We start from the raw sequence: 54212 nt of genomic DNA on the forward strand, positions 1-54212 counted from the left end.
CCGGCGGATCCGGGTATCGAGGTCATCGTCAGTGAGGTGTCCGTGGATTCGGGACTGCCACGGGGTTTCCTTGGTTTCCTTCAACCAGTTCCGCGTCAGCTGACCGCCTGCCGGTACGGAGGCGGGGTTCGTGCCGGAGTCTGCGCGGGCGCGCATCAGGTCCGCGGTGGCGCGGCGGGCGAGGCGTTCCAGTGCCTGGTCGCTGACGGCTTCAAGGGGGCGGCGGGCCGGGGCTTTGGCGCGGGCGCGCCAGTAGTCCAGTTTGTCCTCGACCCGCCAGGCCAGGACAGCACCCGGGTCCTGGGATTCCTCGAAGGGTGTCCCGGTGGCGTCGGTGAGGAGGTTGGCGATATTGAAGCCTTCGGATTCCGCGTGGCGCAGGTGGGTCGCGACAGCTCCCCAGGCGTCGGAGGCAATGAACGGCTCCGCTGTTCGTTCGCCCAGGATGCTCCGGGCGGTGTTGGCCATCCGTAGTTCGTTGGCCTGGTCGTCAATGTCTTTGTAGACGGTGACCATCTCCGGCAGGGACCGGGCCGCTGCCCGGGCGGCGTCGATCTGTTCGTGTGCGGTGAGGTTCCCGTCGTGGTTTCCTGCCACGGAGGCCAGCACCTCGGTGAGGGTTTCGCCGTCGGTGAGGACGCCGTACAGGTGGTTCGATTCCCGGCCGCGGGACGCTGCGACGTAGGCGAGGGCGCGGGAGAGGCCTGAGCCGATCATCGCGTGGGTGGTATCGCACGTCATGCCTTGGGTGCGGTGGATCGTTGCTGCGTAGCCGAGCATCGCGTTGTCCCGCACGTACGCGGCGGGCAGGGTGATGGTGCCGTTGTGGTCCTGGTGGCGGACGGTCATGGCACCGTCAGGGTGGACTTCCCGCACGGTCCATACGTCGTTGTTTTTCACGAAGTCTTTGCCGTGGTTCACGCTCAGGCGACGGTCGTTCTTCCGGGTTACGACGACGTCGCCGGCGCGGGCGGCGAGCCCGTCACGCAGCGCAGCGGCCGGCCCGTCAGCCAGTGCCCCGGTACCGAGGCGGTAGGCCTGGGCGCGGGCGTTCAAGTCCGTGACAGTGGCATTGTCAAAGGCCATCATGACCGAGTGCTTACCGGCTGAGGTGTCCTTTTCCCAGGCGGTGTAAACCTGTGAGGTCATCGTTTCGACGTCTCCGCCGACCACGCGACGGTTCTGCCGGTAGAACTCCCACGGGTCATCCTCACCGGCGGCCGGCGGTTCGCGCAGTGCCAGGGTCGCGGCGGCTTCTGCGGTGTTCGGGGTCCCGTCAGCGTTGCGGAACCGGTGGAGGTCTTCGAGGTACACGGCGCCGACGGTGCTCTTCAGGTAGCGCATCGCGCCTCCCGAGGCGACGGCGGAGAGCTGCTGGTCATCACCCAGGGCGCGGACAAGAGCCCCGTGCTGCTCGGCGATCGTGACCGCGGCCGCGAACAGTTCAGTGCCGACCATGCCGGCCTCATCGATGAACAGGACGTCCCCTGGATTCAGCGGGATCCGGTTCGGGCTGTGGTTCCGGTGCCCGAGGACAAAGGAATCGATGGTGGACGCGTTGGCTCCCAGTTCCTTACCCATCACCGCGGCGGCGGCCGCCGTGGGGGCCAGCCCAATAACGTTTCCTCCGGCGGCGCGGATCGCGTCCGCGGAGAGTTTCAGCGCGGTGGTTTTACCCGCACCGGCAGGGCCAACACCGATGACCAACAGCTTGTCACTGCACGCAAATTCGCTCGCCATCCGCAGCTGCCCGGCATCGAAAGTCTTCTCCTGGGATGAAGCGGCGGTGGCGAAAAATTCGGGGCTCGCTGCGGGGATGACGGTCCGCTGCGCAGCTGTCAGCAACCGGTCCTCGCTGTGCAGGACACCGGAAGAGGTGTAGAGGGTGGAGTGGACTTTCCCGTACCGGCTGGCACCGTTGCGAAGGCGCAAGGCTTCCGGGCCGGAGGCTGGAACGTCGGTGGTGATGCGGAGCGAGAACTGGTCAATGGCGCGGGCCTTGACCTGTTCAATGAGTTCCTTCGGGATGGTCAGTTCCGCGAACCTTGACCCGAGCTGGCGGCGCGTTTCGGCGTCGATATGGTGCTCTCCCCAAGTACCGCGGGACCGTTCCAGTGTGCGGATAACCTGGGCGGCTTCAACGGCCGAATCAACTTCATCGGCGTGGGTGACCAATGGCGTGTTGTTCCGGTCCGCGGCGTTCCGGGCGTCGTAGCGGTGCGCACGGGCAGCTTCAACGGCGGCCGGCCCGACGAGCACGCCGGGGACCTGGGCGAATTCCTGCTGCCACTCGGTGACCAGTTCAGAGAGGCGGCGGGCTGACTTTTTCGCCGGCCTGGTGGCCAGGGTGGCCTGCTGGGCCAGGGCGATCATTTGTTTCTGGTTAGGGGCGTATCCGTGGTTCTCGGTGAACTTCTGCACGAGGGTTTTCAGGGCAGGTTTGATATCGCCGCTGCGTGAGGATCCGGCTTCAATGGCCGCGACGTTGACCCCGGCAATTTCGATGACGGGCCGGTCGCCGGTGACCTTGCGGGTGGTGACACCGACTCCCAGCCGGGCGCAGACCTTCTCCATTACCGTGCGGTTGTAGTGCTCGGACGCGGCAACCCCATACTGGTAGAGCAGCCTGCCGTCCAGGGACGACCACTTCCCGTCCGCGCCCATCACCTTGTTCGCCACCACGATGTGATCGTGGAGCTGCGGGTCACCGTTGCGGGAGTCGTAGTGCCTGAAAGCGGTGTAAACGAGTCCGCCTTCAACGTCTTCCTGCCGGACGCCGTTGCGTCCTCGGCGGGTGAACGTCGCTTCCTTTTCCAGGAACTCCATCGTCTCTTCGATGGCTTCGTGGTGGGCCGCTTCGATCTGGAAGCGTGCTTCGTCCCCGCCGGTGGCCCACAGAACGGAGACCGATTTAGCGGGCGCAAATACCAGGTCGTATCCGGCCACAGCCTGTGCTGCGGGTTTGGTTTGGGCGGTGATGAACTTGCCCAGTTCTTCCTTATCGGCCGGGTTCCGGCCGTTGAGCTCACGGAAGTATTGGGCACCTTCCTTGGTGCGGATCAGTCGCCTGTTATCCGCATCAGGGGCGGCGTGATTCATGCGCGTGTAGTCGCCCATGCCGCGGCCTATGCGTGACTGAAGCTCGTTGTCGGTCTGTGAGAACCGCTTGTACCGCTGCCCCAGGCCAACTTTCGCGGTCGGGTCTTTCGCTAGTTTTGCGGCCGCGTCGGGGTGCAGACCTTCCCCGTAAAGGGCGCTCATCTGCGCTTCGCTGACCTCTCCTGCAACCTCCAGGAGGGCAGCTCCGCCGCCGCCCCACTGACCGGGAGGGTTCCCGTCCACGGTGTAGTAGTCCCCCAGTGAACGGTTCCCTGCGCGCAGCTCGTCCCCGGTGGCGACTTCACGGGTGTAGTACGTGTATCCGTCGCCGGCACTGAGCTTGTGCACGGTCATCATTGACCCAGCCTACCGCCCACAGGGACCTCACTGATCGATGATGCAAGAGGTGTGACAGATTCAGAGGGGTTTGCCTTTCGACAGCGGAGAAAATTCTGGAGGCAAACTTCTCTGTTTTTGGCCATCAAGTCTTTGATGCGGTTCTGCACATGAGAATGGGCGGTGGGTAACACGCTTTTCGTTATCCACGGTTCGTTCGATTGTGTTGAACCGCAACGGATTGGCTTGTCCACAGGTGGGCAGGGCAGAGACTTGGCATCTCTCGGAGCTGTCCTCGTGTGGGCAAACAATCCAGAGCACAGTCCGAGCGCCGCGAGGTCCGTTCCTGTAGGTTTGTGCACGAGTGGACCAACCGCTGTGTATCAGCCCGAGCGAGAGCGAGGTCCGATCCGGCGGCCACGCCGGCCATGGGCCAGTCACGGCGCTAGCCGTTAGGTCTGTCCCATGGATCAAGCCCAAGGGGGAGGGACCCGAAACATGGCAGCACCACGAAAGTCCGCGACACAGGTTGCGGCCCGGACGAAGGCACGGGCGAAAGCTCAGGAGCTGACCGCCAGGCATGAGAGGCTCATTGACCTCGCTGCGGAATTCTTTGAACAGCAGGAGCAGGCGGAGCAGGTCCGTGCGGATGCACGGGCTAAGGCTGAAGCGCTCCTTGCCAGGGCAGAGGAAGAAGCTGCCGCGGCAACCGCCGGCGCCGCCGGCACTGTTGCCGCGATGCTCGCCGCAGGGGAACCGAAGGCATCCGTCGCCGCACGCCTGGGCATCACGGCAGCGGAGCTGAAAAAGCTTCTCGACCAGGCACCGGCTGCAACCGGTCCGGCAGCATCAGAGCAAAGCGATGGGGCAGCTGAGGTTCAAGAGGAAACCGCGGCTGAGGCCGCGTAGTCAGCTAAGCGAACTGTGGTCCCGGCGATTCGCAGGGACCACAGTTCGTTAACGATCATGGCGTTCAGAAGAGCGTCGGTGCGTCCGGGTCAGCGCCGTGAAGAAGTTCCCGGATGCGCTCTCCGCGTTCCCAGCCGTAGGCACGCACCTCATCGCGGAGGGTCCGGGAGCGTTGGGCGAATAGAGCGCGGGAGAGTCCGCGCCACCTGAACATGGATCCATTGGAGTCCCGGCCTTTGGCGAGCCGGTCAGCCATGTTCTGCCTGTTCGATCCCGGGTGCAGATGGGTGTCGTCCCCGACGGTTGCCCGGACACAGATCGGGACATCGCATCGGTGCATCAGATCCCCAAAGGCGTTCAGTCCGATCCCGTGCGCGAGATGGAACGCGTAGCGGTGAGGCCTCACCGCCTGGGTGTGGCCTCCGGAGTTCAAGGTGTACCGCCCGTACCCGTCATCGGATACGGCGCCGGCCCACAGCCAGCAGTCATCGGGCCGTGGCCCCTTGATGACTTTGGACCAGAAACGGTCCTCCGGTGGGCGGGTCATGGTCGCGTCACCAGGTGCGCCAGCGTGCTGCGAGCTTGTTCGCGGCGTATAAGAAGCCGGCCATGAACAGGAAGCCAGGGATTGCCTGGGTGAAGCCCTGGCCGATCCAGAAGCCCAGGGCGGTCAGCAGTGCGATAACGCCGGCGGCCTGACAGAGGAAGATCAGGATTCCTTGCCCGGCCTGGAGCGGGTGAGTCAGGGCGTAGATAACCCAGCCGGCCAGGGCCACAGCTGCGAACGCTGCGAGGAAGATGATGATGAACATGTCGACTCCTAACGGGTGGTGTGGGCTCTAGCGGGGGCAGGCCCAGCGGGCCGTCCCCGCGGCTCGCGCCGTTTGGGCGGCAGCTTCGAACGGTTCTTTGTAGGCGTAGTCCGTGCCGTAGCCTGTTGCTTCGGCGTGGCCGAGCTCGATCATGGTCCGGTTTACCAGGGAACCGTCCAGCGCCCAGACGTAGGCCAGCAGCCTGCCGTACCGGTCCCGCTCGCCCTGGACCGGATCCGTGGAGATAAACACTTCGCCCGAATCAAGGATTGTGTGCAGGGATGCGGAGGCCTCGGGGCCGCCGCACTCCACCGGTGCGTCTTCCTTCACGCTCTCGGGAGTGTTGATCCCAACGAGCCGCACGCGGGTTGATTCGCCGTTGCAGTCGATCCGGATAGTGTCCCCGTCCACGACTGATTCCACGAGGTAAGGACCGGCCGTGGCGGCCTCGATGGTTGAGGGTTTTGGACTCGTTCCTGTCGGGGCGCACGGCACCGGCCCGAGCGTTTGGGCCGGCACTGTCAGCACCTCGTTGTTGTAGGGGTTGCAGCCGGTCAGCAGCGCGGCCGCGGACGCAGCCGCGATAGCTGCCAGTGCAAGGCGTCGCTTTTGGTGTGTCATGGCCGGTCCTCACTGGCTGCGGTTTCGGCGCGGGTGCGCCGGCCGGGGCGGACCGTTCCTGGCGGGACGGGATCCCAGGGACGGCCGGCGTTGTGTTTGCGCTGTAACCTCTTCACTTCACGCATGGTCGCGGCCACCACCAGATCAGACAGGGACGCGTAACCCTCGATAGGCCCGGCGGCCTGAAGGGCTGCCCGGACCTGATCGGCTTGTTCGGGGGTGAAGTATGGGGTGATGTGGGAGGTTGGTTTCGTCACCGTCAGTCCTTGGTGCCGGTTTCCGGCCATGGGTACAAGGTGCCGGGGCGCTCCCCGCGCACCAGGGAAAGGCCATGGTCACTGAAACGGATCCCGGAGTGGCCGTGCGAGCCGGCGGTGTGCGCGAAAGCGGCCAGGGCCAACTCCACCAGGTCCCGGTCCAGGCCGTCCATGATTTCCCCGACCCTTACCGGAACGTCGGCGGCCACGGACGCGGCAAGCATCAGGAACCTCTGTTCCACACCGGAGAGCGCGCCGACGTTGTGGGGGATTTCGCCGAAGTCGATCCACGTTTTCCCGCTCATCGGATCTTCATCCACCCACGGGTTGCCGGGTTCAGCGAATCGGCCGCCGAAGGCACGGATGAGCATTTCCGTTCCGGCTTCTAACGTGTAGCTCCCGTGGACACGGGCGCGGAGCCCGTCGTGGAAATCAGTCATGGGTTCTGTCCTTTACTGGTGGAAATCATCTATGGCCGACGGTATTCGCGTTCGGCCCGCGGGTGCTCCAGCGCCGGCTGCACCGCGTACGGGTCAGTGCTGGGGACGGTGATGGTCCCTGATGGGTTGGCTTCAAGACCGAACCAGTCAGCGTCCGTGATCCGTCGTGGGCTCAACGCGAACCGGTCAGCGCTGCGCTCCTTCTGATCTGCCATGATGTTCACGCCGCAACGGTGTGGTTCATGGAGGCCTGGACCAGCTTGTCCCGCCGCAGCCCTGACCAGTGATCCTCGTCATCGCGGTTATTGATCACCACAGGGGCCTGTGAGTAGCCGAGTTCGGTGGTGATGTACTCCAAGGCAGCGGGATTCCCGGTGATATCCACTGAGGTATAGGTGATGCCCTTAGCCTCGAAGTAGGACTTCGTCTTATCGCAGTTCGGGCATTGGGGCTTGGTGTAGACCGTGTAAGCGGTGGATGTGGAAGTCATTTTCAGTACCTGGTTTCGTATGAGTTTTAGTTGCGTTCGACTGCTTGACTTGATACCTCTAGTTTAGCAATTATCGAACTGAATAAACAGGCTTTTGACCTGTATTCTAGGGATTTTTGGTCCCTTTTTTTGGATCATTCGGAAGGGTGGGACCGTCGGTTTCCGGCCTTGGCCGCCACGTTCCTGGTCCTCGGAATAGAGCCGATTGAAGAGCCGGCCACGTAGGTGCCGCCAGCTCACGGCACTGCCTCAACCCGACCATTCCCGGCATCGTCCACGGCCGCCTTTTTCCTTGTGAGCAGTCCTGTGCCCCTGGGAAGACTGCGGCGCTGTATCCAGGGCGGGTGCGCGGTGGCCGCGTTTGAACGGCGGTCCGCCGGCGGTGACCACGCTGGGTGCTGCCACCTGGTGAGGCGGACCGCCCGCGTTTTCAGCGGTTCCGATGCCCTGTTCCCCTGCCCGTGCGGGCTTTGAAGTTTTTCCGGTTTTGGCCGGTAGAATGGTGGGAGAAGAAACCCCGGAGCCTAGATAGTTCGAATATCTAGGGTCCGGGGTTTTTCTATGCCCGGTGGTTACTTGCCGCTGTCGATGATGATCTGTTCAGTCTCCGATGCGGTGTAACCCCATGTGGCGAGCTGGTTCAGGTAGTCGCGGTGGGACTGGTGCGGTAGGTGCCGGCCTTCAGGATTCAGCAGGCCGAAAAGGGCATTACGGTAGCCGACAACCGGGCCCCCGAGTATGGCCTGCGGTTTTCCGGCTGTGTGGGCCCGGACCGTGCTCCCGAAGCACGCGCCGAAGCGGCGGCCCTGTTCGAGCAGGGAAGGTTTCCGGCTGCCGGTCGCGAACACCTTTTCCTTGGACAATATCGCCGGGTGCACACGCGAAAAGCGAACAGAGACACGTGCGCGGCAAGTTTATTGTGACCGTCAGCTGACCCAGGCACCCGGCGAGGCCGTCGGCGCCACCGGACAGTCCGCCCACGAACGCTGAAGACAAGCCTTGTTTCAGTCCTCCGTGGGCGTGTCACCTTCGGGGATCTGGCCGGAGGCGATTCGTTCGGCGGTCTTTTCGTACGCTGCCTCGATGTAGACTGCCAAGTCATCTTCCCTCACCCGCCAGATGCCCCTTCCACTGAATTGCGCGGCGCGAAGCTCGCCGCTCTTCACCAGCGTGTAGACCATGGGTTTGCCGACATTCAGGATTTCCTGGACCTGGTCCAGCGTGAGCATCTTCGGGAACGTCGAGCCAACGGTGGTCTTCCTGGTCAGGTCATCGGTAGGTTTTGCCATGCTTATGCGTCCCTCGTTTCGGTGCTGGATCTCATCCCTGGTTCGCTGACCCCGGCGCAGCTCCCCGGACTGGACCGGGTCCATGCCTTGCCGCCGTTGTACTTGCGCTGGACTCGCTTCACCTCCCGCATGCTCGCCCGAACGATCAGGTCCGACACGCCTCGCGTCCCCCCTTCGAGGTGGCCGGCGGCCAGGAACGCGGCACGGACCTGCCCTGCCTGGTCCTCGGTGTAGTACGGCGTGAACGCGGCAACCTTTTTCACCGTCATTGCTCCTCGGCCTGGTCCTTGTCCTGCCCGGCGCGTGCCTGGCCGCCGGTGACGGGAACCTGCGCCGGGGTGATGCGTGCCAGCAGGGCCTCATAAGCTGCCTGCATCGCGGTGTCCCTGGCGGCTGAGGCAGCGAGCTTCGTTGCGGCCTCGGCTGCTGCGGCGGCGGCGGCGCGCTCCGCGCCCCGGGATTCCTCCAGCTCGCCGGCCAGCGCGGTCAGCTGTGCCTTCAGTTCCTCGACCTGGGTGCTCAGGCCGGACACGGCCGTGTCCTTCTCCCCGGTGAGCTGGTCCAGATCTTCGACGAGCTCGGCGATCTCCGCGTCCCGGTCTTTGCGTTCCTGCGCCCACGTCGCTTCCACCCCCGCGTGCCGGCTGTCCGCCAACGCGGTGGCCTCAGCCCAGGCAGTGCCGGCCAGGCGTGCGGCCGCCTCCAGCAACGTAGCCGGTGTCGCGGCCAACTGGCTGCCCGCGGCCTGCCGTTCCTCCGTCCATTCCTTCAAATACCGCGTCGCGTCGGCGTTACTCACGCCGGCCGCGGCACGCACGGTCGAGACGGTAGGGCGGCGCTCGGCGCTGATCTGCTCGGCGGCGGCGTACACGCGGTCTTTCACGCTCTGCGTCATGATCCATCCTCATCGAAAAAGAAAGTAGTAGGAGTAGTAACGATACTACTCCTACTACTTCGAGTTGTCGCCGGTCTTTAGCGCACGGTTTCTGCGGCTGCGCCTTGGGTCAGCCGGCCCTGGGTCGCGTCGTCCAGGTGGGGCGCGGGAAAGCCCGGAAGTCAAAAGCTTCTGCCCTGCCAACCGGGTTAACCTCGCCTGGCTAGGCGAGTGCCGCCGTCAAGGACCGCAGGATCCAGTTGCGATACGCCTCAACGGTCCACCCCGAGGATCCCACCAGTGCCTTGAACGTCTGCGGATGTCCCAACGACCAGATGGCGGCAGCCGCCTCGCCGTCGGTCATGCCGGAGGTGAGGCCGCCCCGCTCCCGGACAGCGGCGGCCGCCTTGTGGTAGCGCTCCAGCCGCTGAAGGGCGCGGTGCTGCTCCAGCGCGGCAACATCCGGGTCTACGGCGGCCGCCTGAGAGATCACATCCATGATGCGGCCGGTGCGCTGATGCACTTCGACGAACCAGTCCGCGAGCACCACTGTCAAGGAGTCCAGGTCGGGTGCGTTCTGCGTGCGTTCCTGCATCAGCTCCAGCACTTGCCGGGTGCCGGGCCCGGCGGCGGCCGCATCCAACACAGCTGAGAGCAGGGCCGCCTTGTTTCCCACCGAGTTGTAGACGGTCTGCAGCGCAACGCCCGCCTCGGTGGCGACGGATTCGATGGTGGTACGGACATAGCCGTTTGCATCAAAGAGACGCCCGGCGGTGGCCACGATATAGGCGCGGGTCTCGGCGGCCTGGGTCACCCGCCGGTTCGCTTTGGGAAGCGCCGAACGCACGGTTGCCGCCTTGGGAGCGGGCGCTGGAGAAGCTGTTGTTTTTGATGCATTCGGCATCACATTAGACTATCGCCCCATTGATTAGAACGATATTCTAGTGGAATAGTGATCGCCCACTACCAGCGTTGAGGGAGTTCTCATGAGCGAGGAAGGTCAGCCGTTCGATGCACTGGTGATCGGAGCCGGTCAAGCCGGACTTGCGGCGGGATACCACTTGGCCGGCAGGAGACTCCACTTCGCCATTCTGGAAAGCGCGGGCCGGGTCGGTGACCAGTGGCGGGGCCGGTGGGACTCGCTGCGGCTGTTCACGCCCGCACAGCATGACGGTTTGCCGGGGCTTTCCTTCCCCGCCGCCAAAGGCACCTTTCCGGCCAAAGAGGAAGTGGCCGCCTATCTGGAAGGCTACGCCGAACACTTCAACCTGCCCGTGCGGACAGGTACGCGCGTCAGCGGTGTGCGCCGGATCGACGACGGCTTCGAAGTTGCCACCGGCTCGGGCACGCTCCGGGCGCGCAACGTCATTGTCGCTGCCGGCGCCAACACTCTCCCCCGGATCCCGGCTGCGGCCAAAGAGCTCGAACCCGGCATCCGCCAGCTGCACAGTTCGCAGTACCGCCGCCCCTCCGATATACCCGAGGGCGACGTGTTGGTTGTGGGCGCCGGAACTTCCGGGGCTGAAATTGCCAAGGAGTTGGCCGCCACCCACCGGACTTTCATCGCCGGCCGGCCCACCCCACACATTCCCGATCCCGTGCTGCGATACGCCGGAGAGGCATACTGGCGGCTCATCCACTCGGCACTCACCACCGAGGCGCCCCCGGGCCGGAAGGTGGCCGCCAACTTCCACAAGCGCGGGGCACCCCTGATCCGGATCTCCGTTAAGGACCTAGACCGCGCAGGCGTAGTGCGGCTGCGGCGCTTGACCGGCACCAGGGACGGGCATCCCGCGTTCGACGGCGACCCTGCGGCCGGCGCCCAGACGATGGGCTTGCAAACTCTCATCTGGGCCACCGGTTACCGGGCGTCGCTGGATTGGATCGAGGACCTGCCGGTGACGGAGTGGGGCTGGCCGGTCACGCGCCGCGGCGTCGTGCCGGAACTACCCGGACTGTACTTTGTGGGCATGCCGTTCCAGTACGCGCTGACCTCGGGACTGATCGGCGGGGTGGGCCGCGATGCTGCCTTCGTCGTCGGGCAACTTGCCGGCAACACCGTCGCGCAACCCGCTGGCGGTGCGCTCAAACGCGGGACTCGCTAGCGCCGAGCGGAAGGCACACCGGCGGCGGCTCCGCCCTCGGACTCGCTCGCCTGGGCCTCGCTTGGCCCCAGTTGATCCCCCACATCTTCGGCCGGAGGCACCCTGGCATCTTTGAGCTCAACAAAGAACGTATGAGTGTCTGTTTCTCCGATGTTTTCCCCGGAATGGTGCTGCGCCGGCAACCACCTCGCGATGCCAGCGGGCAGCTCCACATCGACGGACTTTCCATTTGAGGAAATACGGCGGCGAAAGGCGCTGGCCGTAATCATCACGCTGTCGGAATGGTAATGCTCGGTCGTCGCGTGCCCGGGGCTGTCCGAATACTCGAGCACACGAACACGCTCGTTTTCGAAGGCCACCCGATAATTGTCCGGATTCGTCTCAACAGGGTCCTTTGCCATGGACGCAATTTACGCCAACACAGCTTCCAGGACCAGAGACCCGATCCCCCCATAGCGCTCACGCGACCCGAGCGCAGGAACCGAGCGACACTTCGGGCCCCAGCCCGGAGCGATCGGGTTGACGAAAAACATAGGGGCACCCCGTTTTTTGGTTGCTGGCAAGCTCGCTTGCTCGGCGGCCGACGGAGCCCTGTCCACCCGTGAGGGCAAGGTGGGGAAAGTTCCTGGAGGAAATCAGCGACGAAGGAGCGCCGGAAGGAAGTTTGTCCGCCGCAGGCCCCGACGTAGGAGGGACTGGACGGGGTGGAGCGGACGCCTAGAATCCGGAGGACAGCAACCAAAAAGCGTCGAAGACGTAGAGATCAGGGCCGGGGTGTCCGGAGCTCTGCGACGGCACAACCTGGACCCAAGCAGGCGGGAGCGGGAGCGGACGGCCGTTCTCTGGGTGCAGCGCAGCGGAAACCAGGGCGAGCCCTGCGAGCCTGCACTAAAACCCTGGGGCCGGCACCGGAGGTGAGTACTTGGTCGTCCGCCGTCGCCCCGGGTGTCCATACTTTAGTGGCGCTGCAGCTGGATGCCGGCGTTTAAGACAGGGAAGGCCGGCACCCAGGGGCGCCGGCCTTCCACCGTTTTCCTCGGACAAAGGAAATCTATGGGGGTGCAGCGTCAGCGCTGCACTCGTATGTCTAGTACTTCTGGTCCTGGTTGTCCCAGCTGAAGTCAGCGGCGCCTGTCTTTTCATGCATGGTCAGCAAGGAGAGTTCCAGGATGTCCTGGTTGAAGGTCGCGCCTTCAGGTGCGGCGTCCTGGTCCGTGAGGATAAATCCGTGGCTCATGGTCTGGCTCCCGCCTGGTCGTCGTGTTTCCACTCTAACCCGGCGGGTCTTTCCCTTGTGTGTTGGTGGTGCTGCGCCCGCGCCAGCGTGATCGGCGGCCGGCGGAGCTTGCGGGGGAGGCCGCCACGCCCCACCGGATGGGACCGGACCTGTTGGCCCGGCCCCGTCGGGGTTTCTAGCGTTCCCGCTTGTAGGAGGTCGCGGGGTCCTTGGCGACTGCCGCCACGGTTCCGCGGTTGATCACTTCGCCCAGCAGCACAGCGAGCCGGAAGTCCGGCCTGTCGGCGACGGCCTGCTCGAAGTGATCCGCGGCCGATGATGACCGGCCTTTGAGGAATTCGATCCAGCCGATCAAGGTCAGCAGCGGGGCGCGGTATCCCTCGGGGGTCAGCCCGATCAGCTCCCGCGCCCGTTCCTGGGCCTTATCCACCCGCGCCCAGTCGGGGCTGATACCGATTCCCAGCAGCAGGTCCCCGCTGTTATCTGCCGTGGGGCGGTTCGGGTCAATGATGTTGCAGAGCAACACGTCCCGCACGGGCAGGATCTGGAACGCGGCTACCAGCTCCATGGCGTGGTGGATGGGAATTTCCCCGGTGTCCTGCAGTGCTGCCTGCCACAGGGCCCGCGGGGCGCTCATGTCCTCGTTGGCCAGTTCCTCGTAATGGGCGGTGATCGTCTCGATCCTCTCCACCGGCCCGGTGTAGGGGGCGTAGGTCGTGCCGGGTTCTGCGGCGTAGGCGCTGCCGCGGAACACCATTTCTGCGTTCAGGTTGCTGTCCTTGATGGAGTCCAGCGGCTGGGGTGCGCAGCATCCGGCCTCGCTGTCGCACAGCAGGTTCTGCCAGTGCGTGTTCGTCACCAGCCACCCGTCTTTGAGCGGGGTCCCGGCGGCGTCGAAGACTTCAATGAGCGCTTCGATGTGCCCGTGGAACGGGCGCGGGGCATCCGGCGCTGACTGGTCCGTGTAGACGGCCAGCAGGACGGCCGTGGCCGCGGTGTCCGCCGCGAGGTAGCCGCGCATGGCGCGGGCGAACATGCCCGGCGCCGCTTCCATGGGGGCGTCCACGCGGAGCGTGGCACCGAGCCGGTTGCCCTGCAGGGTCACGAAAACGAACGACTCTCGGGGCGCGTTGCCCAGTGCGTGCGGGATGAAGCCGAGGATGTCGGCGGGGCCGGTGGCGCGGATTGCATCAGTCATGGTGTTGCTCCTGTTGTCCGAGGATGGGGTGAGGGGACGGCGTAACCGTGCCAGCTACGTCCCTGACTCCCCCGTTGTTTTTTGGCTGCTGGCGAAGCTTGCGGAGCTGTGGCCGACGGAGGCCTGTCTACCCGCAGGGCAAGGGGGGCGAAATTCCTGGAGGAAATCAGCGACGCAGGAGCGCCGGAAGGAAATTCGTCCGCCGCAGGCCCCGACGGAGGAGGGGCTAGACGGGCTGGAGCGGACACGTACAATCCGAAGGACAGCAGCCAAAAAACGGTAATACTGGAAAAGGGCCAGGGACGGCCGGAGCTCTGCGACGGACAGCACTGGACCCAACAGCCGGCCGCGCCAGCGGACGCCCGATCCTTGGTGAGCCCTGGCGAACACGCTCTGAAACCATTGACGGGATTACCTGGGTGCGCCATCGGGGTTCCGTCGGCCGCCGGCGGGAGTTCCCCGGCTTCCTTGCCCTGGCGCTCATGGCGGTCCGCCGTACTCAACCACGCACCCAGGCCGGCCACGACGACGGACCGCCAGCGGTGACCGGCCCACAAGGACCGGCCACCCGTGCCGCCCTAGTCTTGGTCCGCTGCGGGGTGGTTGGCGATTGCCTTCACGAATTCCCGGATGGTGGCTCTCTCGTAGTGCCAGCCAGGGCAGGCGTTCAGCACGAGGGGCGGCACCGGGTAGGACCGGCCATGCTCCGGCGCTTCGAGGCCCAGGGCTGCCAGAACCTCGGGTTCAATCGCTTTGTACGCTTCATCGCTGATGCTGCGCTCTGTCCAGATGTGCCGGGCGCCATAGCGGATCCGCTGTCCGTCTTTCTCGTGGGTGACCGGGTCGGTGAAGTCTCCCGTGGCGTCGAGCTGTCCGCCTTCGAATGCGGCGGTGACGTCCTTCACCGCCCGTTCGCCGGGTCCGTCCGTCCAGAGGATATTGATGGTCGCACCGCCGCTGTATTTCTCCGTTTGAACGGAGAACTTCCGACCGGGGAATGCTGCTTTCAGCGCCGTGCGGATGAGCTTTGCGGTGTCCGTGGCCGTGACGTAGGTAGTCGTGGTGTTGGTCATGGTGTGGCTCCTCAAGGGTCGGGCTGTGCGGCCTCCCGGCGGGAGGCCGCACAGCGGGGGTGTTTAGGCTGCGGAGGCCGGGGCGTAGGGCTGGCGGTCACGGCTGGGCAATTCGGCGGCGGCCGCCGGTAGGTCCGCCGGGCCGTGGGCCTGTCCGTGCTTCCATGAGAAGAACGCGTGTTCGGTGATGGCGTCCCACTGCCGGGCCTGGGTCCGGTAGTAGGTGCAGGTCACGTCTCCCTCGCAGTAGGTGGCGACGCCGTACAGCTTGCCGGTGTTATCCGTGGCGGCGGTCGCGGCCACGATGACGTAGGGCCACTGACCCAGGTCCCAGCCCTCCGAACCCCAGCCGGGCACCGCGGCCCAGCCATGCTCACCGATCAAGTCCATCCAGTCGTAGCCGTCGTTCAGGTGGTAATCGCCGAGCACAACGGCGGCCGGGATGACCTCGTTCGTGTCCTGCGTGGTCACGGAGGCGGTGCGTACTGCGTTCATGGTGGTGTTCCTTCTTGTCCGAGAAGATCGGTGGGTGGGGCGGCCATAGTGACCGGCCAGCTCCCCTGTTCCCCCCGTTGTTTTTTGGCTGCTGGCGAAGCTTGCGGAGCTGTGCCCGTGCAGGCCCGTCTACCCGCAGGGCAAGCACCGGAAAATCTTCGAAGGAAATCAGCGACGCAGGAGCGCCGGAGAAGACTTTTCCGGGGCGCAGGCCCCGACGAAGGAGGGGCTAGACGGGCCGGAACGGGCACGTACAATCCGAAGGACAGCAGCCAAAAAACGTCGAAGACAAACAGGTGATGACGGGCAGGAGCTCTGCGACGGACCGGCAGCACCCAACAGCCGGCCGCGCCAGCGGACGCCCGAACACCGGGTGGAGCGCAGCGGAATCCGCCACTGACGGGTTGTGCCCACTGGCGGGCAGGTGGAGCCCTCCGCACAGCTCAAAGCTGTCCCCCTTGGGTACAACCCGCCACCGTCCCAACAGTTCCCGGCCTAGCCTGCGTCGGCTGCAATCCGGTGGGGAAATTGGAATGTCCGGGCCTGGGAGTACACTAAAAAGAGTCGAACATATATTCGAATAAAGGTGTGTTGTGGGCGTTATTGTCGGTCCCCGCGTGATAGATGCGGGCGTCTCTTTGTTGTCGGTGCTGATCTCTCCGGTGCCGGTCGCTGCTGGGTACCCGTCGCCTTATGTGCAAGTCGAATGTCTCATGAGACACCGGGACGGCAGGATGGGTGGCTTGCGAAAAAGCGAAATATCCGACGCCAAGACCCGGTCGTCGTAGTGGCCTGTATTTGCCGGGTTTGATGCGGTTCGTGCGGGGCCAGGTGTAGTCTCCGGTGAGGTTGATGTGTTCCCACCACTGCATCTTAAGAGTCGACGCTGGAACCGATTCGCTGCGGTTCCGCATTGGTGCGCGCACACTACAGGAGGTGTCATTGCGGCGGAGGTCACTTGCTGTGGCTCGCCAGATAGCGGCGTGAAAGCCTGCCCCTTACCCGGGAAGGTCACATGAATCCGGATCTGTAATATCCTGCCTGCCGCGAACACCCCCGTTACCCCCCCCAAGGGGGCCTGAGGCGACGTAGCATCAAGGTAGGCGGCAGCCAGGAGTGTGGCGAAATGTTTGAGCGATTTACGGACCGTGCCCGTCGTGTGGTTGTGTTTGCCCAGGAAGAGGCACGCCTGCTGAACCACGGTTACATTGGTACCGAACACATCCTCTTGGGTCTGATCCATGAGGGTGAAGGTGTTGCCGCCAAAGCCCTCGAGACCCTGGGCATCTCGCTCGAGGGCGTCCGCGAGCAGGTGCAGGAAATCATCGGCCCGGGCCAGCAGTCCCCGTCCGGCCACATCCCCTTCACCCCACGCGCCAAGAAAGTGCTGGAACTCGCACTCCGGGAGGCCCTGCAGCTGGGACACAACTACATCGGAACCGAGCACATCCTGCTCGGCCTCATCCGCGAGGGTGAAGGCGTTGCCGCCCAGGTGCTGGTCAAGCTCGGCGCTGACCTGAACCAGGTCCGCCAGCAGGTCATCCAGCTGTTGTCCGGCTACCAGGGCAAGGAAACCACCGGCGCCGGCGTCGGTCCCGGCCAGGACCAGGCTGAAGCGACTCCCGCCGGTTCCGTGGTCCTGGACCAGTTCGGCCGCAACCTGACCCAGGCTGCGCGCGAGAACAAGCTGGACCCCGTGATCGGGCGCGAATCCGAAATGGAACGCGTCATGCAGGTCCTGTCCCGCCGCACCAAGAACAACCCGGTGCTGATCGGTGAGCCGGGCATCGGAAAGACCGCCGTCGTCGAGGGCCTGGCCCAGGCGATTGTCCGCGGCGACGTCCCCGAGACTCTCAAGGACAAGCAGCTGTACACCCTGGACCTTGGCTCCGTGATTGCCGGTTCCCGGTACCGCGGTGACTTCGAAGAGCGGCTGAAGAAGGTCCTCAAGGAGATCCGCACCCGCGGCGACATCATCCTGTTCATTGACGAGATCCACACCCTCGTCGGCGCCGGCGCGGCCGAAGGTGCCATCGATGCGGCCTCGATCCTGAAGCCATTGCTGGCCCGCGGTGAACTGCAGACCATCGGTGCGACCACGCTGGATGAGTACCGCAAGCACATCGAGAAGGACGCCGCGCTGGAGCGCCGCTTCCAGCCGATCCAGGTCAAGGAACCCTCCGTGGCTGACACCATCGAGATCCTCAAGGGCCTGCGTAACCGGTACGAGGCACACCACCGCGTCACCATCACCGACGGCGCTTTGGTTGCCGCCGCGAGCCTCTCGGAGCGTTACGTCTCGGACCGCTTCCTGCCGGACAAGGCGATCGACCTGATCGACGAGGCCGGTGCACGGCTGCGTATCCGCCGGATGACCGCCCCGCCGGAGCTCAAGGTCATGGACGCGCACATCGCCGCGATGAAGACGGCGAAAGAATCCGCCATCGACGCGCAGGACTACGAAGGCGCCGCGGCGCTGCGCGATCAGGCGCAGAAGCTCGTCAGCGTGCGCAAAGAGAGGGAGCGCCGATGGAAGACCGGCGGCATGGACGACATCTCCGAGGTCGATGAGGATCTGATCGCCGAGGTGCTGGCGAACTCGACCGGCATCCCGGTCTTCAAGCTCACCGAGGAAGAATCCTCGCGTCTGCTGAGGATGGAAGATGAGCTGCACCAGCGTGTTGTGGGCCAGGAGGAGGCGATCAGGTCGGTCTCGCGGGCCATCCGCCGCACCCGTGCAGGCCTGAAGGACCCGAAGCGTCCGGGCGGGTCCTTCATCTTCGCCGGTCCCACCGGCGTCGGCAAGACCGAGCTCGCCAAGGCACTGGCCGAGTTCCTGTTCGGCGAGGAGGACGCCCTCATCACCCTGGACATGTCCGAGTACTCGGAGCAGCACACGGTCTCGCGTCTCTTCGGTGCCCCTCCGGGCTACGTCGGCTACGACGAGGGCGGGCAGCTTACCGAGAAGGTCCGGCGCCGTCCGTTCTCCGTGGTCCTGTTCGACGAAGTGGAGAAGGCGCACGCTGACCTCTTCAACTCACTCCTGCAGATCCTCGAAGACGGCCGCCTGACCGATAGCCATGGCCGGGTGGTGGACTTCAAGAACACCGTGATCATCATGACCACCAACCTGGGCACCCGGGACATCTCCAAGAGCGTTGCCACCGGCTTCCAGTCGGGCACGGACACGCAGACCGGCTATAACCGGATGCGTGCCCGTGTGACGGAGGAGCTCAAGGCCCACTTCCGCCCCGAGTTCCTGAACCGGGTGGACGACGTCATCGTCTTCCCACAGCTGACCCAGGACGAGATCATCCAGATCGTGGACATGTTCGTGGGCCGGCTGGAGCAGCGCCTTGCGGACAAGGACATGGGCATCGAGCTCACGCCCGCGGCCAAGGTACTCCTGGCCACCCGCGGCTACGATCCCGCGATGGGTGCCCGGCCGCTGCGCCGCACCATCCAACGCGAAATCGAGGACCAGCTCTCCGAGAAGATCCTCTTCGGCGAGCTGCACGCAGGCGACATCGTGGTGGTGGACGTGAACGGCGAAGGCGAGGACGCCAGGTTCACCTTCGCCGGAAACACCAAGCCGCGGATCCCGGACGCACTGCCCGCCGCGAACTAAACGGAACACCGCCGCTGGCCACCGCCGAGGCGGGCTGAAATCCGGTGTCTCACCTCATTGTCCTGCAGGCCGCACAGGATCGGCACAGGCAAATTCAGGCCCCTACCATCACCTTCCAAGGCTTAGCGTGGTATTTTTTCCGTTTTCTGAAGCGCCCCGCCATTAACCCTTCGGGGCGGCATGCTTCAGGTCGGCCTTGACTTGGTGGCGTTTGCCCTCGGCCTTCAGCCGGTCGTTGCCGGTGGCATCGCCGGCGGCTTCCTTGCCCTTGCCGTGGAGTTTCTCGGCAGCGTTGTGGATCTTGTCGCCCAAACCCATGGTGCTTGCTCCTTAATTGGCCGCCCCGCCAACGTGAATGCCGTAGGGGCCGACAGTTTCATTGTAAGGACGAACCCGTCAAAAAGGTCAGAATGGAATCCTAGTCCGCCGGGCGCGATGCCGGCCTCCGGAAGACACCGCTGGTGCGCTGGCTACAAATGAATATCGGTGCACGGAACGGGGCGAGGGAAAGCTGGTGATGCTGCATTGACGGGACGGCTGCGGGCTTTTTCTCCCGCCGGATCCACGGACCCCGCCCTCCCGGTGTCCAGGGGAATTTTCATGGCGGGGAACGGCCCCAATATTGGTGCGGTAGCGGGCATAGAGACAGCCGTTAGGCGCCGTTCCCGCCTGTGCAGACGCGGGCACCCCCAAGGGAAATTGACGACACCGAGCCATTGCCGTCTTGCTTTCCGGGACCTCCAGCAGGGAATGCCCGATGGGAGAGACCCGCACGGACCTGCCCCGTCCGTGCAGGGTTCTTTCGTTTCGGCACGCAAAGCACTCCCGCGGAACACGCAGGCTGATGCAGGCCGCCCGGACAAGGAAGGCCCGCTCCCGGGGCGGACGCCACCCCGGGATTCGTTTTACGCATTCATTCTCGCCGATGCTCTCGCAGCCGGTGGCGTCCTCCTGCTCTGCAACGTCCGGAAACGGCGGGACAGCCCGGGCAGTGGAGGCAAGTGCGTCCTCCAGATGAACCCCCTCCGGCCCGGCCATCGGGAGTCTTGTGCGGTGACGGACTCTTCCGTCGCGGGGCCGGTGCGGAGCGCCGCATCCGTGCCGGTCCGAACCGGCGTAGCCCGGACGGCGCAGCCTCAGTTGAACACGGCGCAGCGCCAGTGCCGGGATCAGCGCCGGAGTTTTCTTTCGCGGAGGGAAAACAAGGCCTGGGCGAGGGGTGAGTAGCGGGCGCTCTTGTGTGTCCGGCTATGGGTACCGCACCCCGGGCGTGCGGCGTAGTCTGCAGTCATGATTGGGGAGGGCATTGTGGTGAAGATGAGGTGCGGCAGGCATCCGTACACGCCCCCGGCCGAAGCGGCGTTGGCCCGGTGCCCGCCCGGTCCAGGCCTGTCAGAGCGGGGACTCCCGTGACAAAATGGGTGTGTTGCGCGCAACCTCATTGGCATGTGCGTCTGCATTAAGGACCGGACATGAAGAAAGAGCTGAATGAGGCCGCGAATGTGGTCGAGGAGGCATCGAACTCCAGGGCTCTTGTGATCGCGGCCAGGGCAGGGTTTGCCGTCAGCGGCGTGCTGCACCTTCTGATCGGGTTCGTCGCCATCCGGTTGGCCTTCGGCAAGGCTGGGCAGGCGGACTAGGGCGGTGCCGTTGCCCAACTCGCAGGCCAGCCCGCTGGACTGCTGCCGTGGACCGGATTCGCCGCGTGTGGCTCGGCTCTGGCAAACCAGTAACGCCGTGTTCGACTACGGTCAGCTGGAAGCCAGGAAGAAGGTGGGCAAGAAACTTTCCGCAGGCGGCAAGGCGGTGGTGTTCGCCATGATGGCGCTGACATTCGCTGCCTCCGCGGCTGGAAACAGCAGGAACAGCGGACAGTCCACCAGCGATTTCACGGTTCAATCATGAAAGCGCCCGCGGGTCTGTTCCTGCTGATCGTCATCGGAGCCGCCGTCGCCGTCGCCGGCATTGTCTTCGTGGTCCTCGGATTCAAGGCATGGATCAAGAAGGATCTGCGGCTGCCGTCGGGATCGGCCATGGCACCACCATCGGTGATGGTGGTGGGGGAAGCAAGTGCGGTGGTCACAGGAAATCGGTTTCCAAATCTCGCCCTTAAGGAGTCAGTGGGAAAAGAAGCAGTGTCTCACCCAATGCTGACAGACAGGGGAGGAGGGGTGTGGACGATTGATGCCTGGCGTTCATTCCCTAAATTCGTGACCTGATCGATATCGCCGGTCAGCTAGGACTCTTTCCCTGACTAACCTCGTATTTTCGCCCCGAGTGAGAAACGGGAAGGCCCAGAGCCAGAATCGGATGGTGAAGCGGTTCAAGAGTCTTGTATCCCATAGGTTTCGAGACACTGAGGTTACGAGACACCGAGTCGGATTAGGAGAAGGAGTCGGCCGCCCGCAGGCGGACCCTTAAGGAGAACGACGGGTGAGACAGATTCCTCGCCGGATGGTCCGCGAACGAGCGAGAAACGGCAACGGCGATGACGGCGGCGAGACGGTGTACTTCACTGTCGACTCCGGACGTCAATCCCGCTATTCCGGTGAACAATGCGAGTATGCCCGTTAAGGGATCTCCAACCGAACCCGCTATCCGCTCCTACGTGCGACTGTCACCGCTAGGTCCAATATTCCGCTGACACTGTAAAATTCAGATTGTGTCAGCGGAATGTCGCTCGTGGACTGGACGGATAAAGCGTAGCCCAATACCTAATTGGTCGGACCCGGTCAAGCTAGTGTTCTACGAGAACTTGACGCCACCTGTCAGCTGACTAACCCCTAGCGTCAGTTTTCCCGGCGATTGTGGAGTTACGTCCACTGTGGTCGTTCCGGTCTTTCCTCGCGATGTCTCAACGAGAACATGGTGCTGCCCGGCAGCAACCGGAATTGTCATTGACTTTCGCGCCTTGATGTCTCCGTACAATGTGTTGTTAACGTACACAGTCATCCCAACTGCCCCGCCGGCGAGACTCGGACGCACAATAACGAGTTCACATGAACCGCCAGGTGACTCAATTCCGCAATTTGGACACATGCGCGCTGAATCCGAAACCGTATTGCCACACTCACGACATTGAATCATTGCCACGGCAGTTCATCCTTTTCGCTACACCCACCACATTGGCCTGGGTCCTGCGATGACCATATCGCTTATACCTGCACCGTGGGGAAATTTATCCAGGCCTGCACCAAGAGCTTCGATGTTCACCCATGCCGTTCGCAACACCCGACAGTTCGGAGATCGACGTCGGCCAGCCTCTCATTCGTGTCCGTAAACCTGTCCCCCCACCGGCCGCCATGCCTCTGACCGGCCCAACGGCAGCGGGTGGGTAAAATGATCAAGAACAAGACCTACGAGGGGGACGTGGATGAGTAACCTGGGCGGCTACCAGACAATAACGACGATCTTCAAGGCACTCGGCGGACCCAAAAAAGCCGTGGTCGTCATCCTCGGAGGCACGTTTGCCGTTGGCGGTGTCGCGGGCTCATTTGTGCCGAGTGCCTTCAAGCATGCGAAAGCCGCCGTCAAGAAGCGCACCTCACCCGGCCCGACGACGGGTCAGATGTTCACAGTCCACACCGACCGCGATGGTGACGACCGCAGCGAGCCGAAGCTCCGCGTCGGCGACCAGTACCGTGTCCTCGAGCGCGACGGGGATGCGGTCCTCATCGATGTGCTGAACAATGCCAACAACCCCTACTTCGTATCCGGAGAGATACTGGCGAGGATCTCCGACTTTCCAGCGAACGAGGCAGGAGGGGGCGAGTAGCCCTCAGCTCCCACTACGGTACGCAGCGATTTCCGGCTAGTGTGACCTGGCGTTGCCGTTCTGCTTGTGGTCAGAGTTCCACCCAAGGTTCCGTCCAAAGCCAGGAGGACAGGGAGGCATTTGGTGGGTGCTCTGAGCAGCTTTAGCCATAAACACGGAATCATGGCCTGTGGCCGCCGCCCAAGATAAAGCGCAGAGCATCTAGGAGCGTGGGTCAGATGTGGTTGCCGGCCGGCTTGTGGCCCTCGGACGGTTGCCGCTGCGGTCCGGAATTCGGGCTGAGACCGCCGGATGGCCGAGTCGTTATGGGCCGCCGGAGGTTGGCGGGGCGGTAGGCGCGGGTATCCCGGTTCCTGTCTCTCAGGTGCCGGCGGTTGCCGCGGCGGTGCGGACGGTGAAGAGTTTGAGCAGGTTGTGGCAGCCGGCGATCAGGTTCCATTCCTGCCGCGCCTGCTCCAGCCCGCGCAGCAGCACGTGTTTGCCCTGCCGGGTCTGGATCTGGCCGAAGACCGGTTCCACGATCGCCTTGCGCCGGGCGTAGACGGCCTGGCCCCTCTTCGTCTTGAGTTTCCGGGCCATGCGCTCTTTGGCCGTGGCGTTCTTGGGAATCCGTCCGCGGGGCGCGTCCGGGACCTTTTCGCCGTGCTTGAGCCGGCCGGTCGCGATAAAGAACTCGGTTCCGCCCTCACTGTCGGTCTCGATTTCCCTGACGTGTTCGAGGTTCCCGGCGGAGCAGTAGCCGGCATCGATGGTCCACTGGGCGGGCATCCGGCCGAACGTTTCGGTGGTTTTTTCGATCATCGGTCCCAGTTGCTGCACGTCGACCGCGGTGTTGTTCAGATCGGTTGCCACGATAACCTGGTGGTCCTCGTCGACCACGGCCTGGCCGGTGTAACTGTAGTGGTAGGACCCGTCGGCGGTCTTCATGATCCGGGAGTCCGGGTCGGTGAAGTTGCGCTGCGCCGTCGGCTTGACCTGCGCCCCGGTCGCGGCTTCTTCGCCTTTGACGGCCACTGTGTCCTCGTCCTCGCCGCGGTCCTTCGCCTTGCGTTCGGCTTCCCTGCGGGCCTTGTCCGCGGCTTCTTCTTCGAGCTGTTTGCGGGCCGCGGCCAGCTTCGCCAGCCTCGACTTCTTTCCGGCCAGCTCCGCCGGGAGTTCGTCGCCGCGCTTGTCCTTGCCGTACCGGGCGTCCTCGGCCGCGTCGGTGGCCTCCGCTGCGGCGAGCAGCTCGGAGACCTCGTCGCCGAGGACCTTCTGCTTTTCGGTCAGCCGCGCGTAGCTCATGGACTTGCGCCGGGAGGCGTTGGCCCGCACTTTCGTTCCGTCCAGGGCGACCCTGCCCAAGGAGACCATGCCGGCGGCCCGGCACAGTTCCAGGGCCTGCAGGAACACGTTCCCCAGCGCCGAGAGGTGGCGTTTGCGGAAGCGTCCGATGGACCTGAAGTCCGGGAACTGCTGGGCAGCGAGCCACCGGAACGCGACCACATCCGTGCACGCACGTTCCAGCTCCCGTGAGGAACGGACGCCGGTGCAGTAGCCATAGAGAAGGATCCTCACCATCAGCCGCGGCTCATAGGGTGGCTGGCCCTTCGTTTTCGCGTACGAGTCGTAGAACCGGGTCAGGTCCAGCTCCTCGTCCACGAGATCGGCGATGAACCGGGCCAGGTGGTTGGCAGGCAGCCACTCATCCAGCGACGGCGGAACCAGCATCACCGCGTCCGGCTCAAAGGCCTTGAACCGTTTGTTCGCACCGGCGCCGGTCTCCACCACGTCCTCGCCAGCAGGCTCGACCCGCTCCACGAGTCCTTCATCAAACAACCCGTCCTGGGCACCGGAATCCATACCCCGATTCTCCCAGCCGCACCCGGTACAGCCCGGCACTTCGCCCGGCGTTTTAAAAATCCGGACGACTACTGACCCACGCTCCTAGGATTAGCGCCCGTTAACCTGTTTCCCGCTGGCCAACTCGCCACCTTCATGCCTTCCCTTCGAGAAAGCCGGCGCACTCTGATTCCCGTAAGACCCGCCCGCAAAACTGCCCGGTGAACGCGCGTGCCCTAAACGCTCCACTCCAGATCGTCTCGCAACCCCAGGGATACAAGACGCCTCATCGATCAGGCGGCCGCTGCGACGGTAGGGCTCTAGTGTGACTGTTGGTTCGGCTTGGCGGTATTTCACAGCTCGGTTTGGCGGTTCTAGCTGATTCCGATCACGAGGGTCGAGCGTGCGGCTTCAATGACGTCGTCGGTGATGGTGCTGAGTTCATTGATTTTCATGACTCGTTCGACTTGGGTGAAGAGCCGGTCGATGAGGCGGAAGTTGCCTCGGGTAATCCGGGCAACGGCAGCGATGGCCTGGGCATCGGTGAAATCTTCCGGGTCCAGGGTTTGGCCGAGTTTGTGCCAGCGGCGCTCAAGGACAAAATTCAGTTCTTCCTGGGCGAGTGGGCGATATTCGTGGGCGAAGCCGACCCTGCTGTAGAGCTGTGGGTAGCGGCTGAACCATTTTTCGATTCCGGGCATGCCGATGAGGATCAGGGCTGTGTTGTCCCGGTCGTAGCGGTCACGCAGGAGTTCAAGCGCCGTGGCGTTGAGCCGCTCGGATTCGTCAATGATGAGCAGCTCCACATGCTTGCCGGTGCGGGTGGGTGGTCCTGTCTTCTTGCCGATCTTTTCCAGATGCTGGTCAACGCAGATCGATACGCGGGTGCTGATGTGCTCGAGTTCGGCATGGATCTGTTTGGGCGAGGTGAGCACGGCAGGTGTATAGAAGACGCTGCGTGCCCGGGCCAGGGCTGCATAGATCTGGAAGTCAGAGTCGTCCCGCGGACCCCACTGTTCCAGGAGGTTCTCTGCCTTATGCCAGTTTGCGTAGCGCCTGGCGGAGAGGGTCTTTCCGATTCCGGCCTGGCCGTAGCAGATGCCGATGGTGTGCTGGCGGCGCACCGCGTCCGCGAACTCAGCGAACCGGGCTTCCATCCGTCTCAGCAAGGGATCCTTTATCAAGACGTAGGGACCTGCCCCCAAAAACATGCTGACCGACCCCGTCCTTCCCGACTTCTGAATTGCAGCGATAAATGGCTCTCCTGACTCATCCGTGGGCTTTTTGCGCGCGCCTTAACGGAAGCACGCCGCTTTCCGTCTAGGTTTCTGACTGTCTAAGGAACAGAAACTTTTGGAACGGGAAAACGGCGTGCAAGATGCAAGACTATGGCGAACTCTGCTCGGTGTCGAGAAAACGGTTGTGGAGTCCATTGATTTGGATGACGGTGGCGGGTTCTTGATCGCTTCGGTCCGGCCTACCGGCTCTATGCGGAACCGGTGCGGCATCTGCGGGCGCCGGAGCCCGAAATACGACCAGGGTCAGGGGAGGCGCCGTTGGCGCTCCCTGGACCTGGGCACGGTCCAGGTATGGCTCGAAGCCGGCGCCCCGAGGGTCCGCTGCCGGGACCACGGCGTGAGCGTGGCAGCCGTCCCGTGGGCCCGGCACCAGGCTGGCCACACCCATGATTTCGATGCTCAGGTCGCCTGGCTCGCCACCAAGTCCTCCAAGACCGCGGTCACCGCCCTGATGCGTATCGCCTGGCGCACCGTCGGGGCGATCATTACCCGGGTCTGGGCAGATACAGAGAAAGAATTCGACCGCTTCGCGAACCTGAAAAGGATCGGCATTGACGAGATTTCCTACAAGCGCGGACACAAGTACCTGACAGTGGTCGTGGACCACGATTCCGGTCGGCTGCTCTGGGCCGCACCGGGCCGCGATAAAGCCACCCTGCGCACCTTCTTCGATGCTCTCGGCGATGAACGCTCCGCAGCCATCACGCACGTAACCGCGGATGCGGCCCCCTGGATCGCCGCCGTTGTCACCGAACGCTGCCCGGACGCCGTCCAGTGCGCGGATTCATTCCACATCATCAAGTGGGCTACCGAGGCTCTCGATGAAGTCCGCCGGACGGCTTGGAACGAGGCCCGCAGAGCAGCCCGGGCCAACGAGCCGGCAAGAGGCCGGGGACGGCCGCCGGCCGGGTCCCCGGCACGCCCCGATAGCGCCCTGGCCGCCGGGGTCAGGAACTCCCGGTACGCGCTATGGAAGAACCCTGAAAACCTGACCGAGAAACAGCAAACCAAGCTCGCCTGGATCGTCCAGACCGACCCCCGGCTCGGCCGTGCCTACTACCTGAAGGAAGGACTTCGCACGGTCTTCAAACTGCCCTTCGACGAGGCCGCCGAAGCGCTCGACAAGTGGGTGGCCTGGGCGCGGCGGTGCCGCATCCCATCCTTCGTGAAACTGCAGCAGTCCATCGTCAAACACCGGGCCAGTATCCTGGCCGCCATCGAGCACAGGCTTTCCAACGGGCGCATCGAGTCCATGAACACCAAGATCAGACTCATCACCAGAATCGCCTTCGGCTTCAAATCCCCAGACGCACTCATCGCCCTGGCCATGCTCAGCCTCGGCGGTCCCAAACCAGTGCTTCCCGGCCGAAATTAGCCCACGGATGAGTCAGGAGAGCCCGATAAATGCGGCGTTTTGCAACGCTGAGTGGCAGTTCCATCGCCCGCAAGCCGGTTTTACAGTGGTATGGATTCTGCACAGACCACGCTGCGCCGTGTGTCGCTTTGGGGTGCGACTTGGAGACACCGTCGCGCCACTCTAAGCTCTCGAAGAGTGTTTGATGTCCGGGGCCGAGGGGGAACAGCATGACGACAACAACGGGTGTGAAGTATGTGAAGTACGAGACGAGGTCCGTGAAAACGGTTCGGGGCTTGGAGGCCAGGACTAGGGCCAAGTTAGAGCAAGAGGGCTGGGAGTTCGTCTCTCAGGAGCAAGGGACAGTGCGGTCGGAGCTGACCTTCCGGCGCCCGAAACCAGAGACCCCGTGGAAACTGATCGGGACCGGCGGCGGCCTTAGACAAGCTCAACTCCGCCCGGATGGGTGGAATTAAGATTGGGGACCAGTTTCGGCTGACCGGCGAACTGTTCATGTCGGATCTGTGGATGACTGGGGCGGCCGGGGAGTTCACCGTCATGCTAAAGGCCCAAGGGGGAGCCCAAGACCTGTCCGTGTTCGTTGACTAGTCAGAAGCTGCCGGGTGGCGGGACGGTACAAAGGTCCAGATGATTGTGGAAATGGGTGAGGCTACGATCAACGGTGAGACCACAGATGGTTGGCTGAGGGCCCTGTCCGTGGAGACGATCCCGTAGCCGAAACAATTGCATCCGCGTTACGGCCAGCCTGAATACTGCTGCCCGTAAAACGATCCTCCAGCGGGCGGCCTTGGACGTGTCTACAGCTGCATGCTTAGGACTGTTCGGACGGGGATGTTCCCGCCTCGATCGTCAGCGACGCGGTGCATTCCGATTTTCTCAGCTACCCGCTCAGAAGCTCGGTTATCCGGATGGATGATAGCTATCAGTTCCTTGGCTTCAATATGTTCTCGGGCGTAGTCGCGACAAGCAGTGGCTGCTTCCGTCGCGAACCCCAGGCCCTGTAAGTCGGAACGCACGTGGTACCCGACCTCAAGCTTCTGCGCGCCGTTCACTTGCTGCCACGACTCTATTTCCAGTGCGTGGCTAAGGCCCGCAAGCCGATGCTCTTCCGGGGGACTGCTGCAGACGCTACAGGGGGCCTCGACGCGGTAGTTGTTGGTGTTTGGTGCAGCCGACTTCTGAAAAGTGACAGTTTGTGCAGGCGACTATTGAGCGGAATGCATTACCGTGCAGGGGACTTCTGACATTTTCATGTTCACACTCGTCTGCACTACCCCGGAATTCCGCGGGAGCGTGTGCAGACGACTTCTGAAAATGACACAGTCCGGTACTCCAGGACTCTGGACATAGCGTTTTAATTGTTGGCTGACGTTTCTTTGTTTTTGATCTCGAATCGCAGAATTCGGTCGGTGCCGGGGTAGCGGGTTTCGGTGTTGGTGAGGTGGTTGCAGAGCTCGCTGATCGCGGTGGTTGCCCGTTGGGTGGGGAGCGGGTCCAGACGGATGGTGAGGTAGCCGTCGGTGCGGGGGTCGATGTCTCCGCTGCCGGTGAGGGCCTGCCGGATCAGGGTGTGGGCTTCGTCCTCGCCGCGGGCGTAGCCGGTGTTGGTCCGGATTTCGCGGGCCAGGGTGGAGGCTGTGTTGAAGGCAGCCATCCGGATCGCATGGCTGAGCAGTTTCGTCTCGGTCTCCAGGACCTGCTGGCCGGCGGCGATCTCACCGAGGGGTACCCGGGCCGGGATTTCCCGGTGGGCTGCCTGCGCGGCGCCGAGCGCGGTTTCAGCGGTGAGCAGGTCCGCGGTGATCGTGTTGTGGATGGTGTTGGTGATCAGGACCGTGGTCGTTCCCGGCGGCGGTGTGCGGGCGGCGAGCATCGCCGCGTCGGTGTCGGCCAGGGTCTTCTCGTACCGGGTCCGGGCGGCGAGGACTTTCTGGTAGGCCTTGCGTTTGGCCGGGTTCGGCACGGACCGTTCCGGGTCGTCATCGGTGGATGTGTAGGCGTCGTGGGAATCCAGCGCGAAGCGGATCCTGGCGTAGCGGAAATAGTTTTCCTGCCGCCACCTGGCGCCCATCCGGTAGATGATCTCCCCTGCGGGCATGCCGGTGTTGGTGGTGAGGATGTGGATCTGCCGCACCCTGCCGCCGGGGGTGTTGACCTGGCGGCTGAGCTGGCGCATCGGAAACACTTCCCCGGTCGTACCGACCGGCACCTCCACGGCAGTGTCGGCGGCTTCCCAGGTCCGGGTTTGTCCGTGTTCGTCGGTGTGGGTGACCTCGGCAAAGTGGGAGGGCTGGACGTCCTCGGTGGTGCCTTTGCGCCAGGTCAACACGTCGAAGTTGTTCTCTGCCATGTGCTTGAACAGGGCCGGGGACCAGCCTCCCCGGTCGAAACCGACCAGCACCCGGCGGCCATCGCCGATGATGGTGCGCAGGGTCGGCAGGAGCCGGCGCAGTTCCCCGGTCAGCGCGGCCCCGGGCTCGGCCATGACCACCAGGACCGGGGCCCCGGCAGCGTCGGCGACCCAGGTTTCCTCGGTCGCCGGGACCGGGAACTTCAACCTCGTCGAATGGACTTTCCCGATCTTCCTGGTGCCCTGGTAAGCGCGGACATGCCCGTCAACATAGAGCACAGCGGCCAGATCCCCGCCCGGCTCAGCATTGCCGCCCAGGTGTCTGGCGGCCATTGCGGTGAGCAGCTCCCCGGCTTTGCCTCTGCTGGCCAGCGCGGCGGTTTTGCGGCGGAGGGTTTTCACTTCCGGGGCGCGGTCCAGGCCGAGCACCCGGCCCAAAGCTACCGGGTCGATCCGGGTGATCCCTTCGGCGCGTGGTTCCCCGGCCAGGGCCTGGAACACGGCGCCGGTCAGGATGGTCTCCAACCCGTAAAACCCGTTCGGCAACGCCCCGAAGGTCTCCTTCGCGCACTCCAAAAGTCCCGTGGTCTCCAAGGCGGGCAGGGCCAGGAACAGCCCGGCCAACGGCACACGGGCAGCGGGTGCGAACACCGGTGCCGCGCACTCCACCAACCCGGCCCGGGCCCACGCCCGCTCTCCGGACCGGTCCACCGGTGCCGGCAGCACCGGCAACCCGGCTGCCGGTGCTGCTGCCGCAGATGTGGCAAGCGGATCAAGCTTCACCGGTTCCGGACCGGTGGGCACCGGCATGGCCAGTGTCCGTCGCACGCTGAATTCGGAGACGCCCACCTTTGCCCCAATCGCCCGCAGCGACAGTCCGGTCGCCCGCAAGGCACGGATTTCGGACATCTTCGGTTCCGTCAGCCGGCTGGGCCCCTTCGGACCAGGCTTCTCCGGGGCCAGACCCAACACCCCTTCCGCGGCCAGGACCTGACGCCACCGCCACAAGGTGATCGCATCAACACCGAACGCGGCAGCGATCCCGGCGACCGAAGCGGCTTTGATGTCCGCCAGTTTCGCCGCCGCGAACCGGCGGGTCGCGATGTCCTTCTCGTCCCAGGCGTAGGAGAGTTCCCCATGAACGAACACGCGCCCACCCGTAGCATCCTCCAGCAGTGACGCCGCGAGCCCTATCGGCACCGCTCCGGCATCCATTGCTTGAGGAAAAGGCAGTTGGGCAGTCATCACGCTCATCATGCCACCCCTCCAAAACCGAATAATCTATTACTTAGATTCTATCGCAAGAGAAGGAGGATTAACAGCCGCACCCATAACAAAAACACCGGATTCCTGCGGAAGTCAGTCGAACAGCATCACCCTATGTCCAGAGTCCTGGTACTCTCCGGTCGTATCCTCACAAACTAGAGTCCGTGAGACTCTGCCGGGACGCGATCCCGGCTGCCGCCGGCTCAACCGTGCTGCTTGTTCTCAGCCTTGTAGCTCGAGTGATCCGAGAAGGGCGTCGTCGAGCACGTGCCCCGCCGAGCACGCCGTCACACGCGGAGCGGGCGCCGGCACCGGCATATGATTCTCAATGCATCATTCACTTTTTCCTATGGGGGAATCCATGAAAAAATCCATCGCTCCTATTGCTCTCGCTGCCGTCCTTGCCTTGACGGGGTGCGGTGGAGCAGGCACGACCCCGACCGGTGCTGCCGATTCCAAAGCGGCCCAGGAGGCGCCGAAGGCTCCTGATCTGGCCGGTGCATGGAAGCAAAGCAACCCCACCAGTGAGAAGTCGTACCAGCAAGCCACGATCACCGCCGACAAGATGACAATCGAGTGGGTTACCGACGGTGGTAACACGACCTCGACATACTGGGTTGGAACGTTTGCCGGGCCGACCAACGCCAGCGAGCCCTACACCTGGACATCGCAGCGGGATATAGAGGCAACTAAGTCCGCGCTTCTGGCATCCACCGACGCGACCAAAGAATTCAAGTACGAAGGCGGCACCATCAGCTACAAGGCCAGCGCGCTTGGAACCACAACGACGGTAAACCTCAAGAAGAACTGACACCCGCAAGTGCTGGTCTCCTCCACCGGTGGGGCCCTGACCTTTACGGCCGCGCCCTGGACGCGCTTGGCCGAGTAATCGTCAGCCCCTACTGTTTCTCACCGGAAGAGCCTCCCACATATTGCCGGAGGCTCTTCCGATTGGCAGATCAGGCGAGCAGGAATTCGCACCAGAGCGGGTAGTGGTCCGAGATCCGCCAGGACACCTCGCTGCGGCTCAAGCCCTGGAAGACGTGCGGGACGAAGTCGAACGTTCCCGCGCGTTGCCCGTAGGCCAAGCCCTTCAGCAGGGAGGTGCCGTCCGGCTTGGAGAACCAGGCGAGCTGGTCGTAGAAGTGCTTGGTCTTGTCGTCATCGAATATCGTCCGCGGGACGGTGTTCAGCTCGGCCGGCGGCCACAGGCCCGTGGAGATGAACGCTTCGTAGAGCGGGTCACCGATCCGGTCCAGGTTGAAGTCGCCAAGCACGATCAGGTTCGAGTTCCAGTCATTGGGCCGGGCCGCCCAGTCATGCATCCACTGGGCGAACGCGGTGATCTCCGGCAGCCGCTCCGCGGGGCTCTTGCCCCAGAGGATGTGCACGGACGCGAGGGTGAACTCCACTCCGGTGCGCGAGAAGCTGGCGGTGTAGGGGGTGCGGGCGAACTGTCGTTGCGGGTGCTCCCCGATCGGGGGCAGCACGATCTCGCCGACCAGGCCCGAGGGCTGGACCCGTGTGCTGTCGTACAGGAAGGCAATGCGTTCGCCGTTGCCGGCGGCTCCTTCGGTCGCGTCCGAGATGATGACTCTCCAGTCCGGTCCGAGGCTGGAAAGGAGCCGCTTCAGGGCCAGGGGGTTGCGGCGGGATTCTTGGACGGCGACGACGTCGAACCGGGAGATCACTGCGGCCAGGCAGGCGATGGCATGCCAGTCCCGCTTGGGTGAGTCTTTGGGCCCGGCCAGCCACTGGGCGGTCAGATCCCCCAGCGCGCGGATGTTCCAGGTCCCGACCAGGAGGTTGGACGCTGTCCTGGCGGGGATGGCAGAGGTCAGGGCTGCCTGCAGCCGGTCCAGGTCTTCGGTTACCGCTGCCGGCGGCTGCTCAGTCATGCCTCCATGCAAACAGACCGGCCGTGGGATGCAAGCAGGCGCACCGGTGGGGAAGGGTGCCGGCTAGGAGTTGCCAGACACCAGCGCCAGCCCGGCCGTGCCTGCGGATAAGATCGACCCATGTTGCCCGAACGCCACCTTGTCGAGCTCGCCCACAGTCTCGACGCCCTTGGTGCCCTGGCCAGCCGACCGGAGGACATTCTGAACCGACCCGTTCCGGCTTGTCCGGGATGGACACTTGATGTCCTCTTCGGGCATCTCGGTTCGATAGAACGATGGGCTGCAGGGGTGGTTCGGGCAGGCAAGTTCGTAGAGGAGCCGGCCGCACCCACCGGGAGGGCCGCCCCCTGGTTCCTCGAAGGGGCACCCGGCTTTCTGGCCGCGATGGCATCAGTGGACCCTGTGGCGCCCTGCTGGAACTTCGGTCCTCCCCCGCGGACGGCCGGGTTCTGGCTTCGCCGCCAGGCACACGAACACGCCGTCCACCTGGTCGACGCCCACCAGACAGCCGGCCTGGCCGACCCGGTGTTCAGTGAAGAGTTCCTGCTCGACGGGATCGACGAGGCCTTGGCCATGTTCGCCCTGAGACAGCTCCGGCTTGGCCGGATGACCGACCCGGGGAACGCCGTGACCTTCGCCCTGCCCGACGGCACGGCCTGGACTGTCGGCGAGGGGGACATCGCCGCGACGGTCATCGCGGCGCCCCATGAGATGTACCTGGGCCTCTGGGGACGCTCCAGCCTTTCGGAGACCGCCGTCCTGGAAGGCGACGCGGACCTTGCATTGCGTGTCATCCGCGGCCCGCTCACGCCGTGAGGCCTGGATGACTCGGCGGCTTCCGTACCAGAACGACGGATCGACATCGACGGCGTCGAGTACCCGTCCGTCGACCAGTCCGCCTGGGCCGGTTTGGCCACCATGCCCGGACTGCCTGCCACCGTCATACCGGGGCTTGAGGACCAATGCTCGGGAAAGTCACGTTAGTGACTGGTCTTCCTTGATTTGGCGGCAATTTTGTTCCTGAGTTGAGGATGTCGGTTCTGTTGCGTCCAGGGTTTTCCGTCGTTGTTTCCCAACACGGCTTGTCGACGTGGATTTCGCTGTGATTCGCTCTTTGGGGACGGGTGTCGGCAATCCCTCGTTTTCCGACACCCCTTAATGCCCGGTTTCGTTCCGTTGCCTCTCAGGCTCTTCTTACTCCTCGTTGCTGTCGCGGTGGTCGGGATCGCGCAGAGTGCGCCGGCCGCCGGCGAGGTCCGGAAGTTGGAAGGAGTAGTGACCGTGGACGTTGATGTGCCGCCGCACGTACGCCGACAGGCGGACGACATCGGCATCGAGTACCGGGTAGACCTGTTCCCGCAGCGCGGTCAGGGCGCGGTCGAGGTAGACCGTGTTCCACAACGTCACACAATTCAAGACAAGGCCCAGGGCGCCGAGTTGGTCTTCCTGCCCGTCACGGTACGCCTGGTGGAGCGTGCCCTCGCGGCCGTGGAAGATGTGCCTGGCCAGGGCGTGGCGGCCCTCCTGGAGGTTGCGCATCGCTTTCATCTCCCGGCGGTAGGCCGGGTCATCGACGAAGGTGAGGACGTACACACGCAGCCCGTCTCGGTGAGGAATTTCAGGAACAACCAACGGTTCTTCAGGCCCGGGAGGCGCCTCGGGGACGGCCGGTATGTATTAGGTGCCGGAGGGAAGCGCATCGGCGAGGCTGCGGCGATCGCGCAGCTAACTGCGTCCTGAACTCTACGAGATTGCAGTCCGTGACGAGGATCCTTCGACGTTCTTTCTGTCCCTGCATGGTTGCTCTTCTGATTAGGGATGGGCAGGATAGGAAGATATGTAGCACAACTACGAATTTTTGCCATTTTTGCGAATCGATACCATCATTTTCTTGACTATGGCTTGAATTTTTGTAGTAATATTACTAACACCATAGCGTGACGTAAGCGACATCCACGCGCCAGACCGGGTGTTCAGTCGTCACACATTTCTCAGAGGAGAGAACATGCGTTGGGTCAACGGGCCGGTACCTATCAGCGTCAAAACGAAGCTGCGCGCAGCGCGCGGGATACGAGGTGTTCAGTGAACACCCCTGCAGACTCCGTACGGAAGGAAGCGGCCTTCGACGTTCGGGACGTCTCGCGCACCTACCCGGGAGTAAAGGCACTCGACGGGGTATCCCTGACAGGATACCGAGGTGAAGTCCTGGCGATCTGCGGAGCCAACGGTGCCGGAAAGTCGACCCTGGCCAGGCTCATCTCGGGTCAGGAAGCACCAAACAGTGGGCACATCAAGATCGCTGGATATGAAGGTGAAGTTGCTACCCCTGCCGACGCCGACGATGCCGGCATCCTTTTCATGCACCAGGAACCCGTGATTGTCGATGAGTTCACCGTCGAGGAGAATCTGTGGCTGAAGCAGCTGAGCTCCGCGGGCAAAACCAAGGGCTGGAGGACGATCCGACGTCGCGGCCGTGACACTTCCATGCAGGCTCTGCGGGCCGTGGGCATGCATGAAGTCACCTTGAACCAACTGGGCAAGACTCTCACCCCGGGCCTGCGCCAGATGCTGGCGTTGGGGCGGACGCAGGTCAATGGTCACCAGATCCTGATACTGGACGAAACTACAGCCTCGACGACCGAAGAGCATTTCAAAGACGTTGAGGCTCTGGTTGAGCGGGAACGGGCCGCCGGCGTGTGCGTCGTCTTCGTGTCCCACCGCATGCCGGAAGTGTTCGCGATGGCCGACCGCATCGCCGTTCTGCGCAACGGCAAGCTTGTTGACGTGCTCAATGCCAAGGAGACGAACCGGGAAGAAGTAATCACCCTGATGGTCGGTGAAGCGGTCCACGCCCTGGAACCGGCCCCCTTGCCATCCTTCGCGGGGATCGATCCCGTGCTGGAAGTTGAGCATCTCAGCTCCGGGTCTGCCACCGATATCAGCTTCTCGGTCCACCCCGGGGAAGTTGTGGGCATTTACGGGCTTGTCGGCAGCGGCCGCAGCTCGATCGCCAGATCAATCTCCGGGCACCAGTCAAGAACCGGCGGGACGATCAAAGTCCGAGGACGCCGACTTGGTCTCGGTTCTCCCCGGGCCGCGCTCAAGGGAGGCGTCGCCTACCTGTCCGAAGACCGCCGCAGCGAGGGATTCGTCAAAGACTTCAGCAACGGCGACAACATGACGCTGGCCACACTTGACCAGTACTCCACCTTCGGAATCCTGAACCTGAAGCGTGAACGGGCAAGCGTTGAGGGGCTCATCAAGCGATACCAGGTCAAGGGCGGCCGCACCACACTCACCAGAACCCTGTCCGGCGGAAACCAGCAAAAGGTCTGCCTTGCCAAATGGATTGAAGCCAAACCCGAGGTCGTCGTGTTGGACGAACCGACCAAAGGCATCGACATCGCATCCAGAATGAACATCTACCAGATCGTCAAGAACCTGGCAGAGCAGGACAAAGGTGTCGTCGTGGTCTCCAGCGAGGCGGAGGAACTGCTGATGCTAAGCCATCGCATCCTCGTCATACGCGATGGCCAACTCGTCCAAGAATTCCGATCCACAGACAGCAATACCGACGACCTAATGCGGGCAGCATTGGGAGGGGAAATCGAATGAGCACCACGTCAACGAGGATGACTGCCGGGCAGGAACCGTTGCAGAAAACCAACAGCAGATTCACCAGGGACGGCCTGATGCACTGGGCGAAGGAGCAGTACCCGCTCTATATCCTGATTGTGCTGCTGATCGTCGCAGGACTTTCCACGGATGCCTTCTTCACACCCAGGAACCTGACGAACCTCATCCTGCAGGTCTCCGTTATCGGCATCGTGGCGTTGGCCCAGTTCCTGATTGTCCTGACCGGCGGCATCGACATCAGTGTCGGTTCGGTCGTTGGTCTTGCCGGCGTCGTCTGTACGCTGGCTTTCGGAGGCGTCAGCGTTCCCTTAGCGATTCTCATCGCTGTTGTGCTGGGTATGCTCGTCGGGTTGCTGAATGGTTACTTTGTGGCATTCCGCAAGCTGGAACCCTTCATCGTCACTCTCGGCATGCTGTCACTGGCACGAGGCGTCGTTTATGCCTTGACGGAAGGTGTTCCGATCCAGCCGCAAGCCGAAGACTTCAGGAAGATTGCCACTACGACCATTCTGGGCTTCCCCCTGATTGGAGTCATCTGGCTGGTCTTGGCTCTTGCCGTCTGGTTCGTGGCACGGCGGACAGTCTTCGGCCGCCGCGTCTTTGCCCTCGGCAGCAACCCTGACGCTGCCTTCGCTTCGGGTATTCCCGTGAAGCCGACGCTGCTCGCGGTTTACGTGATCGCCGGGGCCATGGTGGGCTTCGCTGGGTTCCTGCTCGCTTCCCGCATCGGCGTGGGCACGCCCACCGCAGGAACGCTCTACGAGCTCGACTCCATCGCCGCAGTTGTCATTGGCGGTGCCAGCCTGCGCGGCGGCAAGGGACGTGTGCTCGGAGTCGTGTTCGGCACGCTGATCTTCGGCATCATCACCAACCTGCTCGTGCTGCTGAATGTTTCCACGTTCCTCCAGGACGCATTCCGCGGTGGCTTGATCCTGCTCGCCGTGGTCATGACGACCATCCACTTCAAGTCCCGTCGCAAGCAGTCGATAAATCCGTAACTTCCCTGTTCTACCAAACCCAACGAAATAACATAGGAGTTATTCAAATGAAATCCAGGCGTATCTGGCTGGCGGCAACGACTGCCGTAGCCGTGTCATCCCTCCTGCTTACCGGCTGCGGGTCCACTGAGGGCAGTTCCGGCGGGACGTCCGCGGCTGCCGTCAAGAAGGACGTCAAGAATCTGAAGATCGGCTTCCTGCAGCGGCAGGTCGACGCACCCTATTACAAGGCCATGGAGGTCGCGGCCCAGAAGGTGAGCAAGGAACAGGGCTTTGAATTGCTGTTCCAGAATGCCAACGGTGACCCGGTCACGCAGCTCAACCAGGCACAGACCATGGTCTCCCAAGGGGTCGATGCGTTGATCGTGAACGCGATCAGCCCGAACACGCAGAAGCAGCAATTGAAGCAGATTGCCGGGGACATCCCCGTGATCTTCGTCGACACCGGAATCCCGGATGTTGGGGTAACGGCCGTCACCAGCGACAACTACGAGATCGGCAAGCTCTCGGGCGCTTTGACGGCCAAGCGGTTCACGAAGGGTGAGGCTGTTGACGTAGCCATCCTGAACGGCGGCGCGAACGACGAAAGCGTCGGTCCAAAGCGGCAGCAGGGCTTCCTGGACGGTCTGAAAGAAGGCGGCGTCACGTACAAGGTTGTGGCAGAAGCATCAGCGGTCTACGCCCAGGACAAGGCGGTACCCGCAGCTGAATCGATGCTCTCTGCGCATCCCGAGGTCGACCTGATCCTCGGGCTCAACGACGCCATGGCTTTGGGTGCGCTGACTGTTCTCCAAGACCAAAAGAACACGACAACGCTTGTGGCTGCTTCAGCCGACGGGCAGAAGGAAGCACTGGCCGAGATCAAGCGTGGAGGCTGCCAGGGCCAGTATGTATCGACCGGGCTCAATTCTCCCAGCCTTGCAACGGGACGCGGTTTCGAGATTGCCATTGCTTTGGCCACTGGGCAGAAGGCCGCCGGCGATTTCAAGAAGGAAGAATTCACCAAGGCTGCCGGCATCGACTGCAATAACGTCGACGAGTACTACAACCCGGAGAACGTGTTCTGATTCGTTGATGCCCCGTCAGGGCGTCCGCTGGACAAGACCTCGTCTCTGACGCATCCCCAGATGCAAGAAATGCCCGGCTGGAATGATCCAGCCGGGCATTTTGTCGTCCTGACGCGGATGGTTTGCGGCACGGTCAATTGCCCTATGCCGGCCTCGGGCGGTGATTGGGGGGTACGGCCCAGACGTGGTTTTGCGGGGACGATGCGGCCGTTGGGGCACCGCCGTAGTGAATGTGCAGGGAAGGCGTCAGGGGGTTGCCGTGGCAGAAACCGGGCTTGGCATGGCACTGAACGATGCATGCCCGGCGGCGAGGGGGCACCCCTAAACCTGTGTGCGGTCCGCAGGTGGGGCCGCTGCCAAGGAGTGGATTCAGTTCCCGGCCAGTATTTTGGCTGCCTGCGGTCCGAAAAATGCCTCCATGGTCTCCGCGTTGCCACCGAGTGGTTGCCGTGCGTCAGTGGCGGCTGAAGGCCCACGGGGCGAGAGCGTCCGTGTCAGTTGTGGCGTGTCTCAGTGCTCTGCCGGGTATCCAGAAAGCGGGTGATATCGATCTCGTCCAGCGAGCTGATTTTGGTCCGCAGTGGCCCCGTCGGAACTGGAACCGGGCCTGGGACAACCAAGACCCGGAGTCCTGCGTTCTCGGCACTTTGAACGCCCGGGATGGAGTCTTCCACAGCGATGGCACGCTCGGGTGACGTACCGAGCAGCGTGAGCGCACGGAGGTAAGGCTCGGGATGGGGTTTGCCTTGGACGCAGTCTGATCCGGTAACCGTAGCCTCAAATTGCGTCGGCGGGAGCGCGTTGATGACTACCGACGCCATGGCCCTGGGGCTCATGGTGACCAGCGCGCAGGCAAGCTCGCTTTCCTTGAGTTCCTGCAGGAATTGCCGGGCCCCCGGTTTCCAGGGAATATGTTGATTCAGCCGTGAAACGACGTGAGCCAGCCGAAACTCAAGGACCTCGCCGTGGCTCAGGTCCACGCCCCTGGATATCAGCTTCCCGGCCGCATAAGTCATGGAGTGGCCGATAAGGGCCAGCTCGTCCTCAAGTGTCCATTCGACAGAGAATTGCTCCGTCAGAAGGCGTTGGGACTCCACCCAGTACGGCTCTGTGTCAACGAGGGTTCCATCAAGATCTAGAAGTACTGCGTCCATGTTGTCCGTTCCGCTCCACGGTGCCAGCCGGTTCCCGGCGTCGCCGCAAGGCATAAAGGAGCTATCGGCCGGATAACTTGCGGAAGTCCGTCAGGCCACGTTTCATGGCCGCCAGCTTGGCCAGGTGCGAGCTGCCGCGCCGGATGCTGACTACGGTGGCGAGGATGTCAATGACGACAAGGTGTGCCAGCCGGCTGACTGTCGGGGTGTACTGGTCCGTGTCTTCGAAGGTGCGGACAATCAGCGGAATGTCGCATTCCGCGGTGACCGGGCTTTCTTCACGGGATATCGCGATGACTGTGGCACCGCTGGTGTGTGCCGCCTTGGCGACGTCGGTCACCGACTTCGTCCGGCCCACGTTCGAGATCACGACCACGACAGTGTCCGGCGTCGCCACGGATGCCTCCATGAACTGCTGGTGCACATCCTCCGGCGCGGAACAGGGAACGCCGAAGAGAACGGCCTTCTGCTGCGCGTCGTGGGCGACGATGCCGGAGGCGCCCAGACCAACGAAAAGGATACTGCGGGCACCGATGATCGCGTCGGCAGCCTTGGTGATTTGTTCCACGTCCAGGGAGCGTCGGGTGCGGTCCAGCGAGGAGATGGTCTGGTCAAAGATCTTTTGAGCGATGTCCTCATCGGAGTCCCCCACACTGACGAACGAGAGCGTAGCGGGCAGCCCGAGCGCCAGGGTACGGGCCAGTTGGATTTTGAACTGCTGGAATCCGCTGAACCCCAGAGACGTTGTGAACCGCATGACCGTGGGTTCACTGACGCCCGCCGCGTCCGCAACCGTAGCCATGGTCGAATCCACGACATAGTTTGGATTCTCCAGGACCAGGCTGGCCACCTTGCGTTCCGACTTGCGCATGCTTTCGGAGACGTTGGCAATGTGCTCCAGCAGCGGAACCTTCGCATCATATGAGACCGCGTTCAGCATCTTGCGGGATCCGTTCTGTCCGGCCCTAATCATGATCGTTTTGTAAGAATCCTACAAGGTTTTCCACAGCGTATTCGACGGCACGATTCACGCTGCTGGCGGTGTACGCACCGATGTGGGGGGTGAGGATCGTTCGTTCGTGGCGCAGCAGTTCGTTGAGCATGGGGGGTTCGGATTCGAACGCGTCAATGGCGTAGGTCTCCAGCTGTCCGCTGTTGAGGGCAGCCAGCGCGTCGGCAGTGTCGACCAGCGTCTCCCGGGCCGTGTTGATCAGTATCGCTCCGGCGGGGAGCAGGCCCAGAAGGCTTCGTGTCACGAGCGGCTTGCCGTCCGCCGGCGGGGGCGCGTGAAGCGAAACAACGTCGGATGCGGCGAAGAGGTCTTCCAGTGTGTCGGCCTTGGCGATGCCAGCCGTGGCGCCTGCCGGAGCGAACGGGTCAAAGAACGTGACCCTGGCGCCCATGAGCCCGGCAAGTTCGGCCAGCGTCCGGCCGATGGCACCGTAGCCGACTACTCCGAGCCGCACCTCGGACATTTCCTTGCCCAGGGTTCGGCTCCAGCCACCGCTGTGCAGGGTTGCGTTGGCGGCGGGCACGTTCCTGAGTGCCGCAAGGATGAGTGTCAGGGCAAGTTCGGCAACGCCCCGGGCGTTTGCACCCGCCGCTCTCAGAACTGTGACTCCCCGGGCCTTGGCGGCTGCAGCGTCGATGGAATCAGTGCCGGCCCCATTGCGGGCGATGACCCGCAGCCTGGCCGCCGACTCAAGTACCTCAGCATCGATCTTCTCAACGCCGGCCAGCCATCCCACGACGTCCCGGGCCAGGACAAGGAGGTCCTTCTTCTCGGGCAGCTGCCCGGCGGGAGCCGGTACGAGCTCATATCCCAGGTCCCGCAGCCGCCCGAGTTCCGGAACGTTCTCCAGTCCCTGGGCAGTGAGGGAACGGGGCGTGACGAGTATCTTGCCGGGCATGTTGTTCCTATCGGGTGGAAGCGGCGATTTCGCTGAGGCGGTCGAACTCGGGCCCCTTGGCGGGAATTGCTACGTGGAACACTTCGGCGATGACCTGTGTCCAGCCATGGAGGAAATAGACCCAGCCGTCTTCGATCTGCAGGTTCCGCGTGTCCTGTTGGGCTCGCGCCTGGTCGAGGAACACAAGGTCGCCCCGGTAGTTCAGGTCCCAGACAATTGCGCCCTTGGGGAAGACAACGTTGTCACTGAAAGGTGACCCCGGAGCATCCTTACCCAGGCCGGTGGCGTTGATGACCACCGAGCGGTCGCTGATCCCTGCGACAGCCGCGTCGTTATCTTCCGGCGTCGGGGCAATGATGGTTTCCAAGGAAATATCGGTTTTCCCGGCCCCGTGGATGGCAGCCATGGTTCCCAGCCTCTGGGGGCTGCGGTTGGTGACGATCACGCGGCGGGGCCGATCGTTTCCACGCCCCGGACGGTTCAGGTACCAGTCGATGGCTATCGCCGAACCACCGGCGCCGAGGATAAAGAGATCAGCATTGGTTTTGTTCCAATAGCCTTCCGGGATGAAGGCATCCAAGGCAAGACCTGCCGAGTAAGGGTCCTTGGCGTGGGCCACCAACTTGCCGTCCTTTTTGGACAGGCAGCTGACTTCGTCCATCAGCGAAGCCAGCGGATCGATTTCATCAAAAAGGTCGCGGGCGGCGTTGTACAGGTCGATCTTGTGCGTGGTCACCAAGGCGCCCAGGCTCAGAGGATCGGACTTCAGGAACTCCACTACCTGCCGGTAGTGCTCCTTCGGGGCGTGGATCTGCAGGTCGATTCCAACCATTTCGACATCGCCGAGTCCGAGTTCTTCCGCCCACACCGGGAAAACCTTCCGGATGGATGAGCGTCCGGTGGTGACGCCGATGAAGTAGAACGTCGGCTTGGTGGCAGGCTGCAAAGTGTCCTGCGTCAGAGTCTTGGGCATTGCACAGTCCTTGTCGTTGTCTAATGGTTCGCGGAGACCAGGGCAGCGGCTTCCCGGGCCGTCTGGGCGATGTAGTCGAACTCGCCGTCCTCGATTTGCTGCCGGGTGGCAATCCAGGATCCCCCCACCGCGAGTACTTCAGGGATGCTGAGGTAGTCCTTGATATTGCCGGGGTTCACTCCACCGGTGGGCATGATCTTGATCCCTGCAGTCGCGAAGGGAGCGACGAGCGCTCTGATGGTCTTCACTCCGCCGAATGCTTCCGCCGGGAAGAACTTCAAATGTTTTTGGCCCGATTCCAGGGCGGAGATGAATTCCGATGCCGTGACGGCGCCCGGGACGAAAGGCAGCCCGGCTTCGTTGGCCGAGTCAATCAGAAGGCGGGAGTGGCCAGGTGAGACCCCGAATTTCGCACCCCGAAGGGCCGCCTCCTTAACCTGGTCCGGCGTCAACAACGAACCCGCGCCCACCAGGAAGTCGGGAAGGGCCTCGGCGATGGCGCTGATGGCGTCCAGTCCTGCCTCTGTCCTCAGGGTGATCTCCATAATCGGTAGTCCGCCTTCGGTCAGAGCTTCGGCCAGCCGAACGGCTTGGTCGGCACGATCAATCTCAATGACCGGGACGATGCGTATCTGGCCAATTCGCGCAAAAATACTCATGATCACTGGGCTCCCGCCCCGTAGCCACGGTGGCGCGGGTTTGGAACCGCTTTCCAGCCGCCCTGACCGTCGTGGACAATCATGGTCTTCATGCCGTTGGCTTCAGCAATGATGTCGTAGTTCTGGCCTGCGTCCGAGGCGTAGCAGAAGAGAGTGACGAAGGGTTCAGTGCCGACGTTGACGCTGCGGTGGATCCAGCGCCCCGGAACGTTGATGGCCTTTCCCGGCGTCAGTTCCGCGACGAAGAACTCCCCGCTGCGGGTTTCCAGCAGCATGAGCCCGTGCCCGCTGAGACAGTGGTAGAGCTCGGCGCGGTTCTCCTGGGCGTGGATGTGTCCACGGGTGACCGCGTATTCTTCGCCGACCTTTCCGGGAAGAAGGGTGCTCGTTCCAACAATCAGCGACCCGGGCCCGTCCTGATAATTCTGCTCATGAACATAGTAGATGAGCTCGTCGGGCCCTTTCTCGGTGACCCGGAGCTGGTACGCATCCTCATCGAGGTAGATCCCCGACATGTCTCCCAGATGCTTTCTATAGACCCTCGATGCCCCGTCCATGTCTCCATTTGACTGGACTTCGATGATCTGGGGCTGGTCCAGGGCGTGGGTTGTTGCTGGTGTCATGACGCACCTCCGTTAGTGCCGAAACTTTGGTAGTCATACTACACATATTCGGGAGTAAAACTACAAAATTTCAAAAAATCAGCTCAATCTTCCCACTGCTGAGGTAATCTGCGTCACTTATGTGTAGTATTACTAGCGTCGGCTACGGGTGGGCTCTCTGCCCTCCTCGTGGCGCTGAATTCGTCGAGCACTATGGACGTGCCGTGTGAAAGGAGAGGGCGGTGAGGGCGGTTGTCTATCGAGAGGGCACCCCGGCTTCACCACGAGTCCCGGCTGAATCGTTCGGCAGCGCTCTGGAGGGCCTCCACGATGCAGAACCCATCAAACCGTTGTAACCCTGTCCTGAGCACGACAGGACACTTCCCCAGGAGGAGAGCACATGATCATCGCCCACGACTTGGGTACAACCGGCAATAAGGCTTCATTGGTCGACAGTGATGGCCAACTCCTGGCGTCCGTGACCGTCGCGTACCCGGCGGACTTTGGCCTTGGGGGCAAGGCGGAGCAAAACCCGGAAGACTGGTGGCAGGCGCTGACGAAGGCGACCAGGGAACTCCTGGAGAAGTCCTCCGTCAAAAACACCGACATCGCCGCAGTTTCCTTCTCGGGCCAGATGATGGGGGCAGTCTTCCTTGACGCGGCCGGCCGCACGGTCCGCCCGGCTATGATCTGGGCAGACACGCGCTCCACCAGCCAGTGCCAGCAGCTCATCGATGCGGTCGGAATGGAAGAGGGCTACCGGATCACCGGGCACCGGCTCAATCCGACGTACTCCCTAAGCAAGATGATGTATATCCGGGACACGGAACCGGAGACATTCGCACGCGTCCGCAAGATCGTCCTCGCCAAGGACTACCTGGCCTTCCGTCTTAGCGGCGTCCTGGCAACGGACCCCTCCGACGCGTCGAGCACCAACGCGTACGATCAATCCACCGGAAAGTGGTCGGATGAACTGATCAGCGCCTCCGGGCTGGACCGGACACTGTTCCCTGAAATCGTCGACTCCACGACCGTGATCGGTAACGTCACCAAGGACGCTGCGGCTGCCACCGGTCTGGCCCAAGGAACCCCGGTCGTGATGGGCGGCGGTGACGGTCCCACAGCGGCGTTGGGCGCAGGAATCATCGATGAGAACTCAGGTGCCTACACCTATCTCGGCTCCTCCTCTTGGGTGTCGGTGAGCTCCCCCGCGCCCTTGCACGACCCCCGCATGAGGTCGATGACCTTCAACCACGTCATTCCCGGATACTTCGTTCCCACTGCCACAATGCAGGCCGGCGGCGCCTCACTGCAGTGGATCGCCAACGTCCTGTCCCCGGGCGACGAAGACCGCTATACCGACCTGCTCGCGAAAGCCGAAAGCGTCGAAGCGGCCGGCGAGGGCCTGTACTTCCTCCCCCATCTTCTGGGCGAACGCAGCCCCTACTGGAACCCCCGTGCCCGTGCCGCCTTCGTCGGTCTGGCCATGCACCACCACCGGGGACACATGACCAAAGCCGTCCTCGAGGGCATCGCCTTCAATCTCTTCACAGGCCTGAAAGCATTCACAGAGAACGGACGCCCGGTGGAGTCCATCGACGCAATCGGCGGCGCCGCCAACTCCTCGGCCCTCCTGCAGATCTTCGCCGACGTCTGGGGAATCCCGGTCAACCGCCGCAACATCGTGGAAGAAGCCAATGCCATGGGAGCTGCCGTCGTCGGCGGCGTGGGCGTGGGCATGTTTTCTGACTTCTCCATCGCACAGGGCATGTCGGTCCGGACTCCCGGGAACCAGGTGCAAGCCCAGCGATCCCACAAGTACCAGCAGGAGTACGCAACGTTCATGGACGCTTACCAACGCCTCGAACCGTGGTTCGAAACCCTGCCGAGGAGCTGAGAATCCATGAGCGTCAATACAGGAAAGATACGCACCGTCCTTGGTGATATCGAGCCGGGCGAGCTCGGAAAAGTCGATTATCACGAACACCTCTTCCAGGTGTCCCCGCTCCTGCCCGGAGACGAGCTTGACTCGGAAGAGAAGAGCAGGGATGAGGCCAGCCTCCTTTTCGCCGCGGGCATCGGAGCAATGATCGAAGCCACACCCACAGGCCTGGGGCAGCGACCCGCGGCGGTCGCGCGCATCAGCCAGTCAACCGGCCTGAAGGTTGTACACACAACCGGCGCACACCACCAAGGCCACTATCCCGACGGCCATGAACTGCGGGAACGCACCATCGACCAACTGGCAGAACGCTTTATCAGTGATGTGCAGGACGGGTTCAAAAGCCGCCACAATGAAACCGAGAGTACCCCCGACGGCCGCCCCGTCCGGGCCGGCATCGTCAAGGCCGGTATCCGTTACTGGACAATCGGGCCGTTTGAAACCCGGGTCCTGGCAGCGGTGGCGGAAACCCACTTGGCGACCAACGTCGCTGTCATGATCCACCTGGACTACGGCAGCGCCGCCCACGAAGTTCTGGACAGACTCGAAGGCATGGGCGTCGCTCCCGGCCGCGTGGTGCTTGCCCACATCGACCGGAACCTTGACCCTGACCTGCACGCCGATCTGGCCGCCCGCGGGGCATATCTGGGCTACGACGGACCTGCCCGCCACCGGGAAGCGCCCGACAGCGAGATCATCAAGACCATCGCCAGCGTGGCAGAGGCAGGCCACGCCGACAGGATCGTTCTCGGCGGAGATGTCGCCAGGGCAAGCCGCTACCTTGCCTATGGTGGTCTCCCAGGCCTGGAGTACCTGCCGTTGAGGTTCCTCCCTCGCCTGGAAAAGGCGCTCGGAGGGGACTTCCTGCACCAAGCGCTGACCAGCAATCCATCCAAACTGCTGACGTTCTAAAAACACCCACAATCACACCGAAAGGATCACTAACAATGAACAGCTCTGAAAGGCCACTCAGCGGGCGCAGGATCGCCGTAACCGGCGCCGCAGGAGGCATCGGCTTGTCCATCGTCCAACGCCTTCAGGCCGACGGCGCCGAGGTCTATGGCCTCGACTTCAAGGGACTGGAAAACCTACCCGACGGGGTACAGGGAATCACCGTCGATGTCACCTCGCCGCAGAGCATCCGCGCGGCCGTGGAAGAGATCTACGCGCTCGGTGACGGCGCGGTCGACCTGGTCAACAGCGCCGGCATCGTAGAGGACGACGTCGCGGCCGTGGACATGCCAATCGAACAGTTTGACAAGGTGTTCGCGGTCAACATCCGGGGGGTCTTCCTGACATGCCAGGCCTTCGGCAGGGAACTGCTGGCCCGCAACGGCGGAGCGATTGTGAACATCGCTTCCATGAGCGGAAACCATGTCGTCAACTTCCCCCAGAAGCAATCGGCATACAACTCGTCCAAAGCCGCTGTAACCGCGCTCACCAAGTCACTGGCAGTGGAATGGGGCCCGCATGGAGTGCGCGTGAACGCACTTTCTCCGGGCTATGTCGACACGCCACTCAACCTGCTGAAGCAGCACATGCACGAAACGTGGAAGAAAGACACAGTCAACGGACGCTTCGCCACTCCCGACGAAGTTTCGGCGGCTGTTGCCTTCCTTCTCAGCGACGAGGCGGCCTACTTCCTCGGGAGCGAACTCCTCATGGATGGCGGATTCAGCCTCCGATAGGCGAACCATTCTGCCAGACATGCCGCAGGGTCGCCTTACCCCATCCCCCGACTCCGCATGCGGCGGCGGTTCACCCGCCTGAGGCCGGCCCGAGCAAGCTGTTCCCGTGCAAAGTGCTGCCCGGGCCGCCTTGTGACAGACAAGCGGGCCAGATCAGGCCTACGCGGCCACGCCGGGTCAGCTTGGTCAAGTCGGCAGGACCGACAACGGTCCTCGCGACGGCATTCCAGGACTCCGGCTCGCCCCGCTTCCCGACCCGGGGACGTCAAGGGTGCCGGAATCAGCCAGTGTCGCCGAATGGGACGACCGCTGGCGAATCGCCTGGGCCAGGGCCTGGGACCGGTACAAGATTGCGGACCCCGACCGGGAGAAGCACTCTACACAGGAGATCATGCAACAGGTTATACGGCCCGGGACAGGACCTTCATCCGGCTTATCCCCCCGTTCTGGACAACGGAATACGGCTGGGACGGACTGGATAGCGATGCCTTCAACAACTGGGACACAGTGCTGAGCCCGCGGATTCCATCTGACGCGGAATGTCAGAACCTGCCCGACCTGGTCCCGGCGTGGGAGAGCGGCCTCGACACCGTTATTGTGCTGCCCTACGCGGGATATTTTGCGCAGCGCATGACGCCTCGCTACCTCGCGGTATCGGCCGCAACCCGAAACGACCTGGACACCTACAGCCGGGCGCTGAAGACCAGGATCTGACTACAGGCCGGCCCGTCCCCTACGCATCTCCGGGGCCAGCTCTGGAGTCACGTGGCTTCAGCTGGCGCGGACGTGCCAGCCGGCTGCGTCGTGGATGGCCTCGAAGGTGGTCAGCTCGGTGGAAGGGTTCCGGCGGAGCCGGGCCGGCAGCTGCCACACTTCCACGTCGATCCTTGCTGTCGGGTCCCGCCGGCTCATCGCCCTCATTGGATTCTCTACTGTTCCCCAAAGCCATTCCATTCGGTCGCCGTCGTACTTGATGAAATAGGGGTGGAAGACGCCCCAAGCTCACCCCCGACCAGAACCCCTGTTACCTGGCCCCACCGGCTTAGCGTGACTTTCCCGAGCATTGGTCCTCAAGCCCCGTCAAGGCGACCGACGGGGAGACATTCGCTGCCACCGTGGAAACGAAAACACGCAGTTCCCATGCAGTCTGGGTCCTGCGCGACGACGATGTGAGGACCCGGCAGGTTTTTGGCCATAGCGAAGGTGTCCAGCTACTGCCCACGGATGAACTTGACGATCTTCAGACCTGGAATCAAAGAGGCAGACCCCTAATCCACCGGAGTCTCCCGATGCTCGCAACTCGGGAGACTCCGGTTTCAAAAGTAGACGCCGGATTCTTTAAAGCATGAGGAATACCGTGTGCTGTCCGGACCGTAACTTTCAACCGAGCAAACCCCTGAACCGATGAGGGCAGAACTTCCATGACCATAGTCACCGAACTACAGGCCTCACGCTCCTCGAGCACCTCGGCCGCGCGGGGTGCCGCCCTTTCCGCTGACACTGCCAGTGATGGGCCCATCACCATGCTGAATCCGGACTTCCCCTTCAGCTATGACCACTACCTGGCACACCCGCAGGGACTTGGGTCCGTTCCGCCGGAACTGCTGGGGACGGAGGTTGCTGTCATCGGAGCAGGCCTTTCGGGCCTGGTCACGGCGTACGAGCTGATGAAGCTGGGCCTGCGGCCAGTGGTCTACGAAGCGGACCAGATCGGTGGACGCTTGCGCACTGCCTCGTTCCCTGCAGCGCCCGGCGTCGTGGTGGACCTCGGCGGCATGCGCTTCCCGGAATCCGGCAAAGCCTTCTACCACTACGTGGACCTGCTTGGCCTGGAAACCGGGGAATTTCCAAACCCGCTGTCCCCGGCTACGTCCAGCACCGTGATTGAGCTGGCCGGCCAGAAACACTACGCAGAGAAACCGAGCGACTTGCCGCCGTTCTTCCGCGAAGTTGCGGACGCCTGGAAGACAGCGGTAAATGACGGCGCCAAGTTCGTCGAAATGCAGCAGGCCATCCGTGCCAGGGACACCGCCAGGATCAAGGAGCTCTGGAACGAACTGCTGCCGTTGATGGACGAGCAGACGTTCTACGGCTTTATTGCGGCCAGCGAGTCGTTCCAGAAGGCCGGGTTCGCGCACCGTGAAGCCTTCGGTCAGGTCGGTTTCGGCACCGGCAGCTACATCCTCGACCAGATCGCGAAGACCTGGGTTGATCGCATCATCCTGGTCGACGGCGACGAGTTCGAAAACCACAACGCGTTCCGCGCCCCGGGGGCTGCCGCGCTTGAAACCCTACAGACTCGGCCGAACTAGGCCCAGCATTTCGCCGCCGAATACTCCCATATGCACACCGGGATCACAGCCCACCCGGAGAGCCTGCGCGCCGATAATCTGCACCTCATCGAAGACGCGACCTTCGTATTCCTCGCCGCAGCCGACGCACAGGAACGCCCCCAGATCATGGCCTGGCTGCGCGAACGGGGAATCCCCTTCATCGATGTCGGGCTTGGACTCAGCCAAGCAGAAACCGGTCTGACCGGCCTGCTGAAGACCACGGCATACCTTCCCGGAAATGGGCTGGTCCCCCCAACCCAGCCCGCCACACCACCAGGTGAGGATGACTACAGCAGCAACATCCAGGTAGCGGACCTGAATGCCCTGAACGCGCTCATGGCCGTGATCGCCTGGAAACGCTACCTGGGCTACTACGCCTCCCACGCACCCGCATCGGAGATCGTGTACAAACTCTTTCTCAACGAAATACGGAATGGAGGCACCGTGTGACCGGCTCCCAGCACTACAGTGCTGCATTCGTCGATTCGTTCCCCACGCCCATGGAACCGGGAACCCTTTACATTTCCACCAAGTACTCCACCGCCGGGCATTCATGCGCCTGCGGGTGCAGGAATGAGGTCGTCACCAAACTCTCCCCCGCCAAGTGGCGGATCATCTACGACGGGCAGATCTCCCTCCTACCCTCCGTGGGAGCGATCGCCCTGCCCTGCAACTCCCACTACTTCATCACCCGCGGGGAAGTCGACTGGCGCCGTAAGCTCACGCCCAACGAGACTGTGCAGGCACGCGAGGCCGACCACCGATCCGTTGAAGAACACCGTGCTGCTACTCGTCCACGTTGGATCAAACGTCTATGGCGGCGCCTCTTCCCCTAAATCAACCAGCCGCGCTGGCAAGATCGATCTCTGAAGACCATGGGCCAACCCCACCGACCGGCATTTGTGCCAAGGCAGTCCCAGTAGTCGCTGGGGACAGCTCCAAAGACACCCTGTTACCGCCCGACAAGGAGCCGCTCAGCCGGCGGAGGGACTGCCTGCGCCTGATGGTCCTCGTCGACGCTGTAGATCGTTTCGAATCTGTCGGTAATCCTGGTGATGTCCTCAAGGGTGATGTTGATGAAGGCTGACCGTTTCTTCAGGTGCAGGAAGAGTTCAGTCTGCGGCCACATCACTTGGTCAACGTACGTTCCGAACGATCGTCCACTGGCTCTGGTGTAGTCCGCCAGCGCCTTGCGGTCTGTGATCCTTCTGCCATAGGTGAGCTCAACGTCGATGTCTCCGATTGGGTCGATGTCCGGGCTGAGGTAGCTCCCGAATACCTTGAGCGTATTTATGAACATCGGTTTGCCCGGGTCGGCGTTGTAGCCCCGCGCACGTTCCAGCAGCTCGGACACGAGCCGGTCTGCAGTCCTTCTGCTGATCGGCTTTCCGAAATTTGCCATTGCCAGGGCATTGCCCTGGATGGTCGTGTCCCACCAGACGTCACCGTCATTGTCGACCCTGGCCTTCTCCATGTATCCGGCAGCTTCCAGCGCATCAAAGACCGCCGCGAGTCCATGTCCAGTGCCTTCGAGCAGGTCTGCCACGGCATCAGGGACCATTTGCTGGCCTCTGAATTTGCGGACAATCGCCCGGGCCAAATCCGCCGGTAGCCCAGCAATGGCATCGGTTTTTGAAACCCTCATGCGCAAAGCCTAAGCATAAAAATGGGCAACCTTTCCGCCATACGTGACGACGTTGGCCCGCGACAATCCGCTGGCCCCTTAGACTGACCGCTAATAGTCAAAATGGAAATGGGGGATCTGGTGCTACAGGTTGATGGTTCATGGGAAGGATGGTCAGGCGACACCATCGTTCAACTCACAGATGGCTCAGTGTGGCGACAAGATGAGTACGTATACTCATACAGCTACGCCTATAGACCAAGTGTCAGCATTTCAAATGGGAAGATGCTCGTCGACGGGATGAACCAGGCTGTGCGCGTACGTCGCCTTTCATGATTCCACGGCCGCTGAACCCCATCGGGGCGGTCGGAAGGTTCTTCCATAAGACCAACGCGACATAGGACTGGTTGTCGGCTCTCGCGGTTGAGCCCTAGTACTACAGTCGCGGTTGGTAAATGTCGTCTCTTTTTCGACCCCATGCCGCCGTTGGAGCCGCGGAATTTCCATGGTTTTCCGGGGAAAAGACGAGGCCCGGTGACACCCGAAAACATGAGGTACCGCCAACCGCGACTGTAGTACTAGTTGGTGTCCTCGACCTCAGGGCCGGGTTCCGCCCATTCCAGGGCAGCGACAATATGTCCTTCGTCAGGGAGCACCTGCTGCTCTGCTGAAGGGAGCTTGTCGTAGGTGTAGGCAGCGACGGCCATGGGCGACGTGGAGCGTCCTAGGCTGTACCGGACGCTGCGGTCGTTCTTGGTTCCGCAGATGAGGATGCCGATGGTTTCGTTGTGGTGGTCGCGGCGCAGCACGTCGTCGACGAGGGCGACGTAGAAGTTGAGTTTGCCGGCGTGCTCGGGTTGGAATTTACCGGTTTTGAGTTCGATGACGACGTAGCGGGATTGTTCGATGTGGAAGAACAGCAAGTCGACGTAGAAGTCGTCCCCGTCGACGTCGAAGTGCACTTGACGGCCGACGAATGCGAAACCTGGGCCCAGTTCACGGAGCGTTTCCGTGATTCTGCTCGTCAGAGCGTTTTCGAGGTCACGTTCGGCCACTTCGCCTGAGAGTCCGAGGAATTCGAAGTTGTAGGGGTCTTTGGCTACCTGCTGGACGAGCTCTGAGTCTGGTGCAACGAGGTGTTGCACAAAGTTCGAGGGCGCGGCCCCTGTACGCTCCAGGGTTTTGTTCATGATCATGTTCATGAGCACGTTGCGGGACCAGCCGTGCTGCACCGCAGCGGCAGCGTACCAATCCCTTGCCGGCGGCTCGAGCCGTTTGTCGAGAATGGTGCGAACATGGCCCCACGGCAAATGTCCCACAGGCTGTGGGACATTTGGGTCGAATGCCGGCCAGGCCTCAGCGAAGCTGCGCATGTACTGCAGGTTCGACCGCGACAGGCCCTTCATGTCCGGGAACTCAGCTCCCAGGTCTTCGGCCAGCCTTCCGATGACCCCACTCCCCCACCCTTCAGTTGCCTGGCGTTCCAAAATGGTCTTGCCGATGGACCAGTAGAGTGCGATGAGCTGGGTGTTAACGGTCCGGATTGCCTGGGTGCGGGCGGCCCGCACCCGGTTCTTGAGCTCGCCAAGAAGGTCGGTGTAGCCGGAGGGAAGAGCGAGGTCCGGGGTGTCAGTCATGGATTTGATCCTATCCACCAGAGCACATCCGGTATGCCGGCTCCCCGCCAGGCAGGTGCTTAGCGGCTGGGGCCGCTCTTGGTGCGTTCTGCGCCGGCCGATATCCCTGTGCGTGACTTTCTGGCCTTGGCAGCTCCCTTGCCCGTCGTCACTGCTGCGCTGGGGTGTGTCCCCTCGCTGCGCGCTGCGGCCAGGCGTCCTCGTATCTGGGTTTCATTCGCGCCGGTGGTGGCCAGGGATTCCGCGAACTTCTCGTGATGTTCGGCCGAGCCGTAGTCGGCGGCCGACGTGTTCTCTGCTTTCCAGCCCTGGTCTTTGAGCCGGCTGCTGTCGCTGCCGGTAACGCGGTTCTCGATCTCGCGGCCGAGTCCTTCCATCCGGGCGAAGAGTTCCTTCTCGGCCCGTTCGTACCGCTGCTCCAGGGATATGAACTGTGAGCCCATGAACCCGCCCTCGGCCAGGAGCTTGGCTTCGTGCAATTCCGTGGCGGCTTTCACGAACGCGGGATCCTGGAAGTGGGAGTCCCCTGCGCCGTTGATGGTGGCGGTGGTTTCCTTCCGCAGCTGGTCAATGTCGGGTCCGTTGATCCCGTCCTTGCCGATGAGGAACATGCGTTCCTTCACGGTGACGTCCGCTGCTTCGAGCGCCTTGGGGGTCTTTGCTGTGTGGGCGGTCTGCAGTGCCTGGGCCAGTTCGGGGTTGGCCAGGTACCCGGCGGGTACCTGGTGGCGTTCTATCTCCGGGGCGAGCTTCGCGGCTTGTGCGCGAAGTTCTTCTGCGCGGGCCGCTGCGAGCAGCTGCATGGCTTTCTCGTGTTCGGCGGCGGCTTTGCGTGTCTCTTCCTGGCTGCGGGCCAGTTCCTCCTGCCTGGCCTTCGCGGTGGTGATGGTCGCAATCCCTGACTCGAGGTAGGCGGTGTCCGCGCCGACGTCGTGGGTGTCGATGCCGTACCGGGTGCGGACTTGCCTACGGATCGTCTCTGAGGCTGCCAGGGCGGCGGGGTCGTGGGCCTTCCATCCTTCGGCTGTGGCGTAGGCGGTGGCGATGTCGGTCGGCTGGGCCTTGTCCCACCATTGGTCCTTCTCCACCGGGGCCAGCGCCGCGTGCGCTGCGCTGCGTTCAGCGGCGAGGCGGGCCTTGGCTTCGTGTGCTGCCTTGGCGTCCTGGTGTTCCTGGGCCCGCTGGGATTCCTGCCGTCGGCGGGCCAGGGTCTCGGCAATGCGTGAGGCGATCATCAGCGACTGCCGCAGGCCGCCGTCCACGACGTCATCCATTCCATCTGATTCACTCATACTGTTCCCCTTGCAGTTCGTAGTGCTTGGTTCTTATCGGTCAAGGCCCGG

Annotated in this window: 56 protein-coding genes and 3 pseudogenes (2 of these 59 running past the window's edge); 21 read left to right on the forward strand and 38 right to left on the reverse strand. The window is 63.0% G+C overall.

Annotated features, from left to right (window positions below; all coding sequences use genetic code 11):
• Nucleotides 1-3456: the 5' portion of a MobF family relaxase gene (mobF, locus tag ACVWZ8_RS24605; RefSeq protein WP_456506407.1), read on the reverse strand. The gene continues 1146 nt to the left of window position 1, outside the view; only the first 3456 of its 4602 coding nucleotides appear in the window; its start codon is at nucleotides 3454-3456; the stop codon falls past the left edge of the window.
• A 477-nt stretch (nucleotides 3457-3933) separates the two neighbouring features.
• Here mobF and ACVWZ8_RS24610 point away from each other — a divergent pair, with 477 nt between their 5' ends.
• The gene (locus ACVWZ8_RS24610; protein ID WP_456506408.1) at nucleotides 3934-4344 is read left to right on the forward strand and encodes a hypothetical protein; all 411 of its coding nucleotides are present in this window, start codon (nucleotides 3934-3936) and stop codon (nucleotides 4342-4344) included.
• Nucleotides 4345-4408: 64 nt separating this feature from the next.
• Here ACVWZ8_RS24610 and ACVWZ8_RS24615 read toward each other — a convergent pair whose 3' ends face one another.
• The 12 genes from ACVWZ8_RS24615 to ACVWZ8_RS24670 all read right to left on the reverse strand — a co-directional run bounded on the left by ACVWZ8_RS24615 (nucleotide 4409) and on the right by ACVWZ8_RS24670 (nucleotide 9974).
• Nucleotides 4409-4891: a hypothetical protein gene (locus ACVWZ8_RS24615; protein ID WP_456506409.1), complete on the reverse strand. Its 483-nt coding sequence runs from the start codon at nucleotides 4889-4891 to the stop codon at nucleotides 4409-4411.
• A gap of 7 nt (nucleotides 4892-4898) precedes the next feature.
• Entirely contained in the window at nucleotides 4899-5156 is a 258-nt protein-coding gene (locus ACVWZ8_RS24620; protein WP_456506410.1) for a chemotaxis protein, read from the reverse strand.
• Nucleotides 5157-5183: 27 nt separating this feature from the next.
• Entirely contained in the window at nucleotides 5184-5777 is a 594-nt protein-coding gene (locus ACVWZ8_RS24625) for a thermonuclease family protein (protein ID WP_456506411.1), read from the reverse strand.
• Complete coding sequence (locus tag ACVWZ8_RS24630) at nucleotides 5774-6034, reverse strand: ParB family protein (RefSeq protein WP_456506412.1); 261 nt, start codon at nucleotides 6032-6034, stop codon at nucleotides 5774-5776. Before ACVWZ8_RS24630 ends, ACVWZ8_RS24625 begins: the two co-directional genes overlap by 4 nt.
• Before the next feature lie 2 nt (nucleotides 6035-6036).
• A complete protein-coding gene (locus tag ACVWZ8_RS24635) occupies nucleotides 6037-6474 on the reverse strand; it encodes a hypothetical protein (RefSeq protein WP_456506413.1) in 438 nt (145 codons plus the stop codon).
• Between the two features lie 29 nt (nucleotides 6475-6503).
• Nucleotides 6504-6698 carry a hypothetical protein gene (locus ACVWZ8_RS24640; RefSeq protein ID WP_354184239.1) on the reverse strand — a complete coding sequence of 65 codons (195 nt, stop codon included), beginning with the start codon at nucleotides 6696-6698 and terminating at the stop codon, nucleotides 6504-6506.
• Nucleotides 6695-6964 carry a glutaredoxin family protein gene (locus tag ACVWZ8_RS24645; protein ID WP_456506414.1) on the reverse strand — a complete coding sequence of 90 codons (270 nt, stop codon included), beginning with the start codon at nucleotides 6962-6964 and terminating at the stop codon, nucleotides 6695-6697. The genes ACVWZ8_RS24640 and ACVWZ8_RS24645 overlap by 4 nt, the downstream gene beginning before the upstream one ends.
• A gap of 572 nt (nucleotides 6965-7536) precedes the next feature.
• Nucleotides 7537-7827 (reverse strand): hypothetical protein, encoded by a 291-nt coding sequence (locus ACVWZ8_RS24650; protein WP_354184255.1) that lies wholly within the window; start codon nucleotides 7825-7827, stop codon nucleotides 7537-7539.
• Nucleotides 7828-7968: 141 nt separating this feature from the next.
• Complete coding sequence (locus ACVWZ8_RS24655; RefSeq protein ID WP_456506415.1) at nucleotides 7969-8253, reverse strand: helix-turn-helix domain-containing protein; 285 nt, start codon at nucleotides 8251-8253, stop codon at nucleotides 7969-7971.
• 2 nt (nucleotides 8254-8255) lie between these two features.
• Nucleotides 8256-8522: a ParB family protein gene (locus tag ACVWZ8_RS24660; RefSeq protein WP_456506416.1), complete on the reverse strand. Its 267-nt coding sequence runs from the start codon at nucleotides 8520-8522 to the stop codon at nucleotides 8256-8258.
• Nucleotides 8519-9148 (reverse strand): DNA-binding protein, encoded by a 630-nt coding sequence (locus ACVWZ8_RS24665; protein WP_456506417.1) that lies wholly within the window; start codon nucleotides 9146-9148, stop codon nucleotides 8519-8521. Before ACVWZ8_RS24665 ends, ACVWZ8_RS24660 begins: the two co-directional genes overlap by 4 nt.
• Nucleotides 9149-9350: 202 nt before the next feature.
• Nucleotides 9351-9974, reverse strand: a complete 624-nt coding sequence (locus ACVWZ8_RS24670; RefSeq protein ID WP_456506418.1) for a TetR/AcrR family transcriptional regulator — start codon at nucleotides 9972-9974, stop codon at nucleotides 9351-9353.
• 139 nt (nucleotides 9975-10113) lie between these two features.
• On the opposite strand from ACVWZ8_RS24670, the gene ACVWZ8_RS24675 reads away from it, so the two are divergent.
• Entirely contained in the window at nucleotides 10114-11232 is a 1119-nt protein-coding gene (locus ACVWZ8_RS24675; RefSeq protein WP_456506419.1) for a flavin-containing monooxygenase, read from the forward strand.
• Here the strand turns inward: ACVWZ8_RS24675 and ACVWZ8_RS24680 are convergent.
• The 5 genes from ACVWZ8_RS24680 to ACVWZ8_RS24700 all read right to left on the reverse strand — a co-directional run bounded on the left by ACVWZ8_RS24680 (nucleotide 11229) and on the right by ACVWZ8_RS24700 (nucleotide 15235).
• Nucleotides 11229-11633: a cytoplasmic protein gene (locus ACVWZ8_RS24680; RefSeq protein ID WP_456506420.1), complete on the reverse strand. Its 405-nt coding sequence runs from the start codon at nucleotides 11631-11633 to the stop codon at nucleotides 11229-11231. The genes ACVWZ8_RS24675 and ACVWZ8_RS24680 overlap by 4 nt on opposite strands.
• Before the next feature lie 686 nt (nucleotides 11634-12319).
• Entirely contained in the window at nucleotides 12320-12469 is a 150-nt protein-coding gene (locus ACVWZ8_RS24685) for a hypothetical protein (protein ID WP_354184342.1), read from the reverse strand.
• Between the two features lie 175 nt (nucleotides 12470-12644).
• The gene (locus tag ACVWZ8_RS24690; RefSeq protein WP_354184341.1) at nucleotides 12645-13667 is read right to left on the reverse strand and encodes a DUF4192 family protein; all 1023 of its coding nucleotides are present in this window, start codon (nucleotides 13665-13667) and stop codon (nucleotides 12645-12647) included.
• A 578-nt stretch (nucleotides 13668-14245) separates the two neighbouring features.
• On the reverse strand, nucleotides 14246-14740 hold the full coding sequence (locus ACVWZ8_RS24695; protein ID WP_354184340.1) for an LPD29 domain-containing protein: 495 nt from the start codon (nucleotides 14738-14740) through the stop codon (nucleotides 14246-14248).
• Between the two features lie 63 nt (nucleotides 14741-14803).
• On the reverse strand, nucleotides 14804-15235 hold the full coding sequence (locus ACVWZ8_RS24700) for a hypothetical protein (protein WP_456506421.1): 432 nt from the start codon (nucleotides 15233-15235) through the stop codon (nucleotides 14804-14806).
• 593 nt (nucleotides 15236-15828) lie between these two features.
• Here ACVWZ8_RS24700 and ACVWZ8_RS24705 point away from each other — a divergent pair.
• Nucleotides 15829-15927, forward strand: a pseudogene (locus ACVWZ8_RS24705) (LexA family transcriptional regulator); the annotation flags it as partial.
• Between the two features lie 434 nt (nucleotides 15928-16361).
• Entirely contained in the window at nucleotides 16362-18863 is a 2502-nt protein-coding gene (locus ACVWZ8_RS24710) for an ATP-dependent Clp protease ATP-binding subunit (protein WP_456506422.1), read from the forward strand.
• Between the two features lie 162 nt (nucleotides 18864-19025).
• On the opposite strand, the gene ACVWZ8_RS24715 is transcribed toward ACVWZ8_RS24710, so the two are convergent.
• The gene (locus ACVWZ8_RS24715; protein ID WP_456506423.1) at nucleotides 19026-19181 is read right to left on the reverse strand and encodes a CsbD family protein; all 156 of its coding nucleotides are present in this window, start codon (nucleotides 19179-19181) and stop codon (nucleotides 19026-19028) included.
• A 1154-nt stretch (nucleotides 19182-20335) separates the two neighbouring features.
• On the opposite strand from ACVWZ8_RS24715, the gene ACVWZ8_RS24720 reads away from it, so the two are divergent.
• Entirely contained in the window at nucleotides 20336-20503 is a 168-nt protein-coding gene (locus ACVWZ8_RS24720) for a hypothetical protein (RefSeq protein WP_456506424.1), read from the forward strand.
• 111 nt (nucleotides 20504-20614) lie between these two features.
• Here the strand turns inward: ACVWZ8_RS24720 and ACVWZ8_RS24725 are convergent, their stop codons facing one another.
• On the reverse strand, nucleotides 20615-20755 hold the full coding sequence (locus tag ACVWZ8_RS24725) for a hypothetical protein (protein ID WP_456506425.1): 141 nt from the start codon (nucleotides 20753-20755) through the stop codon (nucleotides 20615-20617).
• 9 nt (nucleotides 20756-20764) lie between these two features.
• Between ACVWZ8_RS24725 and ACVWZ8_RS24730 the strand changes: the two genes are divergently transcribed.
• Together ACVWZ8_RS24730 and ACVWZ8_RS24735 are read left to right on the forward strand one after the other, a co-directional pair.
• Nucleotides 20765-21082: a hypothetical protein gene (locus ACVWZ8_RS24730; RefSeq protein WP_456506426.1), complete on the forward strand. Its 318-nt coding sequence runs from the start codon at nucleotides 20765-20767 to the stop codon at nucleotides 21080-21082.
• A gap of 214 nt (nucleotides 21083-21296) precedes the next feature.
• Nucleotides 21297-21437 carry a hypothetical protein gene (locus ACVWZ8_RS24735; protein ID WP_456506427.1) on the forward strand — a complete coding sequence of 47 codons (141 nt, stop codon included), beginning with the start codon at nucleotides 21297-21299 and terminating at the stop codon, nucleotides 21435-21437.
• 171 nt (nucleotides 21438-21608) lie between these two features.
• On the opposite strand, the gene ACVWZ8_RS24740 is transcribed toward ACVWZ8_RS24735, so the two are convergent.
• Entirely contained in the window at nucleotides 21609-21950 is a 342-nt protein-coding gene (locus ACVWZ8_RS24740; protein ID WP_456506507.1) for a zinc ribbon domain-containing protein, read from the reverse strand.
• Nucleotides 21951-22236: 286 nt separating this feature from the next.
• On the opposite strand from ACVWZ8_RS24740, the gene ACVWZ8_RS24745 reads away from it, so the two are divergent.
• Nucleotides 22237-22638 (forward strand): hypothetical protein, encoded by a 402-nt coding sequence (locus tag ACVWZ8_RS24745; protein WP_456506428.1) that lies wholly within the window; start codon nucleotides 22237-22239, stop codon nucleotides 22636-22638.
• 360 nt (nucleotides 22639-22998) lie between these two features.
• Here the strand turns inward: ACVWZ8_RS24745 and ACVWZ8_RS24750 are convergent, their stop codons facing one another.
• Nucleotides 22999-24348: an IS1182 family transposase gene (locus ACVWZ8_RS24750; RefSeq protein WP_456506271.1), complete on the reverse strand. Its 1350-nt coding sequence runs from the start codon at nucleotides 24346-24348 to the stop codon at nucleotides 22999-23001.
• A 485-nt stretch (nucleotides 24349-24833) separates the two neighbouring features.
• Nucleotides 24834-25616 carry an AAA family ATPase gene (locus ACVWZ8_RS24755; RefSeq protein ID WP_456506508.1) on the reverse strand — a complete coding sequence of 261 codons (783 nt, stop codon included), beginning with the start codon at nucleotides 25614-25616 and terminating at the stop codon, nucleotides 24834-24836.
• Nucleotides 25617-25830: 214 nt separating this feature from the next.
• Between ACVWZ8_RS24755 and ACVWZ8_RS24760 the strand changes: the two genes are divergently transcribed.
• The gene (locus tag ACVWZ8_RS24760; protein WP_456506025.1) at nucleotides 25831-27132 is read left to right on the forward strand and encodes an ISL3 family transposase; all 1302 of its coding nucleotides are present in this window, start codon (nucleotides 25831-25833) and stop codon (nucleotides 27130-27132) included.
• Between the two features lie 797 nt (nucleotides 27133-27929).
• Here ACVWZ8_RS24760 and ACVWZ8_RS24765 read toward each other — a convergent pair.
• Nucleotides 27930-28184: a GNAT family N-acetyltransferase gene (locus ACVWZ8_RS24765; RefSeq protein WP_456506429.1), complete on the reverse strand. Its 255-nt coding sequence runs from the start codon at nucleotides 28182-28184 to the stop codon at nucleotides 27930-27932.
• Between the two features lie 302 nt (nucleotides 28185-28486).
• A complete protein-coding gene (locus tag ACVWZ8_RS24770) occupies nucleotides 28487-30727 on the reverse strand; it encodes a putative transposase (RefSeq protein ID WP_456506430.1) in 2241 nt (746 codons plus the stop codon).
• 382 nt (nucleotides 30728-31109) lie between these two features.
• Here ACVWZ8_RS24770 and ACVWZ8_RS24775 point away from each other — a divergent pair, with 382 nt between their 5' ends.
• The gene (locus tag ACVWZ8_RS24775; RefSeq protein WP_456506431.1) at nucleotides 31110-31559 is read left to right on the forward strand and encodes a hypothetical protein; all 450 of its coding nucleotides are present in this window, start codon (nucleotides 31110-31112) and stop codon (nucleotides 31557-31559) included.
• A gap of 148 nt (nucleotides 31560-31707) precedes the next feature.
• Here ACVWZ8_RS24775 and ACVWZ8_RS24780 read toward each other — a convergent pair whose 3' ends face one another.
• Nucleotides 31708-32646 carry an endonuclease/exonuclease/phosphatase family protein gene (locus ACVWZ8_RS24780; RefSeq protein ID WP_456506432.1) on the reverse strand — a complete coding sequence of 313 codons (939 nt, stop codon included), beginning with the start codon at nucleotides 32644-32646 and terminating at the stop codon, nucleotides 31708-31710.
• Nucleotides 32647-32766: 120 nt separating this feature from the next.
• On the opposite strand from ACVWZ8_RS24780, the gene ACVWZ8_RS24785 reads away from it, so the two are divergent.
• On the forward strand, nucleotides 32767-33462 hold the full coding sequence (locus ACVWZ8_RS24785) for a maleylpyruvate isomerase family mycothiol-dependent enzyme (RefSeq protein WP_456506433.1): 696 nt from the start codon (nucleotides 32767-32769) through the stop codon (nucleotides 33460-33462).
• A gap of 378 nt (nucleotides 33463-33840) precedes the next feature.
• Here ACVWZ8_RS24785 and ACVWZ8_RS24790 read toward each other — a convergent pair whose 3' ends face one another.
• Nucleotides 33841-34239: a Tn3 family transposase gene (locus ACVWZ8_RS24790; protein ID WP_456506434.1), complete on the reverse strand. Its 399-nt coding sequence runs from the start codon at nucleotides 34237-34239 to the stop codon at nucleotides 33841-33843.
• A 417-nt stretch (nucleotides 34240-34656) separates the two neighbouring features.
• Here ACVWZ8_RS24790 and ACVWZ8_RS24795 point away from each other — a divergent pair, with 417 nt between their 5' ends.
• From ACVWZ8_RS24795 to ACVWZ8_RS24805, 3 genes are read left to right on the forward strand one after another with little or no spacing between them, the layout of a single operon-like run.
• Nucleotides 34657-36261: a sugar ABC transporter ATP-binding protein gene (locus ACVWZ8_RS24795; protein ID WP_456506435.1), complete on the forward strand. Its 1605-nt coding sequence runs from the start codon at nucleotides 34657-34659 to the stop codon at nucleotides 36259-36261.
• Nucleotides 36258-37280, forward strand: coding sequence for an ABC transporter permease (locus ACVWZ8_RS24800; protein ID WP_456506436.1), 1023 nt, complete (start codon nucleotides 36258-36260; stop codon nucleotides 37278-37280). Before ACVWZ8_RS24795 ends, ACVWZ8_RS24800 begins: the two co-directional genes overlap by 4 nt.
• A 47-nt stretch (nucleotides 37281-37327) precedes the next feature.
• Complete coding sequence (locus ACVWZ8_RS24805; RefSeq protein ID WP_456506437.1) at nucleotides 37328-38347, forward strand: sugar ABC transporter substrate-binding protein; 1020 nt, start codon at nucleotides 37328-37330, stop codon at nucleotides 38345-38347.
• 494 nt (nucleotides 38348-38841) lie between these two features.
• Here ACVWZ8_RS24805 and ACVWZ8_RS24810 read toward each other — a convergent pair whose 3' ends face one another.
• Genes ACVWZ8_RS24810 through ACVWZ8_RS24835 form a run of 6 tightly spaced genes read right to left on the reverse strand, consistent with a single transcriptional unit; the run spans nucleotide 38842 to nucleotide 43666 of the window.
• Entirely contained in the window at nucleotides 38842-39555 is a 714-nt protein-coding gene (locus tag ACVWZ8_RS24810; RefSeq protein ID WP_456506438.1) for an HAD family hydrolase, read from the reverse strand.
• Between the two features lie 7 nt (nucleotides 39556-39562).
• The gene (locus ACVWZ8_RS24815) at nucleotides 39563-40474 is read right to left on the reverse strand and encodes an SIS domain-containing protein (protein WP_456506439.1); all 912 of its coding nucleotides are present in this window, start codon (nucleotides 40472-40474) and stop codon (nucleotides 39563-39565) included.
• Entirely contained in the window at nucleotides 40467-41411 is a 945-nt protein-coding gene (locus ACVWZ8_RS24820) for an NAD(P)-dependent oxidoreductase (protein WP_456506440.1), read from the reverse strand. Before ACVWZ8_RS24820 ends, ACVWZ8_RS24815 begins: the two co-directional genes overlap by 8 nt.
• A gap of 7 nt (nucleotides 41412-41418) precedes the next feature.
• Nucleotides 41419-42384 carry a shikimate dehydrogenase family protein gene (locus ACVWZ8_RS24825; protein ID WP_456506441.1) on the reverse strand — a complete coding sequence of 322 codons (966 nt, stop codon included), beginning with the start codon at nucleotides 42382-42384 and terminating at the stop codon, nucleotides 41419-41421.
• Nucleotides 42385-42404: 20 nt separating this feature from the next.
• Nucleotides 42405-43043, reverse strand: a complete 639-nt coding sequence (eda, locus tag ACVWZ8_RS24830) for a bifunctional 4-hydroxy-2-oxoglutarate aldolase/2-dehydro-3-deoxy-phosphogluconate aldolase (protein ID WP_456506442.1) — start codon at nucleotides 43041-43043, stop codon at nucleotides 42405-42407.
• Nucleotides 43044-43045: 2 nt separating this feature from the next.
• Nucleotides 43046-43666 carry a glucose-6-phosphate isomerase family protein gene (locus tag ACVWZ8_RS24835; protein ID WP_456506443.1) on the reverse strand — a complete coding sequence of 207 codons (621 nt, stop codon included), beginning with the start codon at nucleotides 43664-43666 and terminating at the stop codon, nucleotides 43046-43048.
• A gap of 379 nt (nucleotides 43667-44045) precedes the next feature.
• On the opposite strand from ACVWZ8_RS24835, the gene xylB reads away from it, so the two are divergent.
• From xylB to ACVWZ8_RS24855, 4 genes are all read left to right on the forward strand, one after another.
• On the forward strand, nucleotides 44046-45542 hold the full coding sequence (gene xylB, locus ACVWZ8_RS24840) for a xylulokinase (protein WP_456506444.1): 1497 nt from the start codon (nucleotides 44046-44048) through the stop codon (nucleotides 45540-45542).
• 6 nt (nucleotides 45543-45548) lie between these two features.
• Nucleotides 45549-46499, forward strand: coding sequence for a phosphotriesterase family protein (locus ACVWZ8_RS24845; protein ID WP_456506445.1), 951 nt, complete (start codon nucleotides 45549-45551; stop codon nucleotides 46497-46499).
• 35 nt (nucleotides 46500-46534) lie between these two features.
• Nucleotides 46535-47275, forward strand: coding sequence for an SDR family NAD(P)-dependent oxidoreductase (locus ACVWZ8_RS24850; RefSeq protein WP_456506446.1), 741 nt, complete (start codon nucleotides 46535-46537; stop codon nucleotides 47273-47275).
• 297 nt (nucleotides 47276-47572) lie between these two features.
• Entirely contained in the window at nucleotides 47573-47989 is a 417-nt protein-coding gene (locus tag ACVWZ8_RS24855) for a hypothetical protein (RefSeq protein WP_456506447.1), read from the forward strand.
• A gap of 57 nt (nucleotides 47990-48046) precedes the next feature.
• On the opposite strand, the gene ACVWZ8_RS24860 is transcribed toward ACVWZ8_RS24855, so the two are convergent.
• Nucleotides 48047-48187: a hypothetical protein gene (locus ACVWZ8_RS24860; RefSeq protein WP_456506448.1), complete on the reverse strand. Its 141-nt coding sequence runs from the start codon at nucleotides 48185-48187 to the stop codon at nucleotides 48047-48049.
• A 509-nt stretch (nucleotides 48188-48696) separates the two neighbouring features.
• Here ACVWZ8_RS24860 and ACVWZ8_RS24865 point away from each other — a divergent pair.
• The 3 genes and pseudogenes from ACVWZ8_RS24865 to ACVWZ8_RS24875 all read left to right on the forward strand — a co-directional run.
• A pseudogene (locus tag ACVWZ8_RS24865) lies at nucleotides 48697-49515 on the forward strand (FAD-dependent oxidoreductase); the annotation flags it as partial.
• 102 nt (nucleotides 49516-49617) lie between these two features.
• Entirely contained in the window at nucleotides 49618-50058 is a 441-nt protein-coding gene (locus ACVWZ8_RS24870) for a hypothetical protein (protein WP_456506449.1), read from the forward strand.
• Nucleotides 50055-50444 carry a DUF6527 family protein gene (locus ACVWZ8_RS24875; RefSeq protein ID WP_456506450.1) on the forward strand — a complete coding sequence of 130 codons (390 nt, stop codon included), beginning with the start codon at nucleotides 50055-50057 and terminating at the stop codon, nucleotides 50442-50444. Before ACVWZ8_RS24870 ends, ACVWZ8_RS24875 begins: the two co-directional genes overlap by 4 nt.
• Before the next feature lie 116 nt (nucleotides 50445-50560).
• On the opposite strand, the gene ACVWZ8_RS24880 is transcribed toward ACVWZ8_RS24875, so the two are convergent.
• From ACVWZ8_RS24880 to ACVWZ8_RS24895, 4 genes and pseudogenes are all read right to left on the reverse strand, one after another.
• Nucleotides 50561-51169 (reverse strand): hypothetical protein, encoded by a 609-nt coding sequence (locus tag ACVWZ8_RS24880; RefSeq protein ID WP_456506451.1) that lies wholly within the window; start codon nucleotides 51167-51169, stop codon nucleotides 50561-50563.
• Nucleotides 51170-51810: 641 nt separating this feature from the next.
• Nucleotides 51811-52869, reverse strand: a complete 1059-nt coding sequence (locus ACVWZ8_RS24885; protein WP_456506452.1) for a PDDEXK nuclease domain-containing protein — start codon at nucleotides 52867-52869, stop codon at nucleotides 51811-51813.
• A gap of 59 nt (nucleotides 52870-52928) precedes the next feature.
• A complete protein-coding gene (locus ACVWZ8_RS24890; protein WP_456506453.1) occupies nucleotides 52929-54161 on the reverse strand; it encodes a hypothetical protein in 1233 nt (410 codons plus the stop codon).
• A gap of 33 nt (nucleotides 54162-54194) precedes the next feature.
• Nucleotides 54195-54212: pseudogene (locus ACVWZ8_RS24895) on the reverse strand (relaxase/mobilization nuclease domain-containing protein) (it continues 1615 nt past the right edge of the window).

This window comes from Arthrobacter sp. UYCu723, from assembly GCF_054059215.1.

What these genes read in the sequence shown, in the direction of transcription:
- ACVWZ8_RS24610 (WP_456506408.1), top strand. Translation starts at nt 3,934, where the DNA reads ATGGCAGCACCACGAAAGTCCGCGACACAGGTTGCGGCCCGGACGAAG.
- ACVWZ8_RS24615 (WP_456506409.1), bottom strand. Translation starts at nt 4,891, where the DNA reads ATGACCCGCCCACCGGAGGACCGTTTCTGGTCCAAAGTCATCAAGGGG.
- ACVWZ8_RS24620 (WP_456506410.1), bottom strand. Translation starts at nt 5,156, where the DNA reads ATGTTCATCATCATCTTCCTCGCAGCGTTCGCAGCTGTGGCCCTGGCC.
- ACVWZ8_RS24625 (WP_456506411.1), bottom strand. Translation starts at nt 5,777, where the DNA reads ATGACACACCAAAAGCGACGCCTTGCACTGGCAGCTATCGCGGCTGCG.
- ACVWZ8_RS24635 (WP_456506413.1), bottom strand. Translation starts at nt 6,474, where the DNA reads ATGACTGATTTCCACGACGGGCTCCGCGCCCGTGTCCACGGGAGCTAC.
- ACVWZ8_RS24645 (WP_456506414.1), bottom strand. Translation starts at nt 6,964, where the DNA reads ATGACTTCCACATCCACCGCTTACACGGTCTACACCAAGCCCCAATGC.
- ACVWZ8_RS24655 (WP_456506415.1), bottom strand. Translation starts at nt 8,253, where the DNA reads ATGGCAAAACCTACCGATGACCTGACCAGGAAGACCACCGTTGGCTCG.
- ACVWZ8_RS24660 (WP_456506416.1), bottom strand. Translation starts at nt 8,522, where the DNA reads ATGACGGTGAAAAAGGTTGCCGCGTTCACGCCGTACTACACCGAGGAC.
- ACVWZ8_RS24665 (WP_456506417.1), bottom strand. Translation starts at nt 9,148, where the DNA reads ATGACGCAGAGCGTGAAAGACCGCGTGTACGCCGCCGCCGAGCAGATC.
- ACVWZ8_RS24675 (WP_456506419.1), top strand. Translation starts at nt 10,114, where the DNA reads ATGAGCGAGGAAGGTCAGCCGTTCGATGCACTGGTGATCGGAGCCGGT.
- ACVWZ8_RS24680 (WP_456506420.1), bottom strand. Translation starts at nt 11,633, where the DNA reads ATGGCAAAGGACCCTGTTGAGACGAATCCGGACAATTATCGGGTGGCC.
- ACVWZ8_RS24685 (WP_354184342.1), bottom strand. Translation starts at nt 12,469, where the DNA reads ATGAGCCACGGATTTATCCTCACGGACCAGGACGCCGCACCTGAAGGC.
- ACVWZ8_RS24690 (WP_354184341.1), bottom strand. Translation starts at nt 13,667, where the DNA reads ATGACTGATGCAATCCGCGCCACCGGCCCCGCCGACATCCTCGGCTTC.
- ACVWZ8_RS24695 (WP_354184340.1), bottom strand. Translation starts at nt 14,740, where the DNA reads ATGACCAACACCACGACTACCTACGTCACGGCCACGGACACCGCAAAG.
- ACVWZ8_RS24700 (WP_456506421.1), bottom strand. Translation starts at nt 15,235, where the DNA reads ATGAACGCAGTACGCACCGCCTCCGTGACCACGCAGGACACGAACGAG.
- ACVWZ8_RS24710 (WP_456506422.1), top strand. Translation starts at nt 16,362, where the DNA reads ATGTTTGAGCGATTTACGGACCGTGCCCGTCGTGTGGTTGTGTTTGCC.
- ACVWZ8_RS24715 (WP_456506423.1), bottom strand. Translation starts at nt 19,181, where the DNA reads ATGGGTTTGGGCGACAAGATCCACAACGCTGCCGAGAAACTCCACGGC.
- ACVWZ8_RS24720 (WP_456506424.1), top strand. Translation starts at nt 20,336, where the DNA reads ATGAAGAAAGAGCTGAATGAGGCCGCGAATGTGGTCGAGGAGGCATCG.
- ACVWZ8_RS24730 (WP_456506426.1), top strand. Translation starts at nt 20,765, where the DNA reads ATGAAAGCGCCCGCGGGTCTGTTCCTGCTGATCGTCATCGGAGCCGCC.
- ACVWZ8_RS24740 (WP_456506507.1), bottom strand. Translation starts at nt 21,950, where the DNA reads ATGATTCAATGTCGTGAGTGTGGCAATACGGTTTCGGATTCAGCGCGC.
- ACVWZ8_RS24745 (WP_456506428.1), top strand. Translation starts at nt 22,237, where the DNA reads ATGAGTAACCTGGGCGGCTACCAGACAATAACGACGATCTTCAAGGCA.
- ACVWZ8_RS24750 (WP_456506271.1), bottom strand. Translation starts at nt 24,348, where the DNA reads ATGCTGGTTCCGCCGTCGCTGGATGAGTGGCTGCCTGCCAACCACCTG.
- ACVWZ8_RS24755 (WP_456506508.1), bottom strand. Translation starts at nt 25,616, where the DNA reads ATGGAAGCCCGGTTCGCTGAGTTCGCGGACGCGGTGCGCCGCCAGCAC.
- ACVWZ8_RS24770 (WP_456506430.1), bottom strand. Translation starts at nt 30,727, where the DNA reads ATGACTGCCCAACTGCCTTTTCCTCAAGCAATGGATGCCGGAGCGGTG.
- ACVWZ8_RS24775 (WP_456506431.1), top strand. Translation starts at nt 31,110, where the DNA reads ATGAAAAAATCCATCGCTCCTATTGCTCTCGCTGCCGTCCTTGCCTTG.
- ACVWZ8_RS24780 (WP_456506432.1), bottom strand. Translation starts at nt 32,646, where the DNA reads ATGACTGAGCAGCCGCCGGCAGCGGTAACCGAAGACCTGGACCGGCTG.
- ACVWZ8_RS24785 (WP_456506433.1), top strand. Translation starts at nt 32,767, where the DNA reads ATGTTGCCCGAACGCCACCTTGTCGAGCTCGCCCACAGTCTCGACGCC.
- ACVWZ8_RS24800 (WP_456506436.1), top strand. Translation starts at nt 36,258, where the DNA reads ATGAGCACCACGTCAACGAGGATGACTGCCGGGCAGGAACCGTTGCAG.
- ACVWZ8_RS24805 (WP_456506437.1), top strand. Translation starts at nt 37,328, where the DNA reads ATGAAATCCAGGCGTATCTGGCTGGCGGCAACGACTGCCGTAGCCGTG.
- ACVWZ8_RS24810 (WP_456506438.1), bottom strand. Translation starts at nt 39,555, where the DNA reads ATGCCTTGCGGCGACGCCGGGAACCGGCTGGCACCGTGGAGCGGAACG.
- ACVWZ8_RS24815 (WP_456506439.1), bottom strand. Translation starts at nt 40,474, where the DNA reads ATGATTAGGGCCGGACAGAACGGATCCCGCAAGATGCTGAACGCGGTC.
- ACVWZ8_RS24820 (WP_456506440.1), bottom strand. Translation starts at nt 41,411, where the DNA reads ATGCCCGGCAAGATACTCGTCACGCCCCGTTCCCTCACTGCCCAGGGA.
- ACVWZ8_RS24825 (WP_456506441.1), bottom strand. Translation starts at nt 42,384, where the DNA reads ATGCCCAAGACTCTGACGCAGGACACTTTGCAGCCTGCCACCAAGCCG.
- eda (WP_456506442.1), bottom strand. Translation starts at nt 43,043, where the DNA reads ATGAGTATTTTTGCGCGAATTGGCCAGATACGCATCGTCCCGGTCATT.
- ACVWZ8_RS24835 (WP_456506443.1), bottom strand. Translation starts at nt 43,666, where the DNA reads ATGACACCAGCAACAACCCACGCCCTGGACCAGCCCCAGATCATCGAA.
- xylB (WP_456506444.1), top strand. Translation starts at nt 44,046, where the DNA reads ATGATCATCGCCCACGACTTGGGTACAACCGGCAATAAGGCTTCATTG.
- ACVWZ8_RS24845 (WP_456506445.1), top strand. Translation starts at nt 45,549, where the DNA reads ATGAGCGTCAATACAGGAAAGATACGCACCGTCCTTGGTGATATCGAG.
- ACVWZ8_RS24850 (WP_456506446.1), top strand. Translation starts at nt 46,535, where the DNA reads ATGAACAGCTCTGAAAGGCCACTCAGCGGGCGCAGGATCGCCGTAACC.
- ACVWZ8_RS24855 (WP_456506447.1), top strand. Translation starts at nt 47,573, where the DNA reads ATGGGACGACCGCTGGCGAATCGCCTGGGCCAGGGCCTGGGACCGGTA.
- ACVWZ8_RS24860 (WP_456506448.1), bottom strand. Translation starts at nt 48,187, where the DNA reads ATGAGCCGGCGGGACCCGACAGCAAGGATCGACGTGGAAGTGTGGCAG.
- ACVWZ8_RS24870 (WP_456506449.1), top strand. Translation starts at nt 49,618, where the DNA reads ATGCACACCGGGATCACAGCCCACCCGGAGAGCCTGCGCGCCGATAAT.
- ACVWZ8_RS24880 (WP_456506451.1), bottom strand. Translation starts at nt 51,169, where the DNA reads ATGGTCCCTGATGCCGTGGCAGACCTGCTCGAAGGCACTGGACATGGA.
- ACVWZ8_RS24885 (WP_456506452.1), bottom strand. Translation starts at nt 52,869, where the DNA reads ATGACTGACACCCCGGACCTCGCTCTTCCCTCCGGCTACACCGACCTT.
- ACVWZ8_RS24890 (WP_456506453.1), bottom strand. Translation starts at nt 54,161, where the DNA reads ATGAGTGAATCAGATGGAATGGATGACGTCGTGGACGGCGGCCTGCGG.